The 55,432-nt window shown below is 72.1% G+C and carries 47 protein-coding genes, 1 tRNA gene and 1 riboswitch; of the genes, 20 read left to right on the forward strand and 28 right to left on the reverse strand.

Features of this window, described 5'->3' with window-relative positions; translation table 11 throughout:
• Positions 1–67 precede the first annotated feature (67 nt).
• The 3 genes from ACFTXQ_RS29115 to hutU all read right to left on the reverse strand — a co-directional run bounded on the left by ACFTXQ_RS29115 (position 68) and on the right by hutU (position 4,364).
• The gene (locus ACFTXQ_RS29115; RefSeq protein ID WP_382646159.1) at positions 68–1,411 is read right to left on the reverse strand and encodes a formimidoylglutamate deiminase; all 1,344 of its coding nucleotides are present in this window, start codon (positions 1,409–1,411) and stop codon (positions 68–70) included.
• Complete coding sequence (locus tag ACFTXQ_RS29120) at positions 1,402–2,592, reverse strand: allantoate amidohydrolase (RefSeq protein WP_382646268.1); 1,191 nt, start codon at positions 2,590–2,592, stop codon at positions 1,402–1,404. Before ACFTXQ_RS29120 ends, ACFTXQ_RS29115 begins: the two co-directional genes overlap by 10 nt.
• A 107-nt stretch (positions 2,593–2,699) precedes the next feature.
• Entirely contained in the window at positions 2,700–4,364 is a 1,665-nt protein-coding gene (gene hutU / locus ACFTXQ_RS29125) for a urocanate hydratase (RefSeq protein ID WP_382646162.1), read from the reverse strand.
• A 104-nt stretch (positions 4,365–4,468) separates the two neighbouring features.
• Between hutU and ACFTXQ_RS29130 the strand changes: the two genes are divergently transcribed.
• Complete coding sequence (locus ACFTXQ_RS29130; protein ID WP_382646165.1) at positions 4,469–5,809, forward strand: diaminopimelate decarboxylase; 1,341 nt, start codon at positions 4,469–4,471, stop codon at positions 5,807–5,809.
• Between the two features lie 6 nt (positions 5,810–5,815).
• On the opposite strand, the gene ACFTXQ_RS29135 is transcribed toward ACFTXQ_RS29130, so the two are convergent.
• A complete protein-coding gene (locus ACFTXQ_RS29135; protein WP_382646168.1) occupies positions 5,816–6,376 on the reverse strand; it encodes a TetR family transcriptional regulator in 561 nt (186 codons plus the stop codon).
• Between the two features lie 105 nt (positions 6,377–6,481).
• On the opposite strand from ACFTXQ_RS29135, the gene ACFTXQ_RS29140 reads away from it, so the two are divergent.
• Positions 6,482–7,645, forward strand: coding sequence for an FAD-dependent oxidoreductase (locus ACFTXQ_RS29140; RefSeq protein ID WP_382646170.1), 1,164 nt, complete (start codon positions 6,482–6,484; stop codon positions 7,643–7,645).
• 24 nt (positions 7,646–7,669) lie between these two features.
• Here the strand turns inward: ACFTXQ_RS29140 and ACFTXQ_RS29145 are convergent, their stop codons facing one another.
• The 3 genes from ACFTXQ_RS29145 to ACFTXQ_RS29155 form a co-directional block, all read right to left on the reverse strand.
• Entirely contained in the window at positions 7,670–8,512 is an 843-nt protein-coding gene (locus tag ACFTXQ_RS29145; RefSeq protein WP_382646173.1) for a MurR/RpiR family transcriptional regulator, read from the reverse strand.
• A gap of 93 nt (positions 8,513–8,605) precedes the next feature.
• On the reverse strand, positions 8,606–9,154 hold the full coding sequence (locus tag ACFTXQ_RS29150; RefSeq protein WP_382646175.1) for a signal peptidase I: 549 nt from the start codon (positions 9,152–9,154) through the stop codon (positions 8,606–8,608).
• Positions 9,155–9,259: 105 nt separating this feature from the next.
• On the reverse strand, positions 9,260–9,898 hold the full coding sequence (locus ACFTXQ_RS29155; RefSeq protein ID WP_382646177.1) for a TasA family protein: 639 nt from the start codon (positions 9,896–9,898) through the stop codon (positions 9,260–9,262).
• A gap of 190 nt (positions 9,899–10,088) precedes the next feature.
• Between ACFTXQ_RS29155 and ACFTXQ_RS29160 the strand changes: the two genes are divergently transcribed.
• Positions 10,089–10,457, forward strand: a complete 369-nt coding sequence (locus tag ACFTXQ_RS29160) for a hypothetical protein (RefSeq protein WP_382646179.1) — start codon at positions 10,089–10,091, stop codon at positions 10,455–10,457.
• A gap of 425 nt (positions 10,458–10,882) precedes the next feature.
• Here ACFTXQ_RS29160 and ACFTXQ_RS29165 read toward each other — a convergent pair whose 3' ends face one another.
• The gene (locus ACFTXQ_RS29165) at positions 10,883–12,265 is read right to left on the reverse strand and encodes a cystathionine beta-synthase (RefSeq protein WP_382646271.1); all 1,383 of its coding nucleotides are present in this window, start codon (positions 12,263–12,265) and stop codon (positions 10,883–10,885) included.
• Between the two features lie 139 nt (positions 12,266–12,404).
• On the opposite strand from ACFTXQ_RS29165, the gene ACFTXQ_RS29170 reads away from it, so the two are divergent.
• The 3 genes from ACFTXQ_RS29170 to ACFTXQ_RS29180 all read left to right on the forward strand — a co-directional run bounded on the left by ACFTXQ_RS29170 (position 12,405) and on the right by ACFTXQ_RS29180 (position 16,284).
• Positions 12,405–13,460, forward strand: coding sequence for an SGNH/GDSL hydrolase family protein (locus ACFTXQ_RS29170; RefSeq protein WP_382646182.1), 1,056 nt, complete (start codon positions 12,405–12,407; stop codon positions 13,458–13,460).
• A gap of 397 nt (positions 13,461–13,857) precedes the next feature.
• A complete protein-coding gene (locus tag ACFTXQ_RS29175) occupies positions 13,858–15,078 on the forward strand; it encodes an acetyl-CoA C-acetyltransferase (RefSeq protein WP_382646185.1) in 1,221 nt (406 codons plus the stop codon).
• Positions 15,079–15,477: 399 nt separating this feature from the next.
• Positions 15,478–16,284, forward strand: a complete 807-nt coding sequence (locus ACFTXQ_RS29180) for a hypothetical protein (protein ID WP_382646274.1) — start codon at positions 15,478–15,480, stop codon at positions 16,282–16,284.
• Here ACFTXQ_RS29180 and ACFTXQ_RS29185 read toward each other — a convergent pair.
• Positions 16,268–16,603, reverse strand: a complete 336-nt coding sequence (locus ACFTXQ_RS29185) for a hypothetical protein (RefSeq protein WP_382646187.1) — start codon at positions 16,601–16,603, stop codon at positions 16,268–16,270. The genes ACFTXQ_RS29180 and ACFTXQ_RS29185 overlap by 17 nt on opposite strands.
• 101 nt (positions 16,604–16,704) lie before the next feature.
• Between ACFTXQ_RS29185 and ACFTXQ_RS29190 the strand changes: the two genes are divergently transcribed.
• Positions 16,705–16,935 carry a DUF4287 domain-containing protein gene (locus ACFTXQ_RS29190; RefSeq protein WP_215017512.1) on the forward strand — a complete coding sequence of 77 codons (231 nt, stop codon included), beginning with the start codon at positions 16,705–16,707 and terminating at the stop codon, positions 16,933–16,935.
• A 109-nt stretch (positions 16,936–17,044) separates the two neighbouring features.
• On the opposite strand, the gene ACFTXQ_RS29195 is transcribed toward ACFTXQ_RS29190, so the two are convergent.
• Positions 17,045–17,896, reverse strand: coding sequence for a Bax inhibitor-1/YccA family protein (locus ACFTXQ_RS29195; RefSeq protein ID WP_382646190.1), 852 nt, complete (start codon positions 17,894–17,896; stop codon positions 17,045–17,047).
• 168 nt (positions 17,897–18,064) lie between these two features.
• Positions 18,065–18,146 (reverse strand) — tRNA-Leu (locus tag ACFTXQ_RS29200).
• Between the two features lie 449 nt (positions 18,147–18,595).
• On the opposite strand from ACFTXQ_RS29200, the gene ACFTXQ_RS29205 reads away from it, so the two are divergent.
• Positions 18,596–19,360 (forward strand): ABC transporter ATP-binding protein, encoded by a 765-nt coding sequence (locus ACFTXQ_RS29205; RefSeq protein WP_382646276.1) that lies wholly within the window; start codon positions 18,596–18,598, stop codon positions 19,358–19,360.
• A gap of 60 nt (positions 19,361–19,420) precedes the next feature.
• Positions 19,421–21,970 (forward strand): ABC transporter permease, encoded by a 2,550-nt coding sequence (locus tag ACFTXQ_RS29210; protein WP_382646193.1) that lies wholly within the window; start codon positions 19,421–19,423, stop codon positions 21,968–21,970.
• Between the two features lie 73 nt (positions 21,971–22,043).
• Here ACFTXQ_RS29210 and ACFTXQ_RS29215 read toward each other — a convergent pair whose 3' ends face one another.
• From ACFTXQ_RS29215 to ACFTXQ_RS29255, 9 genes are all read right to left on the reverse strand, one after another.
• The gene (locus ACFTXQ_RS29215) at positions 22,044–23,429 is read right to left on the reverse strand and encodes a class I SAM-dependent methyltransferase (RefSeq protein WP_382646196.1); all 1,386 of its coding nucleotides are present in this window, start codon (positions 23,427–23,429) and stop codon (positions 22,044–22,046) included.
• 146 nt (positions 23,430–23,575) lie between these two features.
• Positions 23,576–24,961, reverse strand: coding sequence for an NAD(P)/FAD-dependent oxidoreductase (locus tag ACFTXQ_RS29220; protein WP_382646198.1), 1,386 nt, complete (start codon positions 24,959–24,961; stop codon positions 23,576–23,578).
• 389 nt (positions 24,962–25,350) lie between these two features.
• Positions 25,351–26,292 (reverse strand): exopolyphosphatase, encoded by a 942-nt coding sequence (locus ACFTXQ_RS29225; protein ID WP_382646200.1) that lies wholly within the window; start codon positions 26,290–26,292, stop codon positions 25,351–25,353.
• Positions 26,289–26,837 carry a DUF501 domain-containing protein gene (locus tag ACFTXQ_RS29230; RefSeq protein WP_382646203.1) on the reverse strand — a complete coding sequence of 183 codons (549 nt, stop codon included), beginning with the start codon at positions 26,835–26,837 and terminating at the stop codon, positions 26,289–26,291. The genes ACFTXQ_RS29225 and ACFTXQ_RS29230 overlap by 4 nt, the downstream gene beginning before the upstream one ends.
• A gap of 58 nt (positions 26,838–26,895) precedes the next feature.
• A complete protein-coding gene (locus tag ACFTXQ_RS29235; RefSeq protein ID WP_382646206.1) occupies positions 26,896–27,384 on the reverse strand; it encodes a septum formation initiator family protein in 489 nt (162 codons plus the stop codon).
• 93 nt (positions 27,385–27,477) lie between these two features.
• Positions 27,478–28,764, reverse strand: coding sequence for a phosphopyruvate hydratase (gene eno / locus ACFTXQ_RS29240; protein WP_382646209.1), 1,287 nt, complete (start codon positions 28,762–28,764; stop codon positions 27,478–27,480).
• A 251-nt stretch (positions 28,765–29,015) separates the two neighbouring features.
• Positions 29,016–29,720: a transglycosylase family protein gene (locus ACFTXQ_RS29245; protein ID WP_382646211.1), complete on the reverse strand. Its 705-nt coding sequence runs from the start codon at positions 29,718–29,720 to the stop codon at positions 29,016–29,018.
• A 3-nt stretch (positions 29,721–29,723) separates the two neighbouring features.
• A riboswitch (cyclic di-AMP (ydaO/yuaA leader) is annotated at positions 29,724–29,896 on the reverse strand.
• 276 nt (positions 29,897–30,172) lie between these two features.
• Entirely contained in the window at positions 30,173–31,258 is a 1,086-nt protein-coding gene (locus tag ACFTXQ_RS29250; protein WP_382646214.1) for a transglycosylase family protein, read from the reverse strand.
• Positions 31,259–31,361: 103 nt separating this feature from the next.
• The gene (locus ACFTXQ_RS29255; RefSeq protein WP_382646216.1) at positions 31,362–32,636 is read right to left on the reverse strand and encodes a cytochrome P450; all 1,275 of its coding nucleotides are present in this window, start codon (positions 32,634–32,636) and stop codon (positions 31,362–31,364) included.
• Between the two features lie 121 nt (positions 32,637–32,757).
• On the opposite strand from ACFTXQ_RS29255, the gene ACFTXQ_RS29260 reads away from it, so the two are divergent.
• The gene (locus tag ACFTXQ_RS29260; protein ID WP_382646219.1) at positions 32,758–33,969 is read left to right on the forward strand and encodes a globin domain-containing protein; all 1,212 of its coding nucleotides are present in this window, start codon (positions 32,758–32,760) and stop codon (positions 33,967–33,969) included.
• Between the two features lie 17 nt (positions 33,970–33,986).
• Here ACFTXQ_RS29260 and ACFTXQ_RS29265 read toward each other — a convergent pair whose 3' ends face one another.
• Positions 33,987–34,985, reverse strand: a complete 999-nt coding sequence (locus ACFTXQ_RS29265) for a nucleoside triphosphate pyrophosphohydrolase (RefSeq protein ID WP_382646221.1) — start codon at positions 34,983–34,985, stop codon at positions 33,987–33,989.
• A gap of 28 nt (positions 34,986–35,013) precedes the next feature.
• A complete protein-coding gene (locus tag ACFTXQ_RS29270) occupies positions 35,014–35,637 on the reverse strand; it encodes a SurA N-terminal domain-containing protein (protein ID WP_382646224.1) in 624 nt (207 codons plus the stop codon).
• 177 nt (positions 35,638–35,814) lie between these two features.
• Between ACFTXQ_RS29270 and ACFTXQ_RS29275 the strand changes: the two genes are divergently transcribed.
• From ACFTXQ_RS29275 to ACFTXQ_RS29285, 3 genes are read left to right on the forward strand one after another with little or no spacing between them, the layout of a single operon-like run.
• Positions 35,815–38,208: a YfhO family protein gene (locus tag ACFTXQ_RS29275; RefSeq protein ID WP_382646227.1), complete on the forward strand. Its 2,394-nt coding sequence runs from the start codon at positions 35,815–35,817 to the stop codon at positions 38,206–38,208.
• 24 nt (positions 38,209–38,232) lie between these two features.
• Positions 38,233–38,511, forward strand: a complete 279-nt coding sequence (locus tag ACFTXQ_RS29280) for a type II toxin-antitoxin system Phd/YefM family antitoxin (protein WP_382646230.1) — start codon at positions 38,233–38,235, stop codon at positions 38,509–38,511.
• Positions 38,508–38,915 carry a type II toxin-antitoxin system VapC family toxin gene (locus tag ACFTXQ_RS29285; protein ID WP_382646232.1) on the forward strand — a complete coding sequence of 136 codons (408 nt, stop codon included), beginning with the start codon at positions 38,508–38,510 and terminating at the stop codon, positions 38,913–38,915. The genes ACFTXQ_RS29280 and ACFTXQ_RS29285 overlap by 4 nt, the downstream gene beginning before the upstream one ends.
• A 49-nt stretch (positions 38,916–38,964) precedes the next feature.
• Here the strand turns inward: ACFTXQ_RS29285 and ACFTXQ_RS29290 are convergent, their stop codons facing one another.
• Positions 38,965–40,485: a protein kinase gene (locus tag ACFTXQ_RS29290; RefSeq protein WP_382646235.1), complete on the reverse strand. Its 1,521-nt coding sequence runs from the start codon at positions 40,483–40,485 to the stop codon at positions 38,965–38,967.
• Positions 40,482–41,114 carry a hypothetical protein gene (locus ACFTXQ_RS29295; protein WP_382646238.1) on the reverse strand — a complete coding sequence of 211 codons (633 nt, stop codon included), beginning with the start codon at positions 41,112–41,114 and terminating at the stop codon, positions 40,482–40,484. The genes ACFTXQ_RS29290 and ACFTXQ_RS29295 overlap by 4 nt, the downstream gene beginning before the upstream one ends.
• Positions 41,115–41,376: 262 nt before the next feature.
• Between ACFTXQ_RS29295 and ACFTXQ_RS29300 the strand changes: the two genes are divergently transcribed.
• On the forward strand, positions 41,377–41,559 hold the full coding sequence (locus ACFTXQ_RS29300) for an antitoxin (RefSeq protein ID WP_382646241.1): 183 nt from the start codon (positions 41,377–41,379) through the stop codon (positions 41,557–41,559).
• Between the two features lie 45 nt (positions 41,560–41,604).
• On the opposite strand, the gene mfd is transcribed toward ACFTXQ_RS29300, so the two are convergent.
• On the reverse strand, positions 41,605–45,165 hold the full coding sequence (mfd, locus tag ACFTXQ_RS29305) for a transcription-repair coupling factor (RefSeq protein ID WP_382646244.1): 3,561 nt from the start codon (positions 45,163–45,165) through the stop codon (positions 41,605–41,607).
• Positions 45,166–45,365: 200 nt separating this feature from the next.
• Between mfd and ACFTXQ_RS29310 the strand changes: the two genes are divergently transcribed.
• From ACFTXQ_RS29310 to ACFTXQ_RS29320, 3 genes are read left to right on the forward strand one after another with little or no spacing between them, the layout of a single operon-like run.
• The gene (locus ACFTXQ_RS29310) at positions 45,366–45,611 is read left to right on the forward strand and encodes a type II toxin-antitoxin system Phd/YefM family antitoxin (RefSeq protein ID WP_382646247.1); all 246 of its coding nucleotides are present in this window, start codon (positions 45,366–45,368) and stop codon (positions 45,609–45,611) included.
• The gene (locus ACFTXQ_RS29315) at positions 45,608–45,976 is read left to right on the forward strand and encodes a type II toxin-antitoxin system VapC family toxin (RefSeq protein ID WP_382646250.1); all 369 of its coding nucleotides are present in this window, start codon (positions 45,608–45,610) and stop codon (positions 45,974–45,976) included. The genes ACFTXQ_RS29310 and ACFTXQ_RS29315 overlap by 4 nt, the downstream gene beginning before the upstream one ends.
• 54 nt (positions 45,977–46,030) lie before the next feature.
• Positions 46,031–47,443 carry a DUF2079 domain-containing protein gene (locus ACFTXQ_RS29320; RefSeq protein WP_382646252.1) on the forward strand — a complete coding sequence of 471 codons (1,413 nt, stop codon included), beginning with the start codon at positions 46,031–46,033 and terminating at the stop codon, positions 47,441–47,443.
• Between the two features lie 116 nt (positions 47,444–47,559).
• Here ACFTXQ_RS29320 and ACFTXQ_RS29325 read toward each other — a convergent pair whose 3' ends face one another.
• Both ACFTXQ_RS29325 and ACFTXQ_RS29330 read right to left on the reverse strand, forming a co-directional pair.
• Positions 47,560–50,142 carry an ABC transporter permease gene (locus tag ACFTXQ_RS29325; RefSeq protein ID WP_382646255.1) on the reverse strand — a complete coding sequence of 861 codons (2,583 nt, stop codon included), beginning with the start codon at positions 50,140–50,142 and terminating at the stop codon, positions 47,560–47,562.
• Positions 50,139–50,915, reverse strand: a complete 777-nt coding sequence (locus ACFTXQ_RS29330; protein WP_382646257.1) for an ABC transporter ATP-binding protein — start codon at positions 50,913–50,915, stop codon at positions 50,139–50,141. The genes ACFTXQ_RS29325 and ACFTXQ_RS29330 overlap by 4 nt, the downstream gene beginning before the upstream one ends.
• A gap of 510 nt (positions 50,916–51,425) precedes the next feature.
• Between ACFTXQ_RS29330 and ACFTXQ_RS29335 the strand changes: the two genes are divergently transcribed.
• Complete coding sequence (locus tag ACFTXQ_RS29335; protein ID WP_382646279.1) at positions 51,426–52,883, forward strand: MFS transporter; 1,458 nt, start codon at positions 51,426–51,428, stop codon at positions 52,881–52,883.
• A gap of 85 nt (positions 52,884–52,968) precedes the next feature.
• Positions 52,969–53,805, forward strand: coding sequence for a hypothetical protein (locus ACFTXQ_RS29340; RefSeq protein ID WP_382646260.1), 837 nt, complete (start codon positions 52,969–52,971; stop codon positions 53,803–53,805).
• Here the strand turns inward: ACFTXQ_RS29340 and ACFTXQ_RS29345 are convergent.
• Positions 53,802–54,674 carry an alpha/beta fold hydrolase gene (locus tag ACFTXQ_RS29345; RefSeq protein ID WP_382646263.1) on the reverse strand — a complete coding sequence of 291 codons (873 nt, stop codon included), beginning with the start codon at positions 54,672–54,674 and terminating at the stop codon, positions 53,802–53,804. The two genes, ACFTXQ_RS29340 and ACFTXQ_RS29345, sit on opposite strands and share 4 nt — an antisense overlap.
• An 88-nt stretch (positions 54,675–54,762) precedes the next feature.
• Between ACFTXQ_RS29345 and ACFTXQ_RS29350 the strand changes: the two genes are divergently transcribed.
• Complete coding sequence (locus tag ACFTXQ_RS29350; RefSeq protein WP_382646266.1) at positions 54,763–55,311, forward strand: CGNR zinc finger domain-containing protein; 549 nt, start codon at positions 54,763–54,765, stop codon at positions 55,309–55,311.
• The last annotated feature ends 121 nt before the right edge of the window (positions 55,312–55,432 follow it).

Genomic DNA, 55,432 nt, shown 5'->3' on the forward strand with positions numbered 1-55,432 from the left:
GGTCTGGGGCGGAGCCCCAGTCTCGGGAAGGGGCGGGGTGGGGGAAAGGCCCGCGCAGCGGCGGCGGTCAGGAGCGGAGGGCGGCGATGGTCTCGGACAGGGCGGACGGGACGTCCGGGACCAGGGTGTGGGCGCCGTCGCGGACCACGTGGCGGCCGCCGACCACCGTGTGGCGGACGTCCGCGGACGTGGCGGCGAAGACGGCCGTCTCCGCGCCGAGCCTCGGCAGCGGGCCGGCCGTGCGTACGGAGTCCAGGGCGATGGTCGTGAAGTCGGCGAGCGCGCCCACCGCCAAGGTGCCCGCGTCCGCCCAGCCCAGCGCCGCGTGGCCGTCGGCCGTCGCGGCCCGCAGCAGCGCCGCCGCCGTCCAGTGGCCACGCGTACGGCTCGCCAGCCGCTCGTTGAGTTCCATCGCCCGGGCCTCTTCGAGCAGGTCGATCACCGCGTGGCTGTCGCTCCCGAGGGACAGCGGGCTGCCGGCCCGCTGGAGGCGCACGGCCGGGCCGATGCCGTCCGCGAGGTCGCGTTCGGTGGTGGGGCACATGCAGGTACCGGTGGTGGTGCCGCCGAGGAGGGCGATGTCCGCATCGGTGAGGTGCGTGTTGTGCACGCCCGTGGTGCGCGGGCCCAGCACGCCGTGGTCGGCGAGGAGCTGCGTAGGGGTGCACCCGTGGGCGGCCCGGCAGGCGTCGTTCTCCGCCGTCTGCTCCGACAGGTGCACGTGCAGGGGCGCCCGGCGGTCCTGCGCCCACGCGGCGACCGCGGCCAGCTGCCCCGCCGGGACGGCCCGTACGGAATGGATCGCGGCGCCGATCAGGGCGTGCCCGCGGGGCTTCAGGGCGCTGACCCGCTCCGCCCACGCCTCGGCGGTGCCGTCGGAGAAGCGCAGCTGGTGGCGGTTGGGCGCTTCGCCGAAGCCGGCCGAGAGGTACGCCGTGTCGAGGAGCGTGATGCGGATGCCCGCCTCGGCGGCGGCCGCGATCAGGGCCTCCCCAATCGCGTTGGGGTCCGCGTACGCGGCGCCGCCGGGCGCGTGGTGGAGGTAGTGGAACTCTCCGACGGCGGTGATGCCGGCCAGCGCCATCTCCGCGTACACGGCCCGCGCGAGCGCGAAGTACGAGTCGGGGGTGAGGTTCTGGGCGACGGAGTACATGATCTCGCGCCAGGTCCAGAAGGTGCCGGAGCCCACCTGGACCGTGCCGCGCAGGGCCCGGTGGAAGGCGTGGGAGTGCGCGTTGGCCAGCCCGGGCAGCGTGAGCCCGCGCAGGACCTCCGCGCCCGGAGGCGGGGCCTCGACCCCGGTCCGGACGGCGGCGATCCGCCCGTCGGCGGACACCTCAAGGGCCACGCCCGGCTCGACGTGCGTGTCGAGCCAGGCGTGTTCCAGCCAGTACGTCGTCGTCACCGGCACGCGAGTCCTTCCAGTACGTCGGCGAGGGCGAGGACGCCGGCCACGCAGTCGTCCTCGGCGGCGAACTCCCGCGGGGAGTGGGAGACGCCGGTCGGGTTCCGTACGAACAGCATCGCGGTCGGCACGGCCGCGGAGAGGATTCCCGCGTCGTGTCCCGCGCCGGTGCCGAGGACGGGGACGGCCCCGCCCAGGATCCGGTTCAGCTCGTCGCGCAGGGCGTGCTCGAACTCGACGACCGGGGTGAAGGACTCCCGGACGATGTCCAGGTCGATCCCGTCCCGGTCGGCGTGCTCGCGGGCCGCCTTCTCGATGGCGGTGACGACCGTGTCGAGGGTGGCCTGGTCGGCGGCGCGCGAGTCGAGCCAGCCGCGCACGAGGGAGGGGATGGCGTTGACCCCGTTGGGCTCGACCGCGATCTTCCCGAAGGTGGCGACGGCCCCGGAGAGGGCCGCCTCGGTGCGTGCCGCGAGCACGGTCTGGGCGTACGTGAGCATGGGGTCGCGGCGGTCCACGAGGCGGGTGGTGCCGGCGTGGTTGGCCTCGCCGTGGAAGTCGAACCGCCAGCGGCCGTGGGGCCAGATCGCGGAGGCGATGCCGACGCGGTCCCCGGACAGGTCCAGGGCGCGGCCCTGCTCCACGTGCAGCTCGACGAACGCGCCGATGCGGCCGAGGCGTTCGGGGTCCGCCCCGATGGCCTCGGGGTCGTAGCCGGCGGCCTCCATCGCCCGGGGCAGGCTGATGCCGTCCGCGTCGCGGAGCTCGTACGCCTTCTCCTTGGTCAGCTGCCCGGCTGCGAGCCGGGAGCCGACGCAGGCGAGGCCGAAGCGGGCCCCCTCCTCGTCACCGAAGTTGGTGATGGCGAGTGGCCTGGCGAACTCCGCGCCCCTCCTGCGGAGTTCGTCCAGGGCCGCGAAGGAGGACACCACCCCGAGGGGGCCGTCGAAGGCCCCGCCGTCGGGGACGGAGTCCAGGTGCGAGCCGGTGACCACGGCGTCCCCCGCGAGGGGGTCGCCGAGCCAGGCCCACTGGTTGCCGTTGCGGTCGGTCTCGTAGGTCAGCCCGCGGGCTTCCGCCTGGGCCTGGAACCAGGTGCGGCAGTCGGCGTCGGCGCCGGTCCAGGCGTAGCGGCGGTACCCGCCGGAGTCGGCGTGGCGGCCGATGGGGGCGAGGTCCGCCCACATCGCGTGGAACGAGCTGCCGGCCATTTCAGCCTCGCCTGCGTTTGAGGCGCGGGGGTCCGGGGGCAGAGCCCCCGGCAACGGCGCCGCACCCGACGTGTCGGCCTCGCTCACGCGGAGTCACCCTCGCGCATCGGCACGCGCACGCCCCGCTCGTCGGCGACGGACTCCGCGATGTCGTAGCCCGCGTCGACGTGGCGGATGACGCCCATGCCCGGGTCGTTGGTGAGGACGCGGCGGATCTTCTCGCCCGCCAGCGCGGTGCCGTCGGCCACCGTGACCTGGCCCGCGTGGATGGAGCGGCCCATGCCGACGCCGCCGCCGTGGTGCAGGGAGACCCAGGAGGCGCCGGAGGCCACGTTGACCATGGCGTTGAGCAGCGGCCAGTCGGCGATGGCGTCGGAGCCGTCGAGCATGGCCTCGGTCTCGCGGTACGGGGAGGCCACCGAGCCACAGTCCAGGTGGTCGCGGCCGATGACGAGCGGGGCGGCGAGGGTGCCGTCGGCGACCATCTCGTTGAAGCGCTCGCCGGCCTTGTCGCGCTCGCCGTAGCCGAGCCAGCAGATGCGCGCGGGCAGGCCCTGGAAGTGGACGCGCTCGCCGGCCATCTTGATCCAGCGGTGCAGGGACTCGTTCTCCGGGAAGAGGTCGAGGATCGCCTTGTCGGTCTTGTGGATGTCCGAGGCCTCGCCGGACAGGGCGGCCCAGCGGAAGGGGCCCTTGCCCTCGCAGAACAGCGGCCGGATGTAGGCGGGGACGAAGCCGGGGAAGGCGAAGGCGCGGTCGTAGCCGGCCAGCTGGGCCTCGCCGCGGATGGAGTTGCCGTAGTCGAAGACCTCGGCGCCGGCGTCCATGAAGCCGACCATCGCCTCGACGTGCTTGGCCATCGACTCGCGGGCGCGGGTGGTGAACCCGGCCGGGTCCTTGGCGGCGTAGGAGGCCATGTCGTCGAAGTCGACGCCGACGGGGAGGTAGGCGAGCGGGTCGTGGGCCGAGGTCTGGTCGGTCACGATGTCGATCGGCGCGCCCTCGGCCAGCATCTGCGGGAGCAGCTCGGCGGCGTTGCCGAGCAGGCCGATGGAGAGGGGCCTGCGGGCGTCGCGGGCCTCGACGGCCAGCTGGAGGGCGTGCCGCAGGTTGTCGGCCTTGACGTCGAGGTAGCGGTGCTCGATGCGGCGCTCGATGGCGCGCGGGTCGACGTCGATGCAGATCGCGACGCCGTCGTTCATCGTCACCGCGAGCGGCTGGGCGCCGCCCATGCCGCCGAGGCCGGCGGTGAGGGTGATCGTGCCCGCGAGGGTGCCGTTGAACTTCTTCGCGGCGACGGCCGCGAAGGTCTCGTAGGTGCCCTGGAGGATGCCCTGCGTGCCGATGTAGATCCACGAACCGGCCGTCATCTGCCCGTACATGGTCAGGCCGAGCTGCTCCAGACGACGGAACTCCTCCCAGTTGGCCCAGTCGCCCACCAGGTTGGAGTTGGCGAGCAGGACGCGCGGCGCCCACTCGTGGGTCTGCATCACGCCGACCGGGCGGCCGGACTGGACGAGCATCGTCTCGTCCTGCTTGAGGGTCTGCAGGGTGCGGACCATCGCGTCGTACGAGCGCCAGTCGCGGGCGGCCTTGCCGGTGCCGCCGTAGACGACGAGCTTGTCGGGGTGCTCGGCGACCTCGGGGTCGAGGTTGTTCTGGAGCATCCGCAGCGCGGCCTCCTGCTGCCATCCCAGGGCGCTGAGCTCGGTGCCTCGCGCGGCACGTACGGGGCGGGGTCCTGACATGGCGGTGCCTCCTCCGATGTTGGCTAATCCATTCACATCCTGGCCGTCTGAATAGATTCAGTCAACAGCTGCGGGCGGACCCGCCGGATGATTGGCTGAGGGCCATGGCTGCCCAGACGCACACGGAAGGCGCCGCCGAGCGCCGCGACCTGGCCGTACGGGCCGCGGTCGAGCAGGGCCTGCTGGACACCGAGCCCGTCGTCTGCCTGCTGGACACGGCCGGCATCCGGGCCTCCGCCGCCGCCCTGACCAGCGCGTTCGCGGCCGCCCTGCCGCCCGGCACCCCCGTCCTGCACGCCTTCGCCGTCAAGGCCGCCCCGCTCGTCCCGGTCCTGCGGCTGCTCGCCGACGCGGGGCTCGGCTGCGAGGTGGCCAGCCCCGGCGAGCTGGCGCTGGCCCGGGCGGCCGGCCTGCCCGCCGGGCGGACGGTCCTGGACTCCCCCGCCAAGACGGCCGCCGAGCTGCGCGAGGCCCTGGCCCTGGGCATCGCCGTCAACGCCGACAACGGGCAGGAGCTGGAGCGCCTCGACGCCCTCGTCGCCTCCGCCCCCACCGCGTCGCCGCTCGGGGTGCGGATCAACCCGCAGACCGGCGCGGGCACCATCGGCGCCCTGTCCACCGCCACGGCCACGTCGAAGTTCGGCGTGCCGCTACGGGATCCGGGTGCGCGCGAGTGGCTCGTACGGGCCTACCTGGACCGGCCGTGGCTGACCCGGCTGCACACCCACTCGGGCTCGCAGGGCGTGCCGCTGCCGCTGATCGCGGAGGGCGTACGGGAACTGCACGCGCTGGCCGAGGAGATCAACGCGGCGGCCGGGCGCCGCCAGGTCGACACCCTCGACATCGGCGGCGGCCTGCCCGTGAACTTCACTTCGGACGAGCAGACCCCGACGTACGCGGAGTACGTCCGCGCCCTGCGCGAGGCGGTGCCCGCCCTCTTCGACGGCTCGTACGGCCTGGTCACCGAGTTCGGCCGGTCCCTGCTGGCCAAGCACGGGCTGGTCCTCGCCCGGGTCGAGTACACCAAGTCCACCGGGGGCCGCCCCATCGCCGTCACCCACGCGGGGGTCCAGCTGGCCACCCGGACCGTCTACGCCCCGGCGGCCTGGCCGGTGCGGATCCTCCCGTACGACGCGAAGGGCAACCCGCGCACGGGCCCCCCGGTCCCCCAGGACATCGCGGGCCCGGCCTGCTTCGCGGGCGACCTCCTGGCCACGGCACGGCCCCTCCCCCTCCTCGCCCCCGGCGACGTGATCGCCGTCCCGGACACGGGCGCGTACTTCTTCACGGCCCACTACGGCTACAACAGCCTCCCCCGCCCGGCGGTCCACGGCTTCACGGTGTCGCGGGCCGGCGGAGTCCGCTTCGCCCTGGCCCGCCCGGCGCAGCCGCTGCCGGCGATCGTCGCGGAGGCGGGCGGCGCACTGCCCGACGCGCTGCTCTAGCGTCCCTCAGCGGGCCGACACGGTGGCCGCCAGGGCCGGGGCCAGGCCCGCGACGAGTTCGTCCGGGGTCAGCGAGATCACCCCGGGCAGGCGGAGCAGGTAGCGGGTCAGGGCCACACCCAGCAGCTGGGACGCGACCGGGCCCGCCACCCGCGCGGCGCGCTCGGGTCCGAGGGCCGCCGCCAGGGCCGGGGCGACCTGGGTCGCGAAGACCTCTCGCATGCGCGCCGCCGCCCGTTCGTTCGTCACCGCCGACCGGAGCAGCACCAGCAGCGCGTCATCCGCCGGGTCCCCCTCCCACCGCTCCACGAAGTGCCGTACGAGCGCCGCCGGCAGGTCCTGCGCCGGGACCGCGGCCAGGTCCGGCAGTCGCAGGTCGACCGCCAGGGCCGCGTCGAAGAGCTGCTCCTTGCTGCCGAAGTACCGCATGACCATCGACGGGTCGATCTCCGCCTCCGCCGCCACGGCGCGGATCGTCGTGCGCTCGTAGCCCTGCGCGGCGAAGCGCTCCCGCGCCACCCGCAGGATCGTCGCCTTGGTCTGGTCGGAAGAGCGTCGCACCGTCATGCCAACAAACGTAGGCCAACAACCGTTGACATACCAGCGCGCCGGGCGCATCGTTATGTCAACAGCCGTTGGCCAACAAGCGTTGGCTACCCGGAGGAGGCCCGCATGCACAGCACCGCCGCACTCCCGCTCCCCGCCCGCACCGACGTCGCGATCGTCGGCGCCGGCCCCACCGGGCTGGCCCTCGCCGTCACCCTGGCGCAGGCCGGCGTCGACTTCGTGCTCCTCGACCGGCAGGCCGAAGGCGCCAACACCTCCCGCGCCGCCGTCGTCCACGCCCGCACCCTGGAGGTCCTCGACGAGCTCGACCCCTCCGGCGGGCTCTCCGCCGAGCTCGTCGGCCGCGGCATCCCCGTCTCCCGGTTCCGGATCCGCGACGGCGCCCGGCCCCTCGCCACCGTCCCCTTCGACGGCCTGCGCACCGCCCACCCGTACGCGCTGATGGTCCCCCAGTACGAGACCGAGGCCGTCCTCCTCGCCCGCCTGCGCTCCCTGGGCCACGACGTCCACCGCCCCCACGAGGTCACCGCCGTCACCCAGGACGCGGACGGGGTCACCCTCACCACCGCCACCGGCGAAACCCTGCGCGCCGCCCACGCCGTCGGCGCCGACGGCATGCACAGCTCCGTCCGCGAGGCCGCCGGCATCGGCTTCAGCGGAAGCGCGTACGCGGAGTCCTTCGTGCTCGCCGACGTCGTCATGGACTGGGCCCCGGGCGCCGCCGAGGTCTCGCTCGCCTTCGGCCGGGCCGGCCTCACCGTGGTCGCCCCGCTCCCCGGTGGGCACTACCGGATCGTGGCCACCGTCGACGAGGCCCCCGCGGAGCCGGACCTCGCCTTCGTCCGGGACCTGCTGGACGCGCGCGTTCCCGGCCAGGCCGAGGTCACCGCGCTCGCCTGGTCCTCACGCTTCCGGATCCACCACCGCGTCGCCGACCGCTACCGCGCCGGACGGCTGCTGCTCGCCGGGGACGCCGCGCACGTGCACAGCCCGGCCGGCGGTCAGGGCATGAACACCGGGATCCAGGACGGCTACGCCCTCGGCCGCGCCCTGGCCGCCGGCGACCCCGCCGCGCTCGACGGCTACCAGGCCCGCCGCCGCCCCGTCGCCCTGCGCGTGGTGGCCCTCACCCACCGGATGACCCGGATCGCGACCAGCCGGAACCGGGCGCTGCGCTCCGTACGCAACACCCTGCTCCCCCTCGTCGCCCGCGTTCCGGCGCTGCGTGACCGCCTCGCCACCGAGCTGGCGGAGCTCACCTACCGGTGAGGCCGGTGAGGCCGGTGGGGCCCCTCACTCCACGAACAGTCCGCGCGCCGCCGCCCGCGTGTCGAAGGCCTCCAGGCGGGCCTGGGCGTCCGGCAGGGCGTCCGCCATGGCCTCCAGCAGGACCCGGCCCAGCAGCATCGGCGCGCACGCCGTGTCGAAGGCCAGGCCGGTGCCGACGGGCGCCGGGATCAGCAGGTCCGAGTGGCGGGCCACCGGGGCGAAGGCCGAGTCGGCGACCGTGACCACGGTCAGGCCGGCCCGCCGGGCGCGTTCCAGGGTGTCCACGACCTCCCGGGGGTGCCGGGGCAGAGCAAAGCAGAGCAGGGCAGTTGCCCCCTCGTAGAGGGCCGCGTCGATGCGGTCCTCCATCATCGAGCCGCCCTCGTCGAGGAGCCGTACGTCCGGGTGCACCTTGGCGGCGAAGTACGCGAACCCGCGCGCCTGCGAGGACGCCGCCCGCAGCCCGAGCACGGGCAGCGGGGTCGAGGCGGCGAGCAGCCGGCCCGCCTCCTGGACCGGCGAGGGGTCGGCGAGCATGGCGGCGAGCTGCCGCAGGTTCTCGATCTCCCCCTGCACGGCCTGCTGGTATTCGTTGTACGAGTCCTCGTGCGCGGCCTCGGCCCGCTCGGCGGGGGCCACCTCGCGCAGGTGCCGGCGCAGCGCCGGGTACCCGTCGAACCCCAGCGCCACCGCGAACCGCGTCACCGACGGCTGGCTCACCCCCGCCAGCTCCGCGAGCTCCACGCTCGACAGGAACGGCACGTCCGCCGCTCCGCGCACCATGCAGTGCGCGATCCGCCGCTGGGTGGGCGTCAGCCGGTGCCCCTCGAACAGCTTCTGCAGCCGCGCGGCCGGGCTGTCGCTCATGCCGTCCCCTCCGTCCCGGTGAGATATTCAGTCACGGAGCACTCTGCATGCGGTTATGCAGCTCGGCAAGCCGCGCCCGGGATGCGGATACCGCTAAGCGCGCCGCCTACGTGCCGCCACGACCCGGCGGACGGCGTACCAGAGCAGCACCACGCCCACCGCGAGGGCCAGCAGAGGCAGCAGGCCGATCGACCTCAGCAGCACGATCCAGCCGCCCAGGTGCGGGACCTCGTGCACCACCTTGGCGAACTCGCCTCCGCTCAGGTCGATCGTCCAGGGGTCCGGGCTGTCGTTCGCATCGCCCCGAGTGGTCATCGAGGCCTCGCCGCCGGGCATGCGCTGGAGGTCGTCGATGCGGTGGACGACCGGGAGTCCCCCGGGCCGCGTCCACGGCTCGGGGGGTGAGAACGCGATGACGTCGCCGGGGTTCATGTCCCGCGCGAGCACCGGCTCGGTGATGATGAGCGCCCCCTTCCGGATCTCCGGCTCCATGGACGACGTCAGGATCGGAACGTACCGGTATTGCTCGACGTAATAGGCCCACGCACTTCCGCCGACGGACAGCACCATGGCGACACAGGCAACCCACCACAGCAGTCCCGATATGCTCCGCCGGATCCGGTTTCTTTTCCCGTTCGGCATGGATTCCCCGACCGAATTCTCCAATTCAGGCTCCTCGTCGTCCCTCGCACGAAAAAGCCGCGGCCGACCACCCCGTTCACGGGAGCGGTCGGCCGCGGTGAAACACTAGTCCTCCGGGATGTCCGGGGTTTCACTCGGAGGCGTCGGCATGGACTGGCCGATGAACCGGAGGCTGAGCCCCGACACCTGCATGCCGGCCTGCTTCTCCGAGGCCCGCTTGGACATGACGGCCTTGACGGTGATGTTGCCCGTGCTCTTCTTGTCGGCCTTCAGCGTGTCCAGGCCGATCATGTGCAGGTTGAGTCCCTCGGAGACGAGGTCGGCCATCGACTTCGTGACGGTCTTCCCGTCCTTCTCGTTGGTGAACTCGAGATCGATCACCTCGGCGAGGGCCTTGTCGTAGCTCCCGGTCGGGAACGAGGCCTTCAGGTCCATCCTGGCGATGTCGACGTTGCCGTCGTTGGAGAGTTCGACCTTCTCCGCCCCGGTCTGGTCGCCGGGCTTCATGTCCTTGTAGGACAGACCCTTGAGCGCGATGCGCTTCTGGCCGTTGGCCAGAAGATTGACCTTCTCCGTCTTGGCGGACGAGAACGGGCCGGAGGTGACCCAGGCGTCCGAGGTCAGAGTCGCGTAGCCGCCGATGGCGGCCAGGCTGAAGCCGACGAGGGCGGCGCCCGCCACGACGAGCTTCTTCTTGCGGTTCCGCTCAGCGCGGTTCTGCGCCGAGTGCGCAACCTTCTCCATGAAAGAAATCCCTTTCCTTTTCGAATGACGTGCGCGAACGCCACCGGCGCCATGCACTTAGGGAATCCTTATCGAGTGGCCGCGCGGGCAGTAGATCCATACGTCCTGAAGATCCTTTAAGGACCGGCCGGCCGCGGATACGGGGGCTAGCCCCAGTGCCGGGGCCTCCGGCGGTTCCTACGGTGGGGGGATGGACGCCCACAGCCGAGAGCTGAAGAAGGAACTCGACGCCACGCTGGACGCCCGGCGGGAGCTGGGTCCGGAGTACGAGGCCGCGCTGGTGGACTCGTTCGTCGAGAAGGTCGACACGCAGGTCCGGCGGCGGCTGGCGGAGGAACGGCTCCTGCACGCGCGTGGGGGCGGCCGCCCCGATGGCGTTGAGGGGAACTTCGGCGAACGGTTCGGCTTCGCCATCATCACGCTGGTGCTGGCCATCCCGCTCTCGGCGATTGCTGCTGCGCAGGCGCATCTGGCGGGTCTGCTGGTCGCCTGGGGCGGGATCGTGGGCGTGAACTTCATCCATGGCGCCAAGCGGTTGCGGCGGCTGCCAACCGAGTAGGGGCGGGTGCCGCGCCGTTGCGGGGGCTCTGCCCCCGAGCCTCAAACGCCGGCGGGGCTGGATGTGCCCGGCCCTGAAAGGGAGTCGGGCGGGGACCGCCGCACCCCGGTTGCCCGGGGGCGGGACGACGGCGGTCCCCGCGGAGGACACGGGCCGGGTCAGGGCCGTCCGCGTCCGAGGCGTTCACGCTGTCCGGGAGCCGCTCCGGAGGTGCGTGGTCGCCGTTCCGTGGCGTCGGCGGGTTTCCCTGCCGACAACCACCACTGTGCCGGAGCCGTGTTAAGCCGGTGCTGCCGTCACGTGTCGGGCCCGTACCGTTTGCGCGACGAGCGGGCCGTCGTCGGGGCGGCCGGGGCCGGGGGCCGCGCCCCCGGAACCCCGCCCGGCGAGCCGCTGGGGGCACCTCCCAGCGGTAGCTCGGGGAACTACTTGGCCGACTTCGCCAGGAACGCCAGCAGGTCCTGACGGCTCACCACACCCGTCGGCTTGCCCTCGACCAGGACGATCGCCGCGTCGGCCTCGCCGAGCACCGACATCAGCTCGGACACCGGCTCACCGGAGCCGACCTGCGGGAGCGGCGCGCTCATGTGCTTCTCCAGCGGGTCGCTCAGCGACGCCTGCTTCGCGAACAGCGCCGACAGCAGCTCCTTCTCCACCACGGAGCCGATGACCTCGGCGGCCATCACGTCCGGGTGGCCGGCGCCCGGCTTGACGATCGGCATCTGCGAGACGCCGTACTCGCGCAGGACCTCGATGGCCTCGCCCACCGTCTCCTCGGGGTGCATGTGGACGAGGGACGGCATGCCGCCGTCCTTGTCGTTCATCACGTCGCCGATGCGCGCGGAGGGCCCGGCCTCCTCGAGGAAGCCGTGTCCGGCCATCCACTCGTCGCTGAAGATCTTGCTGAGGTAGCCGCGGCCGCTGTCCGGGAGCAGGACGACGACCACGTCGTCCGGGCCCAGGCCCTCGGCCGCCTTCAGCGCGGCGACGACCGCCATGCCGCAGGAGCCGCCGACGAGGAGGCCCTCCTCCTTGGCGAGGCGGCGGGTCATCTGGAAGGAGTCCTTGTCGGACACCGCGATGATCTCGTCGGTCACGTTCGGGTCGTAGGCGGTCGGCCAGAAGTCCTCGCCGACGCCCTCGACGAGGTACGGGCGGCCCGTGCCGCCGGAGTACACCGAGCCCTCGGGGTCGGCGCCGATGACCTTGACCTTCCCGCCGCTGACCTCCTTGAGGTAGTTGCCGGTGCCGGAGATCGTGCCGCCCGTGCCGACGCCGGCGACGAAGTGGGTGATCTTCCCGTCCGTCTGCTCCCACAGCTCGGGGCCGGTGGTCTCGTAGTGCGAACGGGGGTTGTTCGGGTTGCTGTACTGGTCGGGCTTCCAGGCGCCGGGCTCGCGCGCGAGGCGGTCGGACACGTTGTAGTACGAGTCCGGGTGCTCGGGGTCGACGGCGGTCGGGCAGACCACGACCTCCGCGCCGTACGCGCGCATCACGTTGATCTTGTCCATCGACACCTTGTCAGGGCAGACGAAGATGCACTTGTAGCCCTTCTGCTGGGCCACGATGGCGAGTCCTACACCCGTGTTGCCGCTGGTCGGCTCCACGATGGTGCCACCGGGCTTGAGGGCACCGCTCTGCTCGGCGGCCTCGATCATCCGGAGAGCGATCCGGTCCTTCACGGATCCGCCGGGGTTGAAGTACTCGACCTTCGCAAGGACGGTGGCCTGCAGGCCTTCGGTCACACGGTTGAGCTTCACCAGCGGGGTATTGCCGACGAGGCTGATCATCGAGTCGTGGAATTGCACCATGTTCTCCAAGGAGGGGTCTCCACGGGTTCTCCGGGAGCACGGCCAGAGTAAGCGGAAAGGGATTGGCCGACCGGCCGTACGGGGCAGGTAGGTCAACAAGGACCGAGGACCGGGGACCGAGGAGGTGGCCTGCAGGGTGTCCAGGGCGAGAACGGCCCGCCGGATCGCGGCGGGGGCAGCGTACGGCGGGGGCGGGCTCGGACTGGCCGGGGTCGCCGCGGTGGGGCTGGTGCTGGCGGAGGTGCAGTTCGCGAAGCGGACGGTGGGGAGCGGGCTGCCGGATCCGCCGCGGGCGGACGGGCTGTACGGGAGCGAGTTCAACGGGCCGGAGCTGAGCCCGGGGCCGCTGCGGCTGGGCATGCTGGGCGACTCCACGGCCGCCGGGCTGGGCGTACGGCGGGCCCGGCAGACGCCGGCGGCCCTGCTGGCCTCGGGGCTGGCGGCGGTGGCCGAGCGGCCGGTGGAACTGCGGAACGTGGCCCTGTCGGGGGCGATGTCCGACGACCTGGACCGGCAGGTGGGGCTGCTGCTCGACGGGGCCGCCGGGGAGGGCGCGCGGGTCCCGGACGTGTGCGTGATCATGATCGGCGCGAACGACGTGACCCGGCGGATGCCGCCGACGCAGTCGGTGCGGCTGCTGACCGCGGCCGTACGGAGGCTGCGGCTGGCGGGCTCCGAGGTGGTGGTCGGGACCTGCCCGGACCTGGGCACGATCGAGCCGGTGTACCAGCCGCTGCGATGGCTGGCCCGGCGGGTCTCGCGGCAGCTGGCCGCCGCGCAGACCATAGGGGTGGTCGCGCTGGGGGCCCGTACGGTCTCGATGGGGGACCTGCTGGGCCCCGAGTTCGCGGCGAACCCGCGCGAGATGTTCGGGCCGGACTCCTACCACCCCTCGGCGGAGGGGTACGCGACGGCGGCGATGGCGGTCCTGCCGACCCTGTGCGCGGCGCTGGGGCTGTGGCCGGAGTCGGACCGGCTGGACGTGTCGCGGGACGAGGACATGCTGCCGGTGGCCAAGGCCGCGTCGGCTGCCGCCGGGCAGGCGGGCACGGAGGTCACCGCGGTGCGGGGCCCCTGGGTCCTCCTGAAGCACCGCCGCCGCCGGCGCCTCCCGGCCGAGGACGTGGCTTCCCCGGCCGACCCCGCCCCGGGCACGGACGCCCCGCCGGCCGGCGTCTCCGGCCCGGCCTAACCGCTGCGCGGAGCCGCTGGGTGCCCCTGCCGCTGCGCGGAGCGGTCCCCTACCCGCCCTTCCACCGTTCCCCGGGGCTCCGCCCCGGACCCCGCTCCTCAAACGCCGGAGGGGCTGAAATTACCCTGCGGGCAATCCAGCCGCGCCAAATCCAGCCCCGCCGGCGTTTGAGGCGCGGGGGTACGGGGGCGGAGCCCCCGCAGCGGCGCCGCAGGGGCGCGTCGAGCCGCGCCGGCGTTTGAGGCGCGGGGGGTGGGGCAGGGCCCCAGCAGCGGTTCCGCACCCCCGCACACCCCGCGGGAGCGACCGGCATCACACCCCCCGCCCGGTGACCTCGACCGTACGGGGCGGTAACTTCGCATGCGGTCCCGCAACGACGCACCCCCTTGGAGCCCCGATGCCCGAAGCCGTCATCGTTTCCACCGCCCGCTCGCCCATCGGGCGTGCCTTCAAGGGGTCCCTCAAGGACGTCCGCCCCGACGACCTGACCGCCACGGTCATCCAGGCCGCCCTCGCCAAGATCCCCGAGCTGGACCCTCGCGAGATCGACGACCTGATGCTCGGCTGCGGCCTCCCCGGCGGCGAGCAGGGGCACAACCTCGGCCGTATCGTCGCCGTGCAGATGGGCATGGACCACCTGCCGGGCTGCACGATCACCCGTTACTGTTCCTCCTCGCTCCAGACCTCCCGCATGGCCCTGCACGCCATCAAGGCCGGCGAGGGCGACGTCTTCATCTCCGCGGGCGTCGAGACGGTGTCCCGTTCCGTCAAGGGCTCCTCCGACGGTCTGCCGGACACCCACAACCCGCTCTTCTCGGACGCGGAGGCCCGTACCGCCGCCCGCGCCACCCAGGAGGGGACGGACTGGCACGACCCGCGCGAGGACGGCCTGATCCCCGACGCGTACATCGCGATGGGCCAGACCGCCGAGAACCTGGCCCGCCTCAAGGGCGTGACCCGCCAGGACATGGACGAGTTCGGCGTCCGCTCGCAGAACCTCGCCGAGGCCGCGATCAAGAACGGCTTCTGGGAGCGGGAGATCACCCCGATCACCACCCCCGACGGCACGGTCGTCTCCGCCGACGACGGCCCGCGCGCCGGGGTCACCCTGGAGGGCGTCCAGGGCCTGAAGCCCGTCTTCCGCCCCGACGGCCTGATCACGGCCGGCAACTGCTGCCCGCTCAACGACGGCGCCGCCGCGCTGGTCATCATGAGCGACACCAAGGCCCGGGAGCTGGGGCTGACCCCGCTGGCCCGGATCGTCTCCACCGGCGTCACCGGCCTCTCCCCCGAGATCATGGGCCTGGGCCCCGTCGAGGCCTCCAAGCAGGCCCTGAAGCGGGCCGGCCTGACCGTCGGCGACATAGACCTCTTCGAGATCAACGAGGCCTTCGCCGCCCAGGTCATCCCGTCGTACCGGGACCTGGAGATCCCCCTCGACAAGCTGAACGTCAACGGCGGGGCCATCGCCGTCGGTCACCCGTTCGGGATGACCGGTGCGCGCATCACCGGCACTCTGATCAACAGCCTGCAGTTCCACGACAAGCAGTTCGGTCTGGAGACCATGTGCGTGGGCGGCGGCCAGGGCATGGCCATGGTCATCGAGCGGCTGAGCTGAGCCGTAGCGGAGGGTAGGGGTCGTCCCGAGGAACGAGGGTCGGCACCTGCCCGCAGCGGTGGCGAGGCTCAGCGCGACCACGAGAGAAGCGCGGCTGAGCTAGGCACCCTCCCAGACGCCGCAAGGGATCCGGTCCCGATCCGGCCGGATCCCGGGCGGCGTACTGACGCCGAATCTAACCGCGTCGCGGCCGACCTGTGACCGAATCTCCCCCAGGATGTGACCTATCTCCTGGGGGTCCGGCATATATGCAGGTCAGCGGGTATGCGGACCGGTCGTCCGGGACGAAAGCCCTGTCCATTTCATGACGTAATGCACTGCACGCCATTCCCAGGTCGGGACACTCTGATGTAGGAAGTCGGGGGATCGAATCACCTCAGGAGTTAGTCAGTGAGCGCCATGTCTCTTGCCCTGCTGCTGACCACAGCCGCCGCCACGGCCGTGGGCGCTGCTGCGCTGCACGCCGTCCACGGCCTGCGCAAGCAGGTCACGGCCCTGCGCAGCGAGCTCGCGGTGCCGGTCCACCCCCGCGGTACGACCGTTCCGCACGCCCGCAGTGCCGTGGAGTCCCCCGCCGCGGAGATACGAGCCGCCGTGGCCGAGGCGCTCGCCGAGGAGCGCGAGCGCGAGCTGGCCGAGGCGCGCGCCTTCTGGGCCGCGCAGGAGGCCCGTGACGCCGCGGACGCCCCCTCGCTGCTGGGCGGCCTGCCCGGCCTCGGCGAGGACAGCCCCGTCTTCCTGCCCCGGCAGGCCGACATGGTGGGTCTGGAGCCCGTCCTGGGCGACGAGGCGGCCGACGAGTACCCGGAGGATTCGGCCGAGCTGGCCGCGGCCCGCCGGCGCCACCCCTCGCACCCCGACTTCGTGCCGGTCCAGGCCTCGGCCCCCGGCGCCGACCACGAGCGCACCGTCAGCCGCCTGGAGGAGCTCGCGGAGGCCCGTACGGCCCTCGCGGACGTCCGCCCCGGCCCGCTCGGCACGCTCGACGTGTACGTCTTCACCGACGGCACCACGCTGTGCATGACCCCCGGCCACCGGGAGACCGCGGAGCGCCTCGCCGAGGCCCTGCGCTCGGGCACCGCGCCGGTCCTGCTGGGCGGCTCCGGCATCTCCGGCGCCTACGCGCTGACCTTCTCCTGCGGTGACGCCGAGGACCCCGACAGCAACGTCTACATCCTCGCGGACCGCGTCATCGCATCGCTCTGACTTCCGCCTGCTCGACCAGTCGCACGGCCTCGTCCAGCATCTCGGACGGGGCCGTCGCCGTGTCCTCGGCCCGTACGGCGCGCAGCGCCTCGGCGAGGTCCAGGCCCGCCACGGCGACCTGGTCGCCGACCACGAAGAGCCCCGCGTCCGCCATCTCCCGTACGGCGACGCCCTCCAGGCGCTGGGCCCGGGCGGAGAGCTCGCGGGCGAGCTCCAGCGCCGCTGCGGCGGCCCCCTGCTGGAGGCGGCTCTGCGGCGCGGCCCGTAGCCGGTCGGCGAAACGTTCCACAACGGCGGTCAGGGGCGAAGTATCCAGCACCCGGCCGACCTTACGCGCCGCCCGGGCACCATTGCCAACGGGCGAACTCTCCGGCACGCTCGCGTGAAGAGAACAGCACGGCGATACCTCCGGAGGCGCCCATGTCCGTAGAGTTCTCCGAGCAGACGCACCGCAACATGATCGACAGAATCCCCGAAACCACCGGTCGTGAGGTCTCCGACTGGCTGCGCGCCGTCGACGACGGCCCCTCCCTCGTCCGGTTCGAGGAGAAGGTCAGCTGGCTGCGCGGCGCGCACGAGCTGTCGTACGGCCAGGCCAAGGCGATCATCCACGAGTACGACCTGCGCAGAGCCGCCCGCCGGTTCGGCTGAACCCTCCCCCGACGACTTCATCCCCCTGGACGCGGGAAGGCCCCGCGAGCGGTGTGCTCGCGGGGCCTTCCCCATGCCGTGGACAGCCGCGGGGCGGCTGCCGGTCCTGCTAGTCGTCGCCCGAGAGGATCTGGAAGATGCGCAGCATCTCCAGGTAGATCCACACCAGGGTCAGGGTGAGGCCGAAGGCCGCCAGCCAGGACTCCTCGCGGGGGGCGCCGTAGGCGATGCCGTCCTCGACCTGCTTGAAGTCCATGGCGAGGAAGCAGGCGCCGAGGATGACGCCGATGGCACCGAACAGCAGGCCGAGGCCGCCGCTGCGGAAGCCGAGGCCGTCACCGCCGCCGAAGAGGGCGAACAGCGAGTTCGCGACCATGAGCAGGATGAAGCCCATGGCGGCCGCCATGACGAAGCCGGTGAAGCGCCGGTTGACGCGGATCCAGCCCATCTTGTAGGCGAGGAGCACGGCGGCGAAGACGCACATCGTGCCCATCACGGCCTGGATGACGACACCGGCACCCAGGTAGGTGCTGGTCGCGGCGCTGATGACTCCGAGGAAGACACCCTCGAGCGCGGCGTAGCCCAGGATCAGGGCCGGGACCGGCTTGCGCTTGAAGGACTGGATCATCGCCAGGACGAACGCGACCAGGGCCGCGCCGATGCCGATGCCGTACGACTTGTTCAGGTTGGCCGGGTCGACCGGCAGCAGGACCCAGGAGAGGGTCGCCGTGACGATGAGCGTGCCGAGCGTCATGGCCGTACGGCTCACGACATCGTCCATGGTCATCGCGTTGGTGCGCGCCGGCGCCTGCGGCATGCCCGTGGCCGCGTCGACGGCGTACGGGTTCGTCGCGTACGGGTTGGTCCCGGCCTGCTGGTGCTGCTGCGCGCCAAAGCCCGCGTAGCCACCGTTGTCGCGGCTGAACCCCCGTCGCGAGAAGACCGGGTTACTGCTCCTCATCTCACTCCTCCGTGGCCACCGAGCGCGGCCTTGCAACAAGAGTAATGCGCTCGCAAAGAAAGCACCCTACTGCTGGAGGAGGATCTTAGGAAGGCATGGCGGGGCGCCGACGAAGGAGAAGGTGAAGACGCCTCGGATGAGGACGGGGGTCTCGCGGGACCTACGGAGTGCCCGGAGCCGGACTTGAACCGGCACGGCCCGAAGGCCAGCGAGGTTTAAGCTCGCCGTGTCTACATTCCACCATCCGGGCAGGGCGTGGCGGACCCCCGTAGAAAAGCAAGAACGCTGCGCCGAGCCTATCCGGAATACCCTCGCCGCCACCGGGCCGATTTCCCGATGTTGTCTGATTTTATTGGCGCTTGAGGGGCAGTCAGGCGCAGAACACACGGTCGGCCCGCTCCCGGGGACGATCACGTCCGTTACGGGAATGACGGGATTTCGATGGCCCGCGCCACCCGGCGCGCCACCCCACGCCACCCCCGGCCCGCCCGCCGCGCCGCGCCGCGCGCCTCCGTCCCGGTCGGGGTTCCCGTCATACCAGAGGAGGACACGCGTGCGCCGGTGGTCAGCCTTCAGTGGGCCGGAGAACGGGCACGTCGGCTGATTCGGAGCGGGGGTGGGCGCCGCGAGGATGGACAGGTCTTGCCGTTCATCACACCGCAGTCCCCAGCCGTGACAGGAGCCCCTCCCGTGACCACCATGAACTACGCCCCGCACACCGCCCAGGCCGTGGCCGCCCGCGCCACCGGCCTCTCCAAGGTGTACGGCCAGGGCGAGACCCAGGTGGTCGCCCTCGACAACGTCTCCGTGGACTTCGCCCAGGGCCAGTTCACCGCGATCATGGGCCCCTCGGGCTCCGGCAAGTCGACCCTGATGCACTGCGTGGCCGGCCTGGACACCTTCTCCGCCGGCTCGGTCCGCATCGGCGACACCGAGCTGGGCTCCCTGAAGGACAAGCAGCTCACCCAGCTGCGCCGGGACAAGATCGGCTTCATCTTCCAGGCCTTCAACCTGCTGCCGACCCTGACGGCCCTGGAAAACATCACCCTCCCGATGGACATCGCCGGCCGCAAGCCCGACAAGCAGTGGCTGGACACGGTGATCGGCATGGTCGGCCTCTCCGAGCGCCTCTCCCACCGCCCCACCCAGCTCTCCGGCGGCCAGCAGCAGCGCGTGGCCGTGGCCCGCGCCCTGGCCTCCCGCCCGGAGATCATCTTCGGCGACGAGCCCACCGGAAACCTCGACTCCCGCTCCGGCGCCGAGGTCCTCGGCTTCCTGCGCAACTCGGTGCGCGAGCTGGGCCAGACCGTCGTGATGGTCACCCACGACCCGGCCGCCGCCTCCTACGCGGACCGCGTCATCTTCCTCGCCGACGGCGCGATCGTCGACGAGATGCTCAGCCCGACCGCGGACGGCGTGCTGGACCGCATGAAGGCGTTCGACGCCAAGGGCCGCACCAGCTGATCCGGGGCCCGCCCCGCACCCTCCTCCAGACTTCCAGCCAGCCCCAGGACAGATACCCCCATGTTCCGTACCGCCCTGCGCAACGTCCTCGCGCACAAGGCCAGGCTGCTGATGACGGTGCTCGCCGTCGTCCTCGGCGTCGCGTTCGTCTCCGGCACCCTCGTCTTCACCGACACCCTCAGCAAGGCCCTGTCCAGCCAGTCCGCCAAGAGCTACGAGGGCGTCGCCGTCTCCGTGACCTCGTACGGCCAGGGCCGCAACGACGACGGCCAGAAGGAGGGCGAGCCGGGCATCAGCCGGCAGACCCTCGACAAGGTCAAGGCGCTGGCCGGCGTGGACTCCGTCTCCGGCCGCGTCTCCGGCTTCGCGGGCGTCGGTGACGACAAGGGCGAGCTGATCGGCTCCGGCTGGTCCAACAAGGGCGCCAACTACGCCCCCGTCAAGGACGGCAAGGACCCGCGCTACACCTTCACCGAGGGCAGCGGCCCGGCCAAGGCCGACCAGATCGCGCTCGACAAGGCGACCGCCGTCACCGGCAGGTACAAGGTCGGCGACAAGGTCCGCGTCGCCACCAACGGCCCGGTGAAGGAGTACACCCTCTCCGGCGTCTTCACCACCGAGGACGGCGCGGTCAGCGCGGGCGGCAGCCTGGTCCTCTTCGACACCGCCGTCGCCCAGGAGCTGTACCTCAAGCCCGGCTACTACGAGGAGCTCTCCGTCGCCGCCAAGGCCGGCACCTCCGCCGACCGGCTGCTCGCCGAGATCAAGCCGCTGCTCGACTCCAGGAACACCAAGGCTCAGACCGGTGCCGAGCTCGCCCGGGAACAGGCCAAGGACGTGGAGAAGGGGATGAGCAGCATGAACCAGATGCTCCTCGCCTTCGCGGGCATCGCGCTCTTCGTCGGCATCTTCCTGATCTACAACACCTTCACCATGCTGGTCACCCAGCGCACCAGGGAACTGGCCCTGCTGCGCGCCGTCGGCGCCAACCGCGGCCAGGTCATGCGCTCGGTGCTCGCCGAAGCCCTCCTCGTCGGCGTCGTCTCCGCGGCGGTCGGCCTGCTCAGCGGCGTGGGCCTCGCGATCGGCATGCGCTCCGCGATCGAGGCCTTCGGCGCCAAGCTGCCGGCCGGCGACCTCGTGATCGCCCCGGGCACCGTCATCGCGGCCCTGGTCATCGGCATCCTCGTCACCACCCTCGCCGCCCTGCTGCCGGCCTGGCGCACCGGCCGGATCTCCCCGGTCGCCGCCATGGGCAGCGCGCACCTGCCGGCCACTGCCAAGTCCCTGGTGGTCCGCAACATCCTCGGTTCGGTCATCAGCCTCATCGGCATCGGCGTGGTCATGCTCGGCGTCTCCATGGGCGGCGACGGCCGCATGGTCATCGGCGCCGGCGCGTTCTTCATGCTCATCGGCCTGATCGTGATCCTGCCGATGCTGTCCAAGCCGGTCATCGCCGCGGTCCGCCCCGCCCTGCAGAAGGTCTTCGGCGTCCCCGGCAAGCTGGCCGCCCAGAACGCGGTGCGCAACCCGCGCCGCACCGCCGTCACCGCCGCCTCCCTGGCGATCGGCCTGACCCTGGTCACCTCCCTGTCGGTGCTCGGCATCACGATGGGCAAGGCCGTCGACCGGATGAGCACCGACAAGCTCAAGGCCGACTACAAGGTCTCCATGGCCGCCGACGGCATGCCCCTGGACAAGTCGGTCGCCGAGACCCTCGCCAAGGACCCCGCCGTCAAGGCGGTCTCCGAGCAGGCCGCCGGCTTCCTGAAGATCGGCGACAGCTTCCGCTCCGCCTCGGGCGTCAACCCGGCCGGCATCGGCAAGCTGCTGAACATCGAGACGGTCAGCGGCTCGGTGGACTCCCTCGGCAAGGGCGAGGTCCTCGTCGCCGAGAAGACCGCCAAGGAGAAGAACCTCACCGTCGGCTCCGCGCTCCAGGTCCAGTACGACGACGGCCAGAAGGCCACGCTCAAGGTGGGCGGTGTCTTCAAGGACCTCGAGGGCCTGCTGTCCCCCTACGTCCTCGACAACAGGATCCTCGCCGCGCACAGCGACGACCAGTACATCCGCGAGGTCTACGTCAACACCGCCGGCGGCGCCTCCAAGGCGAACCAGCAGGCCGTCGTCGACGCCCTCGGCAAGAACCCGGCGATGAAGGTCGCCACGCAGCAGGACATGCGCAACGAGATGGGCGGCATGATCAACCTGATGCTGAACATCATGTACGGCCTGCTCGGCATGGCGCTGATCATCTCGGTGCTCGGCGTGGTCAACACCCTGGCGATGTCCGTCTTCGAGCGGACCCAGGAGATCGGCATGCTGCGGGCGATCGGCCTCGACCGGAGCCGGGTCAAGAACATGATCCGCCTGGAGGCCGTGGTGATCTCGCTGTTCGGCGCGGTCCTCGGTGTCGCCATCGGCGTCTTCCTCGCCTGGGCGATCGGCACCACCCTCGCCAAGGCGGTCCCGAACTACGCGCTGGTCCTGCCGTGGGACCGGATCGGCATCTTCCTGCTGCTCGCGGGCGTGGTGGGCGTGCTGGCCGCCATGTGGCCCGCCCGCAGCGCCGCCCGGCTGAACATGCTGACCGCCATCAAGACCGAGTAGCGGCGGCGCGGTTCACGGACACGGAAGGGCCCCGGGGCGCACGCCCCGGGGCCCTTCCCGCTGCCGTACGGGGTCACGTGCCCCAGGTGCGCGTCCGCAGCGGCAGCCCCGAGGCCCCGCCGTCGGCCGGCCGGACCGCCAGCACCTGGTTGACGCCGAGGCGGCCGTGCTCGAAGCCGAGCGCGGAGGCGGCCATGTAGAGCAGCCAGACGCGCGCCCGCCCGGGCGAGGTGAGGCGTACGGCCTCCTCCCAGTGGGCCTCCAGGCGTGCCACCCAGGCCCGCAGGGTCAGGGCGTAGTGCTCGCGCAGCGCCTCCACGTCGCGGACCTCGAAGCCGGCCCGCTCCAGCTCGCCGACGGTGGTGCCGAGCGGGGAGAGCTCCCCGTCGGGGAAGACGTAGGCGTCGATGAACTCGTCGATCCGGTACGCCTCTTCGTCGGGCTCCGGGGGCCGGGCGATCTGGTGGTTGAGCAGCCGGCCGCCGGGGCTCAGCAGCGCGTGGAGGGTGCGGGCGTATTCGCGGTAGCGCTCGGCGCCGACGTGTTCGGCCATGCCGATCGAGGAAATCGCCCCGTACGGCCCGTCCTTGACGTCCCGGTAGTCCTGGACCCGGATCTCGATCCGGTCGGCCAGGCCCTCCTCCGCGACGCGCTTGCGGGCGTAGGCGGCCTGCTCGCGCGAGAGCGTGATGCCGGTGACCTGGACCCCGTACTCGCGGGCCGCGTGCAGGGCCATGGAGCCCCAGCCGCAGCCGACGTCGAGGAGCCGGGTGCCGGGCGTGAGGGCGAGCTTGCGGCACACCAGGTCGAGCTTGTCCCGCTGGGCCTGCTCCAGGGTGGTGCCGGGGCTCCAGTAGGCGCAGGAGTACACCATGGAGGGGCCGAGGACGTGCTCGTAGAACTCGTTGCCGACGTCGTAGTGGTGGCTGACGGCCTGCCGGTCGCGGTTCTTGCTGTGCTGGGGTCCGCCGCGGCGGGCCGCCTCCTCGGGCGGCGGCGCGGGCGCGGGCCACGGCCTGGCCAGCGCGATCAGCTCGCGTACGGCGGCCCGTCCCCGCGGATCGCGCAGCAGGGCGACGGTCCCGGTGTCGCCGGCGGACCGGTCGGGCAGGCGGGGGCGCAGCCGGGCCAGGCCCGTCGCGAGGATCTTGGCCGGCGGGAGCGGGGAGTCGGCCGCCGCGGCCGGGGCGGGCCGCTCCCAGAAGAGTCCCGCGACCCGGTCCAGCAGCTCGAACAGGTCGCCCTCGACGGTCAGGTCGCCGGCGACCCAGGCGCGGGCCAGGCCGAGCTCGCCCGGCCTCCACAGGACGCGGCGCAGCGCGCGCCGGTGTTTCAGCACCAGCGTGGGGCCGGTGGGCGGGCCCGCCTCGGTGCCGTCCCAGGCCCGTATGCGGACGGGCAGGGGGGCGCCCAGCAGGGTCTCGGCGAGTGCGGCCAGCCGCGGCGCGGCGTCGGTCATCGTAGGCACCTCCGATAAGTTCCGACGGAACGACCTACCCACTCCCGGCCCGCGGCATGCCGAAGGGGCCGCCCGCACCACGGATGGCGGGCGGCCCCTTCGGGGACGTGCTCGTACTGCTCAGGGTCCTGTCGGCTCGCGCCGGGTCAGGAGGCCTTGGCCTTCTGGGCCGGTGCCGCGGCGGCGGCCGGAGCCGGGGCCGGCTTGGCGGCCTCGTAGAACTCCTCGCGCGGGGTCTCCAGAGCACCCAGCGAGACGACCTCGCGCTTGAGGAACATGCCGAGGGTCCAGTCGGCGAAGACGCGGATCTTGCGGTTCCAGGTCGGCATGGCCATGCCGTGGTAGCCACGGTGCATGTACCAGGCGAGCCGGCCCTTGAGCTTGATCTTCATCTTGCCCATGACGATCATCGCGACGCCCTTGTGGAGGCCGAGGCCTGCCACCGCACCCTTGTTGGAGTGCGAGTACGGGTGCTGCGGGAAGCCCCGCATGCCGGAGATGACGTTGTCGCCGAGGACCTTGGCCTGGCGCAGCGCGTGCTGGGCGTTCGGCGGGCACCAGGCGTTCTCGACGCCGGCCTTGCGGGCGGCGATGTCGGGAACCTGGGCGTTGTCGCCGGCGGTCCAGATGTAGTCCGTGCCCTTGACCTGGAGGGTGGGCTCGGCGTCGACGTGGCCGCGCGGGCCCAGCGGCAGGCCGTAGCGGGACAGCACCGGGTTGGGCTTGACGCCCGCGGTCCACACGATGGTGTTGGAGTCGACCTCGAGGCCGTTCTTCAGCACCACGTGGCCGTCCACGCAGGAGTCCATCGACGTGTTGAGGTAGATCTCGATGCCGCGGGACTCGAGGTGCTCCTTGCCCCAGGTGCCGAGCTTGGGCCCGACCTCGGGAAGGATCTTGTCGGCCGCGTCGACCAGGATGAAGCGCATGTCCTCGCGCTTGATCGTGGCGTAGTACTTCGCGGCGTCGCGGGCCATGTCCTCGACCTCGCCGATCGTCTCGGCGCCGGCGAAGCCGCCGCCGACGAAGACGAAGGTGAGGGCCTTGCGGCGGACGTCCTCGTCCGTCGTGGACTCGGCCTTGTCGAGCTGCTCGAGGACGTGGTTGCGCAGGCCGATGCCCTCTTCGACGCCCTTCATGCCGATGCCCTGTTCGGCGAGGCCGGGGATCGGGAAGGTGCGGGAGACGGCGCCGAGCGCGATCACCAGGTAGTCGAAGGGCAGCTCGTACGCCTCGCCGACGAGCGGCGTGACGACGGCGACCTTGCGGTCCTGGTCGATGCTGGTGACCCGGCCGGTGAGAACCTCAGCCTTGGGCAGCACGCGTCGCAGCGGGACGACGACGTGCCGAGGCGAGATGCTGCCTGCGGCCACTTCGGGGAGGAAGGGCTGGTAGGTCATGTACGACCGGGGGTCGACGACCGTGACGGTCGCCTCGCCGTAGCGCATCTTCTTCATGATCCGCTTGGCCGCGTACAGGCCTACGTACCCACCTCCTACAACGAGGATCCTGGGACGCTCCGTGGTGCTCATGGAACGAGTATCCAGCACCCAAAGGGGTGCCGCTCGTGAGCCCCTTCACAAGCAGTCGGAGACCCTCTGCTACACTGCGCGGCCCACGTGACGGAGGTCATGGTGCGCAACGGGAACCACGGTGTAACGGGAGTCGTTGTGCACCCGTCCTGAACTGGCCCGTAAGCCCTCAACCGGACTGGACCACCGGGTCTTGTCCATACGTCTGATGCGGAACCGGTTGCGTCCGCTATTCGTACGAACGCCTTGGAAAAGAGGCCTGAGGGCCTCGCGAGACCCCCAAAAGGCCCTCCGCGCGCGCCATCAGGCCACTTTCCTTTGTGAAGAACTTCACGAACTTCTTGTGGATCACGGGACCAAAGTCCCCCGCAGACCCCTCCGAGGGCCCTTCAGGCAGCGGACCAGGCGATGCCGTCCAGGATGTCGTGCTCCGAGACGACGACCTCGGACGCGCCGATGCGTTCCATGATCGCCAGGAGGACCAGGGCGCCGGCGCCGATCACGTCCACCCGGCCCGGGTGCATCACGGGGATCGCCGCGCGCTCGGCGTGGGGGGCCGTCAGCATCCGCTCGCTGATCTCGCGGACCTGGTCGTAGGAGATCCGGGAGTGGTGGATCGCCGACCAGTCGTACTCCGCAAGACCGAGGGCGATGGCGGCGACCGTGGTCACCGAGCCGGCCAGGCCCACCAGGGTGCGGGCCTCGCCGAGCGGGACCGTCTCGGCGGCCAGGTCCAGCGCCGCCTCGATGTCGGCCCGCATGGCGGCGATCTGCGCCTCGGTCGGCGGGTCGGTGACGGCCCCGTCGACGACGAGGTGGCGCTCGGTCATCCGGACGCAGCCCACGTCGACCGAGCGGGCGGCGCGCACGTGGTCCTCGCCGACCACGAACTCCGTCGAGCCGCCGCCGATGTCCACCACCAGGAACGGCCGCTCCAGGTGCTCGTGCGTCACGAGTTCCTTGGTGGCGCCGGTGAAGGAGAACTCGGCCTCCTGGTCGCCGGAGATCACCTCGGGCTCGACGCCCAGGATGTCCATGACCCCCTGGACGAACTCGTCCCGGTTCTCGGCGTCCCGGGAGGCGGAGGTGGCCACGAAGCGGATCCGCTCCGCGCCGAACTCCTTGATGACCGCCGCGTACTCGCGGCAGGCGGCGAAGGTGCGCTCCAGGGCCTCGGGGGCGAGGCGGCCGGTCTTGTCCACGCCCTGGCCGAGGCGGACGATGATCATCCGTCGGTCCAGCTCGACCAGCTCGCCCGTGGCCGGGTCGCAGTCCGCGACCAGCAGGCGGATGGAGTTCGTACCGCAGTCGATGCCCGCGACCCTCGTCATGCGTCCGACTCCTTCTTCTCCGCCTTCTCCGCGCACGGGGTGACGCAGGCGCCCTTGGCCCACCACTCCGGCAGCATCGCCAGGGCCTCGTCGCCGAACGGGTTCACGCCCGGGCCCGCGGCCAGGGAGTGACCGACCAGCACGTGCAGGCACTTCACCCGGTCCGGCATCCCGCCGGCGCTCGGGAAGCCCTGGAGCACCTCGATGGCGTCGCGGCGCTGGATGTAGTCCTCGTGCGCCTTCCGGTACGCGGCGGCCAGCTCCGGGTCCTCGGCGAGGCGGGCCTGCATCTCCTTCATCACGCCGTTGGCCTCCAGCGTGCCGATCGCGGAGGCCGCGCGCGGGCACGTCAGGTAGTACAGCGTCGGGAAGGGGGTGCCGTCGGGGAGCCGGGGGGCGGTCTCCACCACGTCCGGCTGGCCGCAGGGGCAGCGGTGGGCGATGGCGCGCAGGCCGCGCGGCGGGCGGCCGAGCTGCTGCTCGAACGCCTCGATGTCCGCGTCGGTCGGCTCGGTCCGGTCGGTCTGGGGCGGGGGCGTCTGCATGCCTGGAGGAAGTCTCTTCGTTCTCGTGGATGGGTGCTGCGGTGCGTCGTCGTACCGGTCAGTCGCCCGGGCGGTCGGCCTTGTCGACGCCGTCCCAGACGTTGGAGTACCACGGGCGGTCGGAGCCGGCCTGGCCGGTCCGGTGCCGCTCGGGGCCCTGCGCGCCGGGGTCGGTCATGATGTAGCCGGTCTCCCCCGGGCGGAGGAAGTGCAGGTGTTTGCGCGCCTGCTGCTCGGCGTAGGCGTTGTCCTGCCAGCGGGCCTTCTCGTCGCGCAGCCGCTCAAGGCGGTCCCGCGCGGCCGCGGCCGCCCGCTGCTGCTCCGCGATCTCCGAGCGCTGGGACACGTACTGGCGCATCGGATACGCGAGGGCGACGACCAGCGTACAGAGCACGAGCACCAGGAGCGCGGCGCGGCCGGTGAGCCGGCTGCGGCGGACCTGGCGGCGCGACTGCGAGCGGTAGACGTGGGCGGCGGTCCGCTCACCGAGCTGCTTGAGCCTGGTCGCGGTCGAGAAGGTGGAGAACCGATCCCGGTTCCCGGCCATTGATCCCGCCTCCCCTGTTGTACGCACTACGCACTACGTCCCCGCACACGGTACGGGACCGAGTGCGGGGACGCAGGGAGGCTAGGCGAAGGCTCAGCCCTTGAAGCGCGGGAAGGCGCTGCGGCCCGCGTACACGGCGGCGTCGTCGAGGATCTCCTCGATGCGCAGCAGCTGGTTGTACTTGGCGACGCGGTCCGAGCGGGCCGGGGCGCCGGTCTTGATCTGACCGCAGTTCACGGCGACGGCGAGGTCGGCGATGGTGACGTCCTCGGTCTCACCGGAACGGTGCGACATCATGCACTTGAAGCCGTTGCGCTGGGCCATCTCGACGGCGTCGAGGGTCTCGGTCAGCGAACCGATCTGGTTCACCTTCACGAGCAGGGCGTTCGCGGAGCCCTCCTCGATGCCGCGGGCCAGGCGCTCCGGGTTGGTGACGAAGAGGTCGTCGCCGACGATCTGGACCTTGGAGCCCAGCTTGTCGGTGACGGTCTTCCAGCCGGCCCAGTCGTCCTCGAACAGCGGGTCCTCGATGGAGACCAGCGGGTACGCCTCGACGAGCTCGGCGTAGTAGTCGGTCATCTCGGCGGCCGAGCGGGACTGGCCCTCGAACTCGTACTTGCCGTCCTTGTAGAACTCGGACGCGGCGACGTCGAGCGCGAGCGCGATGTCCTTGCCCGGGGTGTAGCCGGCCTGCTTGATGGCCTCGACGATGAGGTCGAGCGCGGCGCGGTTGGACTCCAGGTTCGGGGCGAAGCCGCCCTCGTCGCCCAGGCCGGTGGAGAGGCCCTTGGTGTGCAGGACCTTCTTGAGGGTGTGGTAGACCTCGGCACCCCAGCGCAGCGCCTCGGAGAAGGACTCCGCGCCGATCGGGGCGATCATGAACTCCTGGATGTCGACGTTGGAGTCGGCGTGCGACCCACCGTTGAGGATGTTCATCATCGGAACGGGCAGCAGGTGCGCGTTCGGGCCGCCGAGGTAGCGGAAGAGGGGGAGGTCGGAGGCCTCGGACGCGGCGTGCGCGACGGCGAGGGAGACGCCGAGGATGGCGTTGGCGCCGAGCGAGCCCTTGTTGTCGGTGGCGTCCAGGTCGAACATGGCCTGGTCGATCAGGCGCTGCTCGGTGGCGTCGTAGCCGACGAGCTCCGGCCCGATCTGCTCGATGACGGCGAGGACGGCCTTCTCGACACCCTTGCCCATGTAACGGTTGGGGTCACCGTCACGGAGCTCGATGGCCTCGAATGCACCGGTGGAGGCGCCGGACGGAACTGCAGCACGGCCGGTGCTGCCATCGTCGAGGCCCACCTCGACCTCGACCGTGGGGTTGCCTCGGGAGTCCAGGATTTCCCGGGCTACGACGACGTCGATGGACGGCACGAGCATCTCCTTCTGGGATGTGACGCTGGGTGTGCGGTGGCGTCAGGCCGTGGGATGGCCTCGCCGACTAGAGCCTAACCGGCTCCGGGCACTCGGCCAGCCGACCGCCCGCGTCCTGGGACGAAAAAGGGGCCGAATACCTTGCTTCCAGGACATACGACTCTTGATCGTCGGGTATCCACCGGGCAAAACGCCGCCGCCCGGCGCGTGGGGGGAGACGCGCCGGGCGGTGGGGAGCGCGGCTATTGCCGCAGTGTTCAGCTGAGCTTCAGCTTCTGACCGGGGAAGATCAGGTCGGCGTCGGAGACGATGTCCTTGTTCAGCTCGAAGAGCTTCTCCCAGCCGCCCTTGACGCCGTTGGCGTCGGCGATGGCGCCCAGGGTGTCGCCGGGCTTGACCTCGTAGGAGCCGTTGCCGGTCTTGGGGGCCTCGGCGCGCTCGGAGCGGGTGGTCGGGGCGGCCTCGGAGCGCTGGGTCTCCTTCTTCGGCGCGGCCTTCTGCTCGGTCTTCTTCGGAGCGGCCTTCTGCTCCGTCTTCTTCGGCTCGGTCTTCGGCTTGGAGGGGGCCTCGGGAGCGCCGCCGCCGTACGAGGAGTTGGACAGGCCGACGCCGCAGGACGGCCAGGCACCCTTGCCCTGGCCCTTGAGGACCTTCTCGGCGATGGCTATCTGCTGGGACTTGGAAGCCTGGTTGGCCTGCGGGGCGTACGCCTTGCCGCCGTACGCGGCCCACGTCGAGGCCGAGAACTGCAGGCCGCCGTAGTAGCCGTTGCCGGTGTTGATGGCCCAGTTGCCACCGGACTCGCACTGCGCGACGCGGTCCCACTCGCCCGCCGTGGCGGCCGAGGCGGAGCTCGCGGCCATCAGGGGCGCGGCGACGGCCACACCGGCGACACCGGCGAGCGTGACGATGCGGGTCGCCTTGGAGGCGCGGCGGTGCTTGCCCTTGCCGGAAAGCAGCATGAGGTTTCTCCTCACCGACGCCTACGAGGTGAGCTGTCGGGTTCGGGCGGATGAGTTGCCCGGTCGTGCGACCTAGCGCACGGCTTAACCCCTAGCCGGTGGCGTGACCGTCTCTCAACGGCCGCTCCCGGCGCCTACCTTGGTTCCCCCGCTCCTGCCTTCGGCGCTTGACGCGACGACTGTTCCCCCCGTCCGCCGGCAGGATTCGGCGATGCGGTCGAAGGAGCCCGCGGTGGCGGGCGATTCAGAAGGTAGACAGGCCTCCCCCCGATGTTCAACAAGCGACATCGGGGGGAAACGGCCCCTACTTGCGTTCCACTTACGCACGTTTGCGCAGGTGAGGACAGGGTTTGCAGAATCCCCGAGGGGTGACACGCCAGTTGACCGGAAGAGACACATGTCTCACTTACAGAAAACGGACAATCAAGTCTTTCCGGATGCCCGAAGTGCCCTTATTTTGCGGTTAGATCCAGGTTCTGGCCGGGCTTGATCAGGTTGGCGTCCTGGCCGATGACCTGCTCGTTGGCCTGGTACAGCGCGCTCCAGCCGCCCTTGACCCCCTTGGCATCCGCGATGGCGGCGAGGCTGTCGCCCTCCTGCACCGTGTACTTGGGCTCCGACGGGGCATCAGAGACGGCCGGCGCCTCGGCGGCGGGTGCTCCGCGGTGCTTGCCCGTGCCCTCGGCCGGGGTGGCCGACGGGGCGGCGGGGGAGGTGGGTTCGGCGGAGGCGCCGGGGGCCGTCGGGCCGGGCGTGACGCCGGGCGTCGCGGGCGCCGTCGGGTCGGCCGGGGTGAGCGGCGGGGCGGTGGGGTCCACCGGATCCGTGGTCACCGGGGCCGTCGGGTCGGCGGGGGTGACGGGCGGGACGGTGGGGACGGTCGGGGTGGTCGGGGCGGTCGGGTCCGCGGGGGTCACCGGAAGCGTCGGGTCCGTGGTGAGGTCGTCCGGCGACGGCATGACGGGCAGTCCGAGCGAGGGGCCGAGGGGGCCGTCGGGAACCACGAAGGAGGGGCTCTCGGACGGGCCCGGGGTCGGCTGCCCGTAGTCCGTGGACGGCTTGCCGTGTCCGGTGACGGGCACGCCGTCGTCGGGACGGGAGGGCGAGGGGGTGACGGAGTGGGAGCCGCCCGGCAGGCCGGGGTCCACCGCGGCCGCGGGGCTCTGCTGGTCCAGCCCGGCCGATGCCGCGCACAGCGACCACGCCTGCGTTCCCTGCGAAGCGAGTACGCGCTCGGCGACGGCTATCTGCTGCGACCGGCTCGCGAGGTCGGCGCGCTTGGCGAAGTCGAGCCCGCCGGCGGCCTGCCACTCCTCCTGCGTGAACTGGAGTCCGCCGTACGATCCGCTGCCGGAGTTGGCGGTCCACGTGCCGCCGCTCTCGCATTCGGCGACCTTGTCCCACGTCGAGGTGTCCGCCGCGCTCGCGCTTGTGGCGGCGAGCAGCGGCAGGGCCAGCGCGGAGCCGGTGACTCCGGCGGTGACGACGATCGCGGGGATCTGGCGGGGGCGTCTGTGGCGGCCGTTCCCGGGAAGCATGAGGCTGCACCTTTCGCATAACGGCGGGGTAACGGCAGAACCTAGCGGCCTTCGAACGCATGTCACAAGTTCGGCAGGGAACTGACTTCCGGTCAGGCGGCGCTCAGATGTTTCGGGGTGTGAAGCGCACAGGGAGAGTGCGCAGGCCACGCATGATCAGTCCGCCGCGCCAGCGCAGGTCTTCCGGCGGAACGGCGAGTTCCAGATCCGGCAGACGCGTGAGCAAAGTCGCAAGCGCCGTCTGTCCTTCAAGTCGTGCGAGCGGAGCGCCCAGGCAGTAGTGGATCCCGTGCCCGTATCCGAGGTGCTGGTTGTCGGTGCGCCCGAGGTCGAGGGTGTCCGGATCGGCGAACCGGGCCGGGTCGCGGTCGGCTGCCGCGAGGACGACCAGGACCGGGTCCCCGGCCGCGATCGGCTGCCCGCCGAGGGTCAGCGGCTCGGTGGCGAACCGCCAGGTGGCCAGCTCCACGGGGCCGTCGTAGCGCAGCAGCTCCTCGATCCCGGTCTCCAGCAGCGCGCTCTGACCGGCGGCGAGCGAGAGCTGGAGGCGCTCGCGCTGATCCGGGTTCATGAACAGGGCATGCAGCCCATTACCGATCAAATTGACCGTGGTTTCGAAGCCGGCGAAGAGCAGGATGAAGGCCATGGCGGTGGCCTCACCCTCCGTCAGGTGGTCTCCGTGGTCGCTCGCCCGGATCAGGTCGGAGATCAGGTCGTCGCCCAGATCATCCCTTTTGCGGTGGATGAGCTCGCCGAGGTAGGTGCGCATCTGCTTGACCGAGCGGGCCACTCCGCCGCGCGGACCGCCGCCGTGCCGGATCATCATCCCGGCCCAGTCGCGGAAGTCGTCCTGGTCCTCGCGCGGTACGCCGAGCATCTCGCAGATGGCGTAGATGGGGAGCGGGAAGGCGAACTCGTGGATGAGGTCCGCCTCCCCCTTCTCCTGGAACTGCCCGATGAGGTGGTCGGTGAGCGCCTGCACCCGCGGGGTGAACTCGGCGACCCTGCGCGGGGTGAACGCCTTCGACACCAGGCGCCGCAGCCGGGTGTGGTCCGGCGGGTCGATGTTCAGCAGGTGCGTCATCAGCTCCGCCTTGCGCTCGCCCGGAATGCCCGTCTTGCCCTTGGCGTGGGCGGGCTCCGCGTGGTGCGCCGGATTCTTGCTGAGCCGCTGGTCGGCGAGGGCCTGGCGGGCGTCGGCGTACCGGGTCACCAGCCAGGCCTCGACCCCGCTGGGGAGCTTGGTGCGGTGCACCGGGGAGTGCTCGCGCAGCCATGCGTAGGCCGGGTAGGGGTCGGTCGCGAACTCCCAGTCGAAGAGGGTCGGACCCTGGGGCGAAGGGGAGTCGGCGGGGGATGCGGGAGTCTGCTCGTGCACCGGATGACCGTATCCCGGCATACGACCCCCATCCCATATGGGTCGTTCGTCGCGGCTGTCCGTAGATCCGCCATCGCTTGACCTCACCTTGTCCGACATTCCTACTTTCGGTTTTGTGGATGTGAGGATCTTGAAAAGCAGCTTCGCGGTGGTGGAGAGACGGGCCGAACACGCGGTCAAGTACTTCTACTCCCACCTCTTCTGGCACAACCCCGGAGTCCGTGAACTCTTCCCGGCCTCCCCCGAGGACATGGAGCGTCAGCGCGACCGGCTCTTCGCCGCGCTCACACACGTGATCGCCCACCTGGAGAACGAGACCCTCGTCCCCTACCTACGCGACCTCGGGCGCGACCACCGCAAGTTCCTGGCGGGCCCCGAGCACTACGCCGCCGTGGGCACCAGCCTGATCGCCGCCCTCGCCGAAACCTCCGGCGAGGCCTGGACCCCGCAGGTGGAGAAGGCCTGGACCGAGGCGTACCAGGTGATCGCCGACGCGATGATGGCCGGCGCCGCCACCGGCGAGGACCCGCCGTGGTGGGACGCGGAGGTGGTCCGCCACCTCCAGTACGGGCAGGACATCGGCGTCCTGACCCTCAGACCGCACGCCCCCTTCCCCTACCTCCCCGGCCAGTACACGAGCGTGAGCAGCGCCCGGGTCCCGACGACCTGGCGCACGTACTCGATCGGCAACGCCCCGCGCCCCGACGGCACGATCGACCTGCACGTCAGCCGGATCGAGCGGGGGCGGCTCAGCACCGCCCTGGTCGACGAGAGCCGGCCGGGCGACCTGCTGCGGCTCGGCGCCGCCGGCGGGCAGCTGACCTTCCGCCGCACGGACCGGCCGGCCAGCCTCATCGCCGCGGGCACCGGCTGGGCGCCGATCCGCGCCATGCTGGAGGACCTCGCGGACCACCCCCCTGATCAGGACGTACGGCTCTTCGTGGTCGCGCGGGACGCCGCCTACCTCTACGACCGCCCGCTCATCGACGAGTACGCCGCCGCCCTCGGCTGGCTCGGCGTCACCTACATCACGCCCGCACCCGGGCAGCACCGCAACCAGGCCACCGACCGGCTCGCCACCGCGCTCAGCAACCGGGGCCTGTGGCCCGCCCAGGACGTCTACCTCAGCGGGCCGCCGCAGTTCATCGAGGAGACCGCCCACCTCCTGGAGGAGCTCGGCGCCCACCCCGACCGGATCTTCTACGACTCCGTACCCGCCGCCGGCAGGGGCCACGGCCCGGGCGGCCGACCCCTCGGCTTCGGCGAATGGTTCCTGAACCGCCCGTCGCCGCACTGGCACAACCCCTCGGGCCGCGCACCGCGCCCGTACTAGAACAGCACCGCTGAGGGCTACTCGCCGACGCCCTCGGCGGCCCGGATCGCGTCCCGGTAGACGCGAGCCGCCGCGCGCAGCGCCGTTTCCGGGTCGATCCCCGACGCCTCGGCGCGTGCCGCCAGCTCCAGCAGCTCGTACCCGATGCCCTCGCCGCGGGGCAGCTCCACTGCCACGCCGCCCGCACGGGCCCGTCCGGCGAGCTTGGCCGCGAGGGCGAGACCCGGCTGGCCCAGCGGGATCCCGTCGGTCACCGAGTCGCGCTGCTTCTCGACCGCCTTCGTGCGCAGCCAGTGCGCCTTGACCTCTTCCGGGGTGTTCGCCTCGGCGTCGCCGAACACGTGCGGGTGCCGGTGGATCAGCTTCTGGACCAGGGTCCCCGCCACGTCGTCGATGGAGAACGCCTCGTCTGGGTCTTCGGCCTCCTCGGCGATCCGCGCGTGGAACACGACCTGGAGCAGGACGTCCCCGAGCTCCTCGCGCAGCTCTTCCCGGTCACCGGCCTCGATCGCCTCGACGAGCTCGTACGCCTCCTCGATCCCGTACTTGACCAGGTCCTCGTGGGTCTGCCGGGAGGACCAGGGGCACTCGCGCCGGATCCGGTCCATGACCTGGACCAGGTCGAGCAGGCGCGCGCCGGGCAGGTCGTAGGAGCCGGGCAGCAGCTCCAGGTCGGGCATCGAGACCCGGCCCGAGCCTGCGAGGCGCGCCAGCCCGTCGGTGAGCCGCTGGTCGCCCTCGCCCGACGGGAGCACCACGACCGTCCGGCCGCCGGCGCAGGCCTCGACCAGCTCGTGGGCGTCCGGGGTCTCGTGCTCGACCTCCACCCCCGCCTCCCGCAGGTACGGGAGCTGCGGGTGGCCGGGGTCGGCGCACAGCACCCGGTCCGCGGCGCGCAGGGTCTGCCACGCGGGCCAGGACAGCACGCCGGGGGCGACCCGGTGGCTGGTGGTCAGCAGGACGATGCGGCCGGTGGGCTCGACGGACGTGTCGTGGGAGGGGTCGTGGTCAGTCACCCTCCGAACCTACCTCCGGGCGGCGGCGTCACGCTCCGGCGGGTGCCTGCTCGGGCCGGGTGCGCTGGGTGATCCAGGGGGTCTCCCCGGCGCCGAGCTTGATCTGCTTGACGTCCCAGGCGCCGTAGCGCGGGTTGACCTCGATGTGCAGCGCCTTCGCGGCCGCCCGGGCCGGCTCCTCCAGCTTCCCGTTGCCGTACTTGGCGGTCAGCTTCGTCAGCAGGACGCGGTCGCGCAGGAAGCGGTCGACCTGGCCGGGGGCCATGGCGCCCTTCTGCAGCAGCAGCGCCTCGAACTGCTCGGCCCCGTTGTTGTCGTCGACGTACGCCTTGCGCTCGTCCTCGATCTCCTTCTCCGAGACGGTGATCCCGGCGGTCGCGGCCATCTTGTCGATGACGCGGCTCTGGAGCATCGAGTCCAGCTTCTGCCGCTCCAGGTTCGGGGTGCTCGCGATCAGCTCGGCCGCGGACTGCCCGGAACGGTTCTGCGCGGCGCGGACGTCGTTGACCTGGGCCTGGAGCGCGGAGGTGGTGATCCGTTCACCGCCGACGACGGCCGCGGTGCCGGGCCGGGTCCCGCCCGAGCAGGCGGACAGCAGGGGGGCCGCCAGGAGCAGGGCGGCGGAGACGGAGAGCGCTGTGCGACGGTGCAAAGGAGCCTCCAGGGCCGGGAGATTGTGCGTCGGTGCACAAGGGCCTTGCGATGATCGATGGTATGAGGTCACGGTGGTGCGGGCCACCGGTTCGACCAACGATTCCCGGGGTGTTGGGGTGCGCGTTCACCCTGTGGCCACCATCGCTTCCTCCGGTGCTGCCAGGGTCGGCCCACCATGTCGACACCGCACCGCTCTCCGCGCAGCGCACTGCGCCGCCCGAGCCTGCTCGGCTCGGGGCTCGCCGCCCTGCTCACGGCGGTGGCCGTGTGCGCCGGGGACGCCGTCGCCCGCGTCTTCCCGTACGGGCCGCGCCACCGCAGCATCAACGACCTCGGCAATCAGTTCGTGCCGTTCCACGCGCACCTGTGGGACCTCCTGCACGGCCGCGCGGAGGGCGGGCTGCTGTTCAACTGGCAGTCCGGCTACGGCACGAGCTTCCTGCCCGACCTGGGCACCTACCTGACGAGCCCGCTCTCGGTGCTCGTCGGGCTGTTCCCGCGGGCGGACGTGGACCTCGCGGTGTACGTCGTCACCGTGCTCAAGACCGCGCTCGCCGCGGCGGCCATGGCCTGGCTGCTGCGCACGCAGCGGCGCGGAGCCTGGTGGGCGGCGGGGCTGCTCGGGGCCTCGTACGCGCTGTGCGGCTGGTCGGTGATCGAGGCCTCCTACAACCCGATGTGGCTGGACGGGCTGATCGCCTTCCCGCTGCTGTGCCTGACGGGCGAGTGGGCGCTGCGCGGACGGCGGCCGCTGCTCGCCCCGCTGGTCGTGGCCGTCTGCTGGACGGCGAACTTCTACACCGCCTACATGGCGACGCTGGGCGCCGCGCTGGTCCTGCTCGTACGGGTGGTGCTGACCCGGGAGGGGGCCCGGGCCCGGCTCGGGGTGATCGGCCGGGCGGCCGGGGCGACCGTGCTGGGGATCGCGCTCGCGGCTCCGGTGCTCGCCCCGCTGTTCCTCAGCTCGGCGCAGGCCTACCCGGGTTGGGTCAAGGAGTTCCGGCCCGTCGCCTCGGCGGACTTCTTCGCCCGGCTGCTGCCGGCGACGTACTCCTTCTCCTCCCCCGCCGTCTTCGTGGGGACCGGGACGCTGCTGCTCGCGGCCGCGCTGCCCTTCCACCGGGCGGTGCCGGCACGCACCCGGCTGGTGTGGGCGGGGCTCACGGTGGCGGTGGCGCTCTCCTTCCAGTGGGCGCCGACGCACCTGGCCTGGCACCTCTTCGCGACGCCGAACGGGAGCCCGTACCGGCAGACCTTCGTCCTCGCCGGGATCGTGGTGATCGCGGCCTGGACCGGGCTGGCGGCGGGCCTGCCCGGGCCGCGGGCGCTGGCGGCGGGGGCGGGCCTGCTCGCCGCGGCGGCCCTGTGGTCGCTCGGCAGTCCGCTCGCCACGTCCTGGGGGTACGTGCTGTTCGGCGGCGGCCTGGCCGCGGCGGGCGCGGCCTGGTGGGCACTGCGCCACCGGCGCCTGGTGCCGGTGGCGGCCGCGGTGCTGGCGGCCGTACTCGCCGGGCAGGCGGCCGCGACCACCGCCTACGGCCACAAGGGCAAGCTCGGCGGCCTCGACGACTACCCGTCCTGGGGTCCGGCGCACACGGCTCGCTCCGCTGCCCTCTCGGGCGCCGAGGGCTGGCCGGCGTACCGCACCGACCCGAGCCGGCCGGCCCTGACCGGCAACGATCCGATGCTCCTGGGCGGGGAGGGCGGCGCCTACTACAGCAGCCACACCCCGGCGGTGTTCACGGACACGATGGTCGCGCTGGGCGCCGGCTGGACCTCGCGCGGGCGCAACGTGCAGAGCATCGACAACCCGGTGGTCGACGCCCTGTTCGCGGTCGGCGCCCGTCTCCAGCCGGACGGCACGGTCCGCCGCGCCGAGGTCCCGCCGCTGGTCACGACCCGCCCGCCGGGCGAGCCCGCCCCCTACGGCGAGTCCCCCTTCGCCAACCAGGAGCTGCTGCTGGGCGCGAAGGTGTACGAGGACCCCCTCTCCCCCGGGGTCTGCCGCGCGGGCACCGAGGCCTACCTGTGGGCGCCGGAGTACAACGCGACCGCCCGCCTCGCCGACGGCCCGGCCTTCCGGCTGAACGGCAACGCCCCGCGCAACCGGGCGGCCCTCCAGCCCCTGGGCACCTCCCGGGGCGCCTCCTCGCCGCTGGTCTTCGACGCGGCCGCGCCGCCCCGCTGGACCCTGTCCTGCCTGGACCGCTCGAAGCTCGACCCGGCGGTCGCCGCCCTGCGCGCCTCGGCGGCCACCTCGATCCGGGTCGGCCCCTCGGACGTCCGCGCCGACCTGCCCGCGGGCGCCGCGGGCACGGCGGTCCTCTCGACCCCCGCCATCGCCGGCTGGACCTGCAACGACCGCCCCGCCTCCTCCTACCTGGGCCTGGTCGCGTTCCCCCTCACCCCCGGCACCACCCACCTCACCTGCACGTTCCGCCCCCCGGGCCTCGCCCCGGGCACGGCCGTCGCGGGAGGGGCGCTGGCCGTCCTGCTGGCCCTCCACCTCGCCCGCCGCCGCGGGGGAAGCCAGGCCACTCATTCGGGCGAAAGCACCCTTCCAGCGTAGAACGCGACGTTCTACGCTGGAAGCATGGACCGCATCCCCGTACGTGAACTCAACCAGCACACCAGCGCCGTGCTCGCGCGAGTGCAGCGCGGTGAGTCCTTGGAGGTCACCGTGAGCGGAACAGCCGTCGCGCGGCTCGTGCCCATCACACCGACGCAGTCCCTGCTCGACCGTCTCGTCGCGGAGGGGCGTGCCACCGCGCCCCTTTCCGGCGGGACCTTCCCCCTTCCGCCGGTTCTGGGCGACCCCGGGGTGGATGCCGCCGCGGAACTCGCCGCAGCGCGCGACGAAGAGCGCTGGTGATCTATCTCGACTCCGCGGCCGTCGTGAAGCTGGTCCGCCGGGAGCACGGCAGTGCCGAGCTGGTGGCCTGGCTGGCCGAACGTCCGCAGACGCCCCTGGTCTCGTCCTCCTTGGTCGAGGTCGAGGTTCCGCGAGCCCTGCGCCGGTCCACTCCACAGGCGCTGGCCGGCGTGCCGGGCGCGCTGACACGTCTGTACCGACTGGAAATCGACCAGGCTGTACGGGCAACGGCCGCCGCGTACACGGACCCCCTGCTGCGCTCGCTCGACTCGATCCACCTCGCCACCGCGCAGCTCCTGGCCGGCCAGCCGGGCGCCGAGCAGCTCACCTTCGTGACGTACGACCAGCGCCTGCTCAAGGCTGCGGAGTCACTCGGCCTGGCCATCGCCTCGCCCGGTACGTGACGAGGGGTTCGCCCTTGACCTGCGCTCGGCCGATGTTGCGGCCGCCGGGTCAGCGGACCTGGCTCAGCCATTGGAGGGTGCGGCGGATTTCGGTCGGGAAGGGGTGGGCCGGGCCGTGGAGGCGTTCGGCGTCGAACAGGAGGCGGGCCAGGGTGTCGTGGGCCGCCGGGCGGTCGCCGAGGGAGAGCAGCAGGTGGGCTATGCGGCGGCGGACCTCCAGGGGGAGGCCCGGGTCCGGGTTGGCGTAGTGGTTCTCGAAGAGCGGGAGCAGTGAGCGGTACTCCGCCAGGGCCGCGGCCGGTTCGCCGAGCTGTTCCAGGCACTGGGCCGCGTCGTAGCGGAAGCGCAGGGCCTGCGGGTCGCCGGCCGGGAACTCGTCGGCGAGGCGGCGCAGTTCGGGCAGGGCGCGGCGGTACTGGCCGTCGTCCATCAGCGTGGCCGCGTACTGCTTGCGCAGGGAGCGGACGACCGGGGAGTGCTCGCCGTGCTCGGCGGCTGCCGCCGGGAGGATGCCGCCCAGGATGTCCACGGCCTGGGTGAGCCGGCCCTGGTCCAGGAGCTTGCGGGCCTCGTCCACCGCGCCCGGGATGTCCGGCTTCGGGGGCACGGGAGTCGCCGTCGGCGGGGTGCTCGGCCGGGGCGGGATGACGGTGGCCCGGTCGGGCCAGGGGGCGTGGGGGCGCAGGAAGGGGCGCGTCGGGTCGAGCGGGCCGGTCGGGGCCGCGCTGCCGCGGGCCGGGAGCAGCGGGGTGAGGGCCTCGTACACCTCCTGCGCGGAGGCGGGCCGGTCCTGCGGATCCTTGGCGAGGAGGCGCAGGAGGACGGCCTCCAGCTCGGCGGGCACCTCCGGGCGCAGCCGGCGCACCGGGACCGGGGGCTCGTAGAGGTGGCGGTGCAGGACGCCCAGCGCGGTGGAGCCGGCGAAGGGGACGTTGCCGCTGAGGAGTTCGTACAGCAGCACGCCGAGCGCGTACAGGTCGGTGTACGGGCCGACCGCGCCGCTCATGGCCTGCTCGGGCGCCATGTACGCCGGACTGCCGATGGGCGAGCCGGTGCTCGTGAGGCGGGTGGTGTCGGTGTCCATCACCGAGGCGACACCGAGGTCCAGGACCAGGACGGTGCCGTCCGGGCGGATCATCACGTTGCGCGGCTTGAGGTCGCGGTGCACGATCGGCACCGCGTGCACGGCCGACAGCACCGCGCACAGCTGCGCGACCACCGCGACCGCCCACGGCCAGGGGTACGGGTCGTGTTCGGCGAGGTGGTCGGCGAGGTCGGAGCCCTCGACGTATCCCATGACGAGGAACAGCTCGTCGCCGTCGCTGCCGGCGTCGTGCACGGTGACCAGGCCGGGGTGGTCGACCTGCGCCGTGACCCGGCATTCGCGCACGAAGCGGCGGCGCAGCTCCTCGGCGACCGTGCCGGGCCCCGCGACCTTGTCGGGGGGCAGCAGTTTGACGGCGACCCGCCGGTCCAGGCGCCGGTCGTACGCCGTCCAGACCTGGCCCATGCCGCCCTGGCCGAGGATGGTGGCGAGCTGGTAGCGGTCGCCGATGAGCCGGTCGGTCACTGATTGAGGTCCTGGATCGGGGTGTCGTTCGGGTCCTGGTACGGGCCGCCGGGCCGCGGGGGCTGCGGGGGCTGGTGCGGCTGCCTGCGCAGCAGTTCGCTGAGCTCGTCGAGCTCGGCGCGGACCTGCCCGAGGCGCGGGGGCGGGGTCGGCTGCGGCGGGACCTGCGGCGGCACGGGGGTCTGCGCGGGCGGGTACCCGTACGAGGGCGCCGTCTGCTGCGGGTGGGCGTACGGGGAGGGCTGCGCCGGGTACCAGGGCGCGGGCGGGGCCCCTCCGGCCGCCCGGAGCTCGTAGTGGCGGATGTCGGCCACGAGGAAGTACACGCAGGTCGCGAGGGCCGTGAGGAGGGTGCCGCCGGCCCCGGTGTTGCCCTGCCAGCCGCTGGTGTCCTCGGTCGGGTCGAGCCCGATCAGCACGACCCACGCGACGGAGAGCCCGCCGCTGATCACGAGCAGCGCCCAGTCGACGGTCTTGCGGGTGAGCAGCGCGAGCCGCAGCATCGTGGCCCAGGCGAGGAAGCCGCAGCTGAGAATGGGCAGCAGCGCGAACAGCACGCGCAGGGCCACCACGCCCCCGGAACTGGGCTGGTGACCGTGCTGCGGCGGCGGGAGGCCGGGGCCGTGCATCGCTGCTCCTGACGGGCCGTGCGGAAAGGCTTGCGGAGCGAAGCGTATAAGCCTTTCCGGCCGCTGGTGAGGGGATGTGCCCAACCGTTGTACGGTCGCGGCCCCGCTGGTCAGTCCGGTGTGACCGTGCCGTCCGACGAGCCGTCGGCCCGGGCCCGGAAGCGGACTCCGTAGCGCTGCTGTTCGCTCAGGGCGGGCTTCGGCGAGCGAGCTCCCCCAAACGGGCGTACCGTCCCAAAGGGATACGGAAGGGAGCCCTCGTATGGGGATCTTCGACAAGGCCAGGGAAATGCTGCAGGGCCACGGCAAGCAGGCGAAGCAGGCGTCCGACGCCGCCGAGCGCCAGATCAACCAGCGGACCGGTGACAAGTACACCGACCAGGTCGACCAGGCCCAGCAGCAGATGGAACGACGGCTGGGCATCGACGACGACCCGAACAAATAGCCGCCTCAGGAGGCCGGGCCGCACGGGCCCGGCCTCCTGCGCGGCTCAGGAGCCGAGGATCGTCGCGAGGAACTCCCCGGTCCAGGCCAGCAGTTCCCGCCCGACCAGCGGCTTCCCGCCGATCTTCCCCGTCTTCGGGCGCGGGATCAGCACCTGCGAGGCGGCGGGCTTGAGCACCGCCCCCGGGTAGAGCCGCTTCAGGCGCAGCTCCTGCGACTCGCGCAACTCCACCGGCCCGAAGCGGATGTTCGGGCCCTGGAGGGTGATGTCGGCGACCCCGCACGCCCGGGCGAGCATCCGCAGCCCGGCCACCAGCAGCAGGTTCTCCACCGGCTCGGGCAGCTTGCCGTAGCGGTCGGTGAGCTCCTCCCGTACGGCCTTCACGTCCGCCTCGGAGTTGGCGGAGGCGATGGCCCGGTAGGCCTGCAGGCGCAGCCGCTCGCCCGGCGCGTAGTCGTGCGGGACGTGCGCGTCGACCGGCAGCTCGATCTTGACTTCGAGCGGCGGCTCCTCCTCGACCCCGCCCTCGACGGCGGCCCGGTAGTCGGCGACCGCCTCGCCGACCATGCGGATGTACAGGTCGAAGCCGACGCCCGCGATGTGCCCGGACTGCTCGCCGCCGAGCAGGTTGCCCGCGCCGCGGATCTCCAGGTCCTTCATCGCCACGTACATGCCGGCGCCCATCTCGGTGTGCTGGGCGATCGTCGCGAGCCGCTCGTGCGCGGTCTCGGTCAGCGGCTTCTCCGGCGGGTAGAGGAAGTACGCGTACCCGCGCTCGCGGCCGCGGCCCACGCGGCCGCGCAGCTGGTGGAGCTGCGAGAGGCCGAAGTTGTCACCGCGCTCCACGATCAGCGTGTTCGCGTTGGAGATGTCGATGCCCGACTCGACGATCGTCGTCGAGACCAGCACGTCGAACTTCTTCTCCCAGAAGTCCACGACGACCTGCTCCAGGGCCTGTTCGGACATCTGCCCGTGCGCCGTCGCGATCCGCGCCTCGGGCACGATCTCGCGCAGCTTGGCGGCCGCCCGGTCGATGGACTCGACCCGGTTGTGGATGTAGAAGCACTGGCCCTCGCGCAGCAGTTCGCGGCGGATGGCCGCGCCGATCTGCTTCTCCTCGTACGGGCCGACGAAGGTCAGGACCGGGTGCCGCTCCTCCGGCGGGGTGGTGATCGTCGACATCTCGCGGATGCCGGTCACCGCCATCTCCAGGGTGCGCGGGATCGGTGTCGCCGACATCGTCAGCACGTCCACGTTGGCGCGCAGCTTCTTCAGCTGCTCCTTGTGCTCGACGCCGAAGCGCTGCTCCTCGTCGACGATGACCAGACCCAGGTCCTTGAACTTGGTCTCCTGCGAGAACAGCCGGTGCGTGCCGATCACCACGTCCACCGAGCCCTCCTTCAGGCCCTCCATCGTGGCCTTGGACTCGGTGTCGCTCTGGAAGCGGGACAGCGCCTTCACGTTCACCGGGAACTGGCTGTAGCGCTCGGAGAAGGTGCCGAAGTGCTGCTGCACGAGGAGCGTCGTGGGCACGAGGACGGCGACCTGCTTGCCGTCCTGGACCGCCTTGAACGCGGCGCGCACGGCGATCTCCGTCTTGCCGTAGCCGACGTCGCCGCAGATCAGGCGGTCCATGGGGACGGATTTCTCCATGTCCTCCTTGACCTCGGCGATGGTGGTGAGCTGGTCGGGGGTCTCCGCGTACGGGAAGGCGTCCTCCAGCTCGCGCTGCCAGGGGGTGTCCGGGCCGAAGACGTGGCCGGGGGCCGCCATGCGGGCGCTGTAGAGCTTGATGAGGTCGGCGGCGATCTCCTTGACCGCCTTCTTCGCGCGCGCCTTGGTCTTGGTCCAGTCGGCGCCGCCGAGCCGGTGCAGGGTGGGGGCCTCGCCGCCCACGTACTTGGTGACCTGCTCCAGCTGGTCGGTGGGGATGTAGAGGCGGTCGCCGGGCTGGCCGCGCTTGGCGGCGGCGTACTCGACGAGGAGGTACTCGCGGGTCGCGCCCTGGACGGTGCGCTGCACCATCTCGATGTAGCGGCCGACGCCGTGCTGCTCGTGGACGATGTAGTCGCCGGCCTCCAGGGTCAGCGGGTCGATCGTCTTGCGGCGGCGGGTCGGCATCCGGCCGAGGTCCTTGGTGGCGGTGCGCTGGCCGGTCAGGTCGGTCTCGGTCAGCACCGCGATCTTCAGGGCCGGGTCGACGAAACCGTTGTCGATCGAGCCGCACGCGACGTGCACGAGGCTCGGCTCCAGGGCGCGCAGGTCCGGCTCCAGCCGGGCCGCGATGCCCTCGCCGGCGAGGACCTCGACGGTGCGGGCGGCCGGGCCGTGGCCCTCGGTGAGGTAGACGGTGTGCCAGCCGTCGGCGATCCAGCCCTTGGTGTCGGCGAGCGCGCGGGCGGTGTCGCCGCGGTAGGCCTCCGGGGCGTGCATGCCGAGCTTGAGGACCGCCGGCTCGCCGGCTGATGTCAACGTGCTGCCCGCGGCCGTCTCGTCGGCGGCGAAGGGGGAGACGGACCACCACATCATGTCCAGCTCGCGGGCCCGGTCGCGGACGTCCGCGATCCCGCGCAGCGAGGCCGCGCCGACGTCGATCGGGGCCTCGCCGCCGCCGGCCGTGGCCGCCCAGGAGGCCATCAGGAACTCCTGCGAGGTGGCCACCAGGTCGGCGGCCCGGGTCCGGACCCGCTCGGGGTCGCACACGACGGCCATCGACCCGGCGGGCAGGACGTCGATCAGCAGTTCCATGTCGTCGACGAGGACCGGGGCCAGGGACTCCATGCCCTCGACGGCGATCCCCTCGGCGATCTTGTTCAGCAGCTCGCCGAGCTCGGGGTGGGCCTCGGCGAGGGCCGCGGCCCGCTCCCGCACCTCGTCGGTCAGCAGCAGCTCGCGGCAGGGCGGGGCCCACAGGCCGTGCTCGGCGATCTCCAGCGACCGCTGGTCGGCGACCTTGAAGTAGCGGATCTCCTCGACCTCGTCGCCCCAGAACTCGATGCGCAGCGGGTGCTCCTCGGTGGGCGGGAACACGTCGAGGATGCCGCCGCGCACGGCGAACTCCCCGCGCTTCTCGACGAGCTCGACGCGCGCGTACGCGGCGGCGGCCAGCGCCTGGGTCACCTCGCCCAGATCGGCGCTCTGCCCCTGCCGCAGGCCCACCGGCACCAGGTCCCCCAGGCCCTTGACCTGCGGCTGGAGCACGGAGCGGATCGGCGCGACGACCACCGAGACGGGGCCGGCGGCCGGGTCGTCCTTGCTGGGGTGCGCGAGACGGCGCAGCACGGCGATCCGCCGGCCGACGGTGTCGCTGCGCGGGCTCAGCCGCTCGTGCGGGAGCGTCTCCCAGGACGGGTAGTCCACCACCTCGTCGGGCGAGGGCAGCAGCGAGCGCAGCGCCGCGGCCAGGTCCTCGGCCTCGCGCCCGGTGGCGGTCACCGCGAGGACCGTCCGCTCGGTCTGCCGGGCCAGCGCGGCGATCACGAAGGGCCGCGCGGCGGCGGGGCCGACCAGGTCCACGTGCATCCGGTTGCCGTCCCCGGCCGCGGTGACCGCCTCGGCGAGGGCGGGGTCCCGGGTGACGGCGTCGAGCAGTCCGTGCAGGCTCATGGGGAGGCTTTCCATCCGGTGAGAGGGCAACGCGAAGGACCCGACACGTCGCACGGGCCGGGGGTTCCCACCCTACGACGCCCCCTGCCTCCACGCGCGGGGGATTCACGTCCCCCGTGGGGGTGACGGAGCTGGCGCGGGCTGGGCCGACCTGATTACGCTTGGTCCAGCAGCTAGTCCACCTCTGCTCTGGAGTACGCATGGAAGCGGCCCGGCAGTACAACGTCCACGAAGCGAAGACGAACTTCTCCAAGATCCTGGAGGCGGTCGCCACCGGCGAAGAGGTGATCATCAGCAAGGCCGGCGAACCGGTCGCGAAGGTGATCCCCCTCGCGGGCAAGGTCCGGCGCACCGATTACGGCTCCCTCGCGGGCCGGATCGAGATCGCCGATGACTTCGACGACCTGCCCGACGGTTTCGCCGAGGCATTCGAGGTCGACGCGTGAAGCTCCTGCTCGACACACACGTCGTCCTCTGGTGGATGAACGGGGAGCTTCCCGATGCAACGCGGGAGCTCCTCGGGCGTGAGCTCACCGTGTACATGAGCGCCATCACGCCCTGGGAGATCTCCGTGAAGCAGGCTGCGGGCAAGCTCACCAGCACTGAGGATCTGGCATTGCAGGCCTGCAACACGCAGTTCCAGGCCCTGCCCATCGATGCCCACCACGGCGTCCTGGCAGGCAAGCTGCCCCTGCACCACAAGGATCCGTTCGACCGCATGCTGATCGCCCAGGCCCAGTCCGAGGGGCTGACCCTCGTCACGCGCGACAAGTTCATCCCGCTCTACGATGTCGACGTACTGACCGTCTGAGCTCGCCGCGTCGCCCCGCCGGAGAGACGCCGCCGGCCGAGGGAGCACGAGTCCGTGACGAGCAGCGATGCGATAGCGCGCCCCGCGACGGCGGCCACGACCACCGTGAAAGCGGTCAGGAGCCGGTGGGCCGGGCCGTGGGCCGTGGCCGGCGGGCTGTTCCTGATCTACCTCGTACTGTCCGTCGGGCGGTTCAGGCGCATGGAGTGGGCCTCCTGGGACCTGGGGATCTTCGAGCAGGCCATCCGCGCGTACGCGCACCTGCAGGCGCCGATCGCCGATCTGAAGGGGCCCGGCGCCAACATCCTCGGGGACCACTTCAGCCCGATCATCGCGCTCATCGCCCCCGTCTACCGGATCTTCCCCGGGCCCGTCACCCTCCTGGTCGTCCAGGCCGCCCTCTTCGCGCTCTCCGCCGTCCCCGTCACCCGCACGGCCGGACGGTTCCTCGGCCGTCCCCGCGGGACCGCCGTCGGCGTCGCGTACGGGCTGTCCTGGGGGATCCAGCGGGCCGTGGAGTTCGACTTCCACGAGATCGCCTTCGCCGTCCCCCTGATCGCCTTCGCCCTGGAGGCGCTGCTCGCCCGCCGCTGGCGCGCCGCCCTGCTGTGGGGGCTGCCGCTCGTCCTCGTCAAGGAGGACCTCGGCTTCACCCTCGCCGCCCTGGCCGTCGTCGTGGCCTGGCGGGCCCGGGCCTCCGACCGGCGGGCCGCCTGGACGGCCCTGGGCGTCGCCGCCGGCGCCGCCGTCTTCGCCGTCCTCGTCTTCACCGTGTTCATACCGGCCTTCGCGACCGCCGGCTACGGCTACTGGGACAAGCTCGACGGCGCGGGCAGCCCCCTCGACGGCATCGGCACCAAGCTCACCACCCTGACCTGGGTCCTGCTCCCCACCTCCGGGCTGCTCGCCCTGCGCTCGCCGCTGCTGCTGGTCGCCGCCCCCACCCTCGGCTGGCGGTTCCTGTCCGGCGACGACCACTACTGGTCCACCGACTGGCACTACAGCGCCGTGCTCATGCCCGTCGTGGCGCTCGCCCTCGTCGACGCCATCGACACCGCCCGGCGCAGCGACCGGCCCCGGCTGCGCGCGTACGCCCTCCAGATGCCCACCGCCGTCCTGGCCGCCGCCCTCGCCCTGAGCGCGACGGCCCTGCCGACGGCCAAGCTCGTGGAGGCCCGTACGTACGAGAAGCCGGCCCGCGCCACCGCCGTCGAGCGGCTCCTGGACCGGATCCCCGACGGCGCCACCGTGGAGGCCGACACCGTCCCGCTGACCAGGCTGACCTCCCGCTGCCGCGTGCTGTGGGTCGGCGGCAGCAAGGGCGTGGTCCCCGACTGGATCGCCATCGACAACGGCTCCAAGTGGGCCGGCGAGGACCCGACCGGCTACGCCCGCCAGCTGCACCCCGGCGAGCGGTTCACCGTGGTGGGCCAGGCGGAGGGCGTCGTCCTGATGCGGCGGACCTGAGACGGCAGGCCCGACATCGCGGGCCCGGCGGCGGGCACCGCACGACGAGGCGCCGGCCCGGAACCTCCCCCGTGGGTCCCGGACCGGCGCCTGCCCGTAGGGCCGCGGCTGCCGTGCTACTCGCTGGCGATCGCGTTCAGGACGTTCATCCGCCCCGCCCTGAAGGCCGGGATCAGGGCGGCGAACAGGCCCACGAGGGCCGACCCGGCGAACACCCCGAGGATCGTCGGCCACGGGATCTCCAGCACCTTCAGGCCCTGGAGCGCGAGCAGCTGCTGCGCGGTGGCCCCCCAGCCCATGCCCAGCCCGAGGCCGAGCAGGGCGCCGAAGAGGGCGATGACCACCGACTCCAGGCGGATCATGCGGCGCAGCTGGCGGCGGGAGAGGCCGATGGCGCGCATCAGGCCGATCTCGCGGGTCCGCTCCACCACCGACAGGGCGAGGGTGTTCACGACGCCCAGGACCGCGACGATGATCGCGAGGGCGAGGAGCCCGTAGACGATGTTCAGGAGCTGGCCGACCTGGTCCTTCAGGGACTGCTTGTAGTCGGCCTGGTTGCGGACCACGTACTGCGGGTACTGCGCCAGCCCCGACTTGACGGCCGCGTAGACGGTGTCCTCGTCCTGCCCGTCCTTCGCGCTGGCCAGCAGCATGAAGGGGCGCGGCAGCCGGTCCGCCGGGACGTTCGCCTCGGCGACGGCGGTGCTGATGTACTTCATCGTCTTGTCGAGGTTGCCCTCGTCGCTGGTGATCGCCGCGACCTTCAGCTTGACGGTGTTGCCGCCGGTGAAGGCGACCGTCAGCTCGTCGCCGAGCTTGATGCCGTGCTTGGTGGCGTACTCCGATCCCACCGACATCGCGTTCGTCCCGTACGCCGCCGCGTGCTCGCCGGCGACCATCTTGCGGCGGATGTCCTTGGCGTACGTGGGATCGGTGGCGCCGAGGCCCACTTCCTCGCTGGTGCCGTCGGGCGCGGTGACCTTGGCGTCGACCTCCCGGTAGGCGGTGACGTGGTCGAGGTCCTTGACGGCGCGGATCGCCTGCTCGGCCTGCGGCATGACCGGCTGCCTGGTCTGGGATTCGACGATGAAGTCCGCGCCGACCGACTTGTCGAGCTCTTCGGTGGCGGAGGCCACCATCGAGGAGCCGACCACCGACAGGCAGGCGACCAGCGCCAGGCCGATCATCAGGGCGGCCGCGGTGGCACCGGTGCGGCGCGGGTTGCGCAGGGCGTTGCGCTCGGCGAGCCGGCCGACGGACCCGAAGGGCCGCAGGACGATGCCCGACAGCACCCGCACCACTCCCGCGGCGAGCAGCGGGCCGATCACGATGAAGCCGATGAGGGTGAAGACGACGCCCAGCCCCAGCCAGAGCGATCCGGGGCCGGCCTCGTCGGCGGCCGAGGCCAGGTAGAGCCCCGCGCCGCCGATGGCGGTGAGGACCAGGCCGAGGACGGCGCGGACCCGGCCGGCCTTCTTGTCGCCGGGGGTGCCCGACTCGCGCAGGGCGGCCATCGGGGAGACCTTGCCGGCCCGGCGGGCCGGGATGAAGGCGGCGACGACGGTGACGACGACACCGAGGACGATGCCGACGACCGGGGTGGTCCAGGCGACGGTGAGGTCGTCGGTGGACAGGTTCATGCCCATCTGCCCCATGAGCTTCATCAGCCCGACGGCCAGGCCCACACCCACCCCGACGCCCGCGGCCGAGCCGACGAGACCGAGGAGGAAGGCCTCCAGGACGACGGAGTTCAGCACCTGGCCGCTGTCGGCGCCGATGGCGCGCATCAGGCCGATCTCGCGGGTGCGCTGGGTGACCAGCATGGCGAACGTGTTGAAGATCAGGAAGATGCCGACGAGGAAGGCGATGAGGGCGAAGCCGAGCATCGCGTACTTCATGACGTCGAGGAACGAGCCGACGTCCTTGCGGCCCTGGTCCGCGGATTCCTTCGCGGTCTGGAGCTTGTAGGTGCCGGCGCCGACGGCGGCGGCGATGTTCGCCTTGAGCTGCTCGTCGCTGACGCCGTCCTTGGCGGTGACGTTGATGTTGGTGAACGTGCCGGGCGCGCCGAGCAGCTCGCGCTGGGCGGTGGCCGTGTCGAAGTAGACGACGGTGGCGCCCGGGTTGGTCACCTTGAAGGAGGCGATGCCGGAGATCCTGGCGCGGAAGTCACCGGTGACGGCGATGGTGCGCAGCTCGTCGCCGATCTTCAGCTTGTGCTTCTTCGCGGTGTCGGCGTCGACCATCACCTCGGTGGGGCCGCGCGGCTCGTGGCCGGAGCTGACGGCCATCGACTTCAGCTCGTTGTCGTTCCAGCTGGCGGCGACCGTCGGGGCGCCGGAGGTCGGGCCGACGTTCTTGTTGTCGGCGCCCACGACCGTGACGGACATCGAGACGACGCTGCCCTGCGCGGACTGGACGCCCTGCACCGCCGAGACCTTCTGGACGGCGTCGCCGGGAATGGTCGCGGGGCGGGCGTTGCGCGGGTTCTCCACGTCCTCGTCGGCCGCCTTCGCGGAGACGGTGACGTCGGCGCCGGTGGTGGCGAACAGCTTGTCGAAGGTGGTGTTCATGGTGTCGGTGAACACCAGCGTGCCGCAGACGAACGCCACCGACAGCAGGACCGCGACGGCGGACAGCGCCATCCGTCCCTTGTGCGCGACGAAGTTGCGCCGGGAGGTCTTGATGACGGTGCTCATGAGGTCCGCCCGCGCGCGTCGAAGTCCTTCATGCGGTCGAGGACCTGGTCCGCGGAGGGCCCGTACATCTCGTCGACGATCGCGCCGTCGGCGAGGAAGATGACGCGGTCCGCGTAGGAGGCGGCGACCGGGTCGTGGGTGACCATGACGATGGTCTGGCCGAGCTCGTCCACGGAGCGGCGCAGGAAGCCGAGGACCTCGGCGCCGGCCCGCGAGTCCAGGTTTCCGGTCGGCTCGTCGCCGAAGATGATCTGCGGGCGGGCGGCGAGGGCGCGGGCGACCGCCACGCGCTGCTGCTGGCCTCCGGACAGCTCGGTCGGGCGGTGCTTGAGGCGGCCGGCGAGGCCGACGGTCTCCACGACCCGGTTCAGCCACTCCGCGTCGGGCTTGCGGCCCGCGATGTCCATGGGGAGCGTGATGTTCTCCAGGGCGTTCAGCGTCGGCAGCAGGTTGAAGGCCTGGAAGATGAAGCCGATCCGGTCGCGGCGCAGCTGCGTGAGCTTCTTGTCCTTCAGCCCGGTGATCTCGGTGTCGTCCAGGTGGATCCGCCCGCTGGTCACCGTGTCGAGCCCGGCGAGGCAGTGCATCAGCGTGGACTTGCCGGAGCCGGAAGGGCCCATGATCGCGGTGAACTGACCGCGCATGATGTCCACGTCCACCTCGTCGAGGGCGACGACGCGCGTCTCCCCGGAGCCGTAGGCCTTGACGACCTTGCGTGCCCGGGCCGCGACGGCTTCATGCCCTCCAGTACCCCCGTGCCTGGTTTCGGTCATAGCCGTTGTCACGGTCTTCTCTCCTTCTCGTGCGGTGGCGTGCGTCGTCGTCGTGCCGCCATGAAGTCTGGTGCGGGACGGGGCCGGGCGCGCTGGTGCCCATCGCCGTATCCGTCCGGGGGTTAACCCCACCCCCCGGGCCGCGTCTCTCCCCCCGGCCCGTGTTAACCAGTTAAGGACGCGGAAGGACCTTCGGCCTCATCCGCCGGGACGAAAGACCCCTGCCCCGTTGTGCTGAGTGACCCCTAGGGGTTCTCCGCCCTCCGGGGGAGCCGCCCTGGGGGATACCGCCGGATACGGCCATGGTGAGAAGGTGTTCCCCGCAGGTGCGTGCAGGGGGAAGGAATCTTCGTGGGCTCAGGGGAGAACACGGCCGGAGGCCCGGACGGCATACCGGGCCGGACCGCGGAAGGCCCACCGGTCAGCCGGGTTTCGGCCAAGGACTCCACGGCCGGGGCCGGCGGGACAGCCGGGCGCGGCCGGCCGCCGACCGCCGTGGTGGCCTCGCTGATGCTCGGGATGACGCTCGTCGCGCTCGACAGCACCATCGTCTCCACCGCCGTCCCCCAGATCGTGGGCGACATCGGCGGCTTCTCCGTCTTCTCCTGGCTCTTCTCCGGCTACCTCCTCGCCGTCACCGTCACCCTCCCCGTCTACGGCAAGCTGTCCGACACCTTCGGCCGCAAGCCCGTCCTCCTCTTCGGCATCGGCCTGTTCCTCGTCGGCTCGCTGCTCTGCGCGCTCGCCTGGAACATGGCCGCCCTCATCGCCTTCCGGATCGTCCAGGGCCTGGGCGGCGGCGCCCTCCAGGGCACCGTCCAGACCCTGGCCGGCGACCTCTACCCCCTCAAGGACCGCCCGAAGATCCAGGCCCGGATGTCCACCGTGTGGGCCACCTCGGCCGTGGCCGGCCCGGCGCTCGGCGGGCTGCTCGCCTCCTACGCGCACTGGCGCTGGATCTTCCTGATCAACCTGCCCCTGGCCGCCCTCGCCCTGTGGATGATCAGCCGTCACCTGACCGAGCCCGTACGGTCCCCCGGCCGCCGGGGCCCCGTCGACTGGGCCGGCGCCCTCGGCATCTTCGCCTGCGGCGGGCTGCTGCTCTTCGCGCTCGTCCAGGGCGGGGTCGCCTGGCCCTGGCTGTCCGCGCCCTCACTCGGACTGCTGGGCGCGAGCGCGGTACTGGCCGCGGCGGTCGTCCGGGTGGAGCGCCGGGCCGAGGAACCGATCCTGCCGGGCTGGGTCTGGCGCCGGCGCACCATCGCCGCCGTCAACCTCGCCATGGGCGCGCTCGGCCTGCTGATGGTCGCCCCGATGGTGTTCGTCCCGACGTACGCCCAGTCCGTGCTCGGCCTCGGGCCCGTCAGCGCCGGGCTGGTCATGTCCGTGATGACCCTGAGCTGGCCCATCACCGCCGCCTTCAGCCAGCACGTCTACCGCCGCATCGGCTTCCGCAACACCGCCGCCCTCGGGATCGCGCTGGCCGCGGTGATCCTCTTCGCCTTCACCCTGCTCCCCTACCCCGCCCGGCCCTGGCAGCCCGCGCTGATCATGCTGCTGCTGGGCGGCGCCCTCGGCCTCTTCCAGCTGCCGCTGGTCGTCGGGGTCCAGTCCACCGTGGGCTGGGCGGAACGCGGAACGGCCACGGCCTCGATCCTGTTCTCCCGCCAGGTCGGCCAGAGCGTGGGCGCGGCCCTGCTCGCGGCCGTCGCCAACGCCACCATCGCCGCCCGGCTGGTGCACGCCCCCATGCCCGGACTCCCGGACAAGCTGGACGACGTATCGAAGGCCCTCGACCAGCCCGGGCTGCTCCCGCAGGCCGCCGCCGACTACCTGCGCGAGGCCGTGGCCGCCGCCGTGGACCACATCTTCCTCGGCGCGACGTGCGCCGCCGTGGCCTCGCTGCTGGTCCTGCTGCTGGTGGCGCCGCGGAGGTTCCCGGTACTGCCGGAGCAGCGCGAGGAGTAGAGCGGCCCACTTGTCATGCCCGGAACCAACGGGTAAGTGTCTGTCGTCCAGTACGAGGACGGACCGCACCCCGGGGGGACGACGCATGGCTTCCGCACTCTTCGCACTGGCCTTACTGGCAGCACTGGCCGGGCCGATCGGCCTGCGGCTGCGCCGCCACCCCGGCTTCGTCACCGGCCGCGACGGCCGGCTGTCCACCTCCACGGCGCTGGCCCTGGCCTGGACGGTGCTCCTGGTCTGGCTGCTGCTCACGATCCTCGCCTACGGGCTCACCGCGGGCGGCGGGATCCCCTACTTCCAGGGCGCCGACGGCCCGCTGTCCACGCTGACGACGGTGTACCTGCCGCTGCTCGGGGGCCCGTACGCGGCCCTGATCGGCGCGAAGACGGTCGTCGGCATACGCGTGGAGCACGGCAGCCTGGCCAAGCCGGCCCCGAAGCCGAGCGCCTCGGGGCGCCGGCCGCTGCGGGAGCTGATCGCGAACGACAGCGGGCGGACGGACCTGGTCGACCTCCAGTACGTCACGCTGAACGCGGTCACGATGCTGTACGTGGCGCTGTTCTTCCTCGCGGACGTGGGCGGCGGGCTGCCGCGGCTCCCCTCGGAGATCTGGGCCCTGACGGGGGCGCCGGCGGGTGCCTACCTCCTGAACAAGCTGGCCACCCGGGCGAACCCGGTGATCACCCGGGCCAGCGTCTCCGAGGGCCTGCTCACCGTCGAGGGCGGCGGCTTCACCGAGCCCCGCCTCACGGTCGACGACACCCCCGTCCCCGCCACCCCGGACCCGGCCACCGGCACCCTGACGGCGCCCCTCCCCCCGTCCACCCGCCCCCCGTTCACGGTGGTGGTCACCTCCCGGGGCCTGCGCAGCGACCCCTTCCGCTACGAGTCCCCCGACCCGACCGTCCCGGCCGCGCCTTAGGGGAGTTCGGCCAGGAAGGCCGCGATCAGCGGGGCGATCTCAGCAAGGTGGGTCTCCAGGGCGAAGTGTCCCGCGCCCTCGAAGACGTGCACGGCCGCCCCGGCCGCATCCCGCAGATACGCCTTCGCCCCCGCCACCGTGAAGAACGGGTCCCCCGCCCCCCAGACCACCAGCACCGGCACGCCCGCGCTCCGCAACCACGCCTGCCATTCCGGGTAGCGCGCGAAGTTCGAGGCGTAGTCGAAGGCGAGGTCGGCCTGGGCATCGGCCCGCCCCGGCAGGCTCAGGTAGTGCACGTCGAGGGTCCAGCCCTCGGGGGAGATCAGACTGGTGTCGGCGACGCCGGTCTCGTACTGGAAGCGGGTGCCCTCCGGGGTGAACAGCCCCCGGACCCGCTCCTCGTTGCCCGGCACCTCCCGCCGGAGCCCGGCGAACTCGCGGGCCGCGTCCGAGAGCCCCTCCTCGTACGCGTTGCCGTTCTGCACGATCAGCCCGCTCACGCGGTCCGGCCTGCGCGTGGCGAGCCGCAGCCCGACCGGCGCGCCGAAGTCGAAGACGTACAGGGCGTAGCGGTCGAGGCCGAGGGCGTCGGTGAAGCCCTCCAGTACATCGGCGAGCCGGTCGAAGGTGTACGTGAACCCCTCCGGCGCCTCGGTCCGCCCGAAGCCGGGGTAGTCCGGGGCGATCAGCCGGTACGGGGTGTCACCGAGGGCGTCCATCAGACGGGCGAACTGGTGCGAGGCGGTCGGGAATCCGTGCAGGAGCAGGAGGACGGGACCATCGGCGGGGCCGCTCTCACGGTAGGCGACGCGCACGCCGTCCACGTCGACAGCGCGGTACCTGACGGAAGGGATGGTACGAGCGGACATCACATGCCTCCAAGGCTCTTGGTGGCATTAGTTTTGCCTCTCTGAACCTAATGGGTCAAGCGATCCGAGTATCATTAGCCATGTGACAGTGACCTTTCCGCTTACCGGCGAGCCCCTGGCCCTGGACCTCCTCAACACCCGTACCGCCGAGGGCGATCTCGTCGCCGACCCGGAGGGTCTGGCGGCGTGGCTGGCCGAGCAGGCCGGGCGGCTGACGCCGCTCGGCGAGGTGGGAGCGGCAGAGGTGGCCGCCGCACGGGCCGTACGAGAGGCCGCGCGGGCGGCGCTGGACGCCGTGCGGGACGGCCAACGACCCCCCGCCGATGCGCTGCACGCGCTGAACGAGGCCATGGCCGCGGCCCCGGCCCACCGCGAGCTCGCCTGGACGCTGGAGACGGGCCTCACCACGGCCCCCTCCCGGACCGCCACCCCGGCGCGGCGACTGGCGGCCGAACTGGCCGAGGCGGCCGCAGACCTCCTGACCGACCCACGGGTGGGCTCGATCCGCGCCTGCGAGGCACAGGACTGCGTCCTGCTGTTCCTGCCGGCGCATCCCCGGCGCCGGTGGTGCGTGGCCGCCGCCTGCGGCAACCGGGCACGGGTGGCCCGCTACTACGCCCGCCACAAGAACCTCTGACCCGCGCCCGGGTCGGGGTCGGGGACGGGGTGGGGTGTCGGCCGGGACTAAAACGAGATGAATTCGGCGCAAGCCCCCACCCGGCAAAGCAACCTCGGAGGGGGCGCCGAACATCGAAGCC

Origin of the sequence: Streptomyces sp. NPDC057010 (genome assembly GCF_042673805.1) — a bacterium.
Lineage (GTDB): Bacteria > Actinomycetota > Actinomycetes > Streptomycetales > Streptomycetaceae > Streptomyces.

Excerpts from the sequence above, each read along its gene's own strand:
- ACFTXQ_RS29220 (WP_382646198.1), bottom strand. The coding sequence starts at position 24,961 with ATGAGCACCACGGAGCGTCCCAGGATCCTCGTTGTAGGAGGTGGGTAC.
- ACFTXQ_RS29175 (WP_382646185.1), top strand. The coding sequence starts at position 13,858 with ATGCCCGAAGCCGTCATCGTTTCCACCGCCCGCTCGCCCATCGGGCGT.
- ACFTXQ_RS29130 (WP_382646165.1), top strand. The coding sequence starts at position 4,469 with ATGGCTGCCCAGACGCACACGGAAGGCGCCGCCGAGCGCCGCGACCTG.
- ACFTXQ_RS29140 (WP_382646170.1), top strand. The coding sequence starts at position 6,482 with ATGCACAGCACCGCCGCACTCCCGCTCCCCGCCCGCACCGACGTCGCG.
- ACFTXQ_RS29345 (WP_382646263.1), bottom strand. The coding sequence starts at position 54,674 with ATGTCCGCTCGTACCATCCCTTCCGTCAGGTACCGCGCTGTCGACGTG.
- ACFTXQ_RS29250 (WP_382646214.1), bottom strand. The coding sequence starts at position 31,258 with ATGCTTCCCGGGAACGGCCGCCACAGACGCCCCCGCCAGATCCCCGCG.
- ACFTXQ_RS29340 (WP_382646260.1), top strand. The coding sequence starts at position 52,969 with ATGGCTTCCGCACTCTTCGCACTGGCCTTACTGGCAGCACTGGCCGGG.
- ACFTXQ_RS29155 (WP_382646177.1), bottom strand. The coding sequence starts at position 9,898 with ATGGAGAAGGTTGCGCACTCGGCGCAGAACCGCGCTGAGCGGAACCGC.
- ACFTXQ_RS29300 (WP_382646241.1), top strand. The coding sequence starts at position 41,377 with ATGGGGATCTTCGACAAGGCCAGGGAAATGCTGCAGGGCCACGGCAAG.
- ACFTXQ_RS29135 (WP_382646168.1), bottom strand. The coding sequence starts at position 6,376 with ATGACGGTGCGACGCTCTTCCGACCAGACCAAGGCGACGATCCTGCGG.
- ACFTXQ_RS29295 (WP_382646238.1), bottom strand. The coding sequence starts at position 41,114 with ATGCACGGCCCCGGCCTCCCGCCGCCGCAGCACGGTCACCAGCCCAGT.
- ACFTXQ_RS29325 (WP_382646255.1), bottom strand. The coding sequence starts at position 50,142 with ATGAGCACCGTCATCAAGACCTCCCGGCGCAACTTCGTCGCGCACAAG.
- ACFTXQ_RS29160 (WP_382646179.1), top strand. The coding sequence starts at position 10,089 with ATGGACGCCCACAGCCGAGAGCTGAAGAAGGAACTCGACGCCACGCTG.
- ACFTXQ_RS29215 (WP_382646196.1), bottom strand. The coding sequence starts at position 23,429 with ATGACCGACGCCGCGCCGCGGCTGGCCGCACTCGCCGAGACCCTGCTG.
- ACFTXQ_RS29195 (WP_382646190.1), bottom strand. The coding sequence starts at position 17,896 with ATGAGGAGCAGTAACCCGGTCTTCTCGCGACGGGGGTTCAGCCGCGAC.
- ACFTXQ_RS29205 (WP_382646276.1), top strand. The coding sequence starts at position 18,596 with ATGAACTACGCCCCGCACACCGCCCAGGCCGTGGCCGCCCGCGCCACC.
- ACFTXQ_RS29120 (WP_382646268.1), bottom strand. The coding sequence starts at position 2,592 with ATGTGGGCGGACCTCGCCCCCATCGGCCGCCACGCCGACTCCGGCGGG.
- ACFTXQ_RS29210 (WP_382646193.1), top strand. The coding sequence starts at position 19,421 with ATGTTCCGTACCGCCCTGCGCAACGTCCTCGCGCACAAGGCCAGGCTG.
- ACFTXQ_RS29145 (WP_382646173.1), bottom strand. The coding sequence starts at position 8,512 with ATGAGCGACAGCCCGGCCGCGCGGCTGCAGAAGCTGTTCGAGGGGCAC.
- ACFTXQ_RS29275 (WP_382646227.1), top strand. The coding sequence starts at position 35,815 with ATGTCGACACCGCACCGCTCTCCGCGCAGCGCACTGCGCCGCCCGAGC.
- ACFTXQ_RS29310 (WP_382646247.1), top strand. The coding sequence starts at position 45,366 with ATGGAAGCGGCCCGGCAGTACAACGTCCACGAAGCGAAGACGAACTTC.
- ACFTXQ_RS29180 (WP_382646274.1), top strand. The coding sequence starts at position 15,478 with ATGTCTCTTGCCCTGCTGCTGACCACAGCCGCCGCCACGGCCGTGGGC.
- ACFTXQ_RS29230 (WP_382646203.1), bottom strand. The coding sequence starts at position 26,837 with ATGCAGACGCCCCCGCCCCAGACCGACCGGACCGAGCCGACCGACGCG.
- ACFTXQ_RS29225 (WP_382646200.1), bottom strand. The coding sequence starts at position 26,292 with ATGACGAGGGTCGCGGGCATCGACTGCGGTACGAACTCCATCCGCCTG.
- ACFTXQ_RS29190 (WP_215017512.1), top strand. The coding sequence starts at position 16,705 with ATGTCCGTAGAGTTCTCCGAGCAGACGCACCGCAACATGATCGACAGA.
- ACFTXQ_RS29235 (WP_382646206.1), bottom strand. The coding sequence starts at position 27,384 with ATGGCCGGGAACCGGGATCGGTTCTCCACCTTCTCGACCGCGACCAGG.
- ACFTXQ_RS29245 (WP_382646211.1), bottom strand. The coding sequence starts at position 29,720 with ATGCTGCTTTCCGGCAAGGGCAAGCACCGCCGCGCCTCCAAGGCGACC.
- ACFTXQ_RS29335 (WP_382646279.1), top strand. The coding sequence starts at position 51,426 with ATGCTCGGGATGACGCTCGTCGCGCTCGACAGCACCATCGTCTCCACC.
- ACFTXQ_RS29150 (WP_382646175.1), bottom strand. The coding sequence starts at position 9,154 with ATGCCGAACGGGAAAAGAAACCGGATCCGGCGGAGCATATCGGGACTG.
- ACFTXQ_RS29330 (WP_382646257.1), bottom strand. The coding sequence starts at position 50,915 with ATGACCGAAACCAGGCACGGGGGTACTGGAGGGCATGAAGCCGTCGCG.
- eno (WP_382646209.1), bottom strand. The coding sequence starts at position 28,764 with ATGCTCGTGCCGTCCATCGACGTCGTCGTAGCCCGGGAAATCCTGGAC.
- ACFTXQ_RS29280 (WP_382646230.1), top strand. The coding sequence starts at position 38,233 with ATGGACCGCATCCCCGTACGTGAACTCAACCAGCACACCAGCGCCGTG.
- hutU (WP_382646162.1), bottom strand. The coding sequence starts at position 4,364 with ATGTCAGGACCCCGCCCCGTACGTGCCGCGCGAGGCACCGAGCTCAGC.
- mfd (WP_382646244.1), bottom strand. The coding sequence starts at position 45,165 with ATGAGCCTGCACGGACTGCTCGACGCCGTCACCCGGGACCCCGCCCTC.